48 protein-coding genes and 6 pseudogenes (1 of these 54 cut by a window edge) are annotated in these 56,881 nt (G+C 63.3%); 31 read left to right on the top strand and 23 right to left on the bottom strand.

Annotation, left to right across the window (positions count from 1 at the left end; translation table 11 throughout):
* The 4 genes from AC1DDS_RS21635 to AC1DDS_RS21620 all read left to right on the top strand — a co-directional run.
* Positions 1-380 carry the 3' portion of a phage holin family protein gene (locus AC1DDS_RS21635; protein WP_477480727.1) on the top strand. 40 nt of this gene lie to the left of the window's left edge, so only the last 380 of its 420 coding nucleotides appear in the window; its start codon lies off the left edge, out of view; the stop codon is at positions 378-380.
* On the top strand, positions 377-1,384 hold the full coding sequence (locus AC1DDS_RS21630) for a DUF3618 domain-containing protein (protein ID WP_477480726.1): 1,008 nt from the start codon (positions 377-379) through the stop codon (positions 1,382-1,384). The genes AC1DDS_RS21635 and AC1DDS_RS21630 overlap by 4 nt, the downstream gene beginning before the upstream one ends.
* Positions 1,385-1,890: 506 nt before the next feature.
* Positions 1,891-2,955, top strand: coding sequence for a polysaccharide pyruvyl transferase family protein (locus AC1DDS_RS21625; protein WP_477480725.1), 1,065 nt, complete (start codon positions 1,891-1,893; stop codon positions 2,953-2,955).
* Positions 2,942-4,381 (top strand): Coenzyme F420 hydrogenase/dehydrogenase, beta subunit C-terminal domain, encoded by a 1,440-nt coding sequence (locus AC1DDS_RS21620; protein ID WP_477480724.1) that lies wholly within the window; start codon positions 2,942-2,944, stop codon positions 4,379-4,381. Before AC1DDS_RS21625 ends, AC1DDS_RS21620 begins: the two co-directional genes overlap by 14 nt.
* Here the strand turns inward: AC1DDS_RS21620 and AC1DDS_RS21615 are convergent.
* The 4 genes from AC1DDS_RS21615 to AC1DDS_RS21600 are packed head-to-tail and all read right to left on the bottom strand — an operon-like array spanning position 4,309 to position 7,777.
* Entirely contained in the window at positions 4,309-5,298 is a 990-nt protein-coding gene (locus AC1DDS_RS21615) for a glycoside hydrolase 5 family protein (RefSeq protein ID WP_477480723.1), read from the bottom strand. The genes AC1DDS_RS21620 and AC1DDS_RS21615 overlap by 73 nt on opposite strands.
* The gene (locus AC1DDS_RS21610; RefSeq protein WP_477480722.1) at positions 5,295-6,053 is read right to left on the bottom strand and encodes a TIGR04290 family methyltransferase; all 759 of its coding nucleotides are present in this window, start codon (positions 6,051-6,053) and stop codon (positions 5,295-5,297) included. The genes AC1DDS_RS21615 and AC1DDS_RS21610 overlap by 4 nt, the downstream gene beginning before the upstream one ends.
* Before the next feature lie 24 nt (positions 6,054-6,077).
* On the bottom strand, positions 6,078-6,677 hold the full coding sequence (locus AC1DDS_RS21605) for a histidine phosphatase family protein (RefSeq protein ID WP_477480721.1): 600 nt from the start codon (positions 6,675-6,677) through the stop codon (positions 6,078-6,080).
* Positions 6,674-7,777: an inositol-3-phosphate synthase gene (locus AC1DDS_RS21600; protein WP_477480720.1), complete on the bottom strand. Its 1,104-nt coding sequence runs from the start codon at positions 7,775-7,777 to the stop codon at positions 6,674-6,676. Before AC1DDS_RS21600 ends, AC1DDS_RS21605 begins: the two co-directional genes overlap by 4 nt.
* Before the next feature lie 110 nt (positions 7,778-7,887).
* Between AC1DDS_RS21600 and AC1DDS_RS21595 the strand changes: the two genes are divergently transcribed.
* Positions 7,888-9,663: a hypothetical protein gene (locus tag AC1DDS_RS21595; RefSeq protein WP_477480719.1), complete on the top strand. Its 1,776-nt coding sequence runs from the start codon at positions 7,888-7,890 to the stop codon at positions 9,661-9,663.
* A 74-nt stretch (positions 9,664-9,737) separates the two neighbouring features.
* Here the strand turns inward: AC1DDS_RS21595 and AC1DDS_RS21590 are convergent, their stop codons facing one another.
* From AC1DDS_RS21590 to AC1DDS_RS21580, 3 genes are all read right to left on the bottom strand, one after another.
* Positions 9,738-10,757, bottom strand: a complete 1,020-nt coding sequence (locus tag AC1DDS_RS21590; RefSeq protein ID WP_477480718.1) for a Gfo/Idh/MocA family protein — start codon at positions 10,755-10,757, stop codon at positions 9,738-9,740.
* Positions 10,754-11,737 carry an MDR/zinc-dependent alcohol dehydrogenase-like family protein gene (locus AC1DDS_RS21585; RefSeq protein ID WP_477480717.1) on the bottom strand — a complete coding sequence of 328 codons (984 nt, stop codon included), beginning with the start codon at positions 11,735-11,737 and terminating at the stop codon, positions 10,754-10,756. The genes AC1DDS_RS21590 and AC1DDS_RS21585 overlap by 4 nt, the downstream gene beginning before the upstream one ends.
* Before the next feature lie 100 nt (positions 11,738-11,837).
* Entirely contained in the window at positions 11,838-12,389 is a 552-nt protein-coding gene (locus AC1DDS_RS21580; RefSeq protein WP_477480716.1) for a DUF1003 domain-containing protein, read from the bottom strand.
* Positions 12,390-12,557: 168 nt separating this feature from the next.
* On the opposite strand from AC1DDS_RS21580, the gene AC1DDS_RS21575 reads away from it, so the two are divergent.
* The 10 genes and pseudogenes from AC1DDS_RS21575 (at position 12,558) to AC1DDS_RS21530 (ending at position 24,687) form a co-directional block, all read left to right on the top strand.
* Positions 12,558-13,664, top strand: coding sequence for an NAD-dependent epimerase/dehydratase family protein (locus AC1DDS_RS21575; RefSeq protein ID WP_477480715.1), 1,107 nt, complete (start codon positions 12,558-12,560; stop codon positions 13,662-13,664).
* A complete protein-coding gene (locus AC1DDS_RS21570; RefSeq protein ID WP_477480714.1) occupies positions 13,661-14,785 on the top strand; it encodes an NAD-dependent epimerase/dehydratase family protein in 1,125 nt (374 codons plus the stop codon). The genes AC1DDS_RS21575 and AC1DDS_RS21570 overlap by 4 nt, the downstream gene beginning before the upstream one ends.
* A gap of 68 nt (positions 14,786-14,853) precedes the next feature.
* A complete protein-coding gene (locus AC1DDS_RS21565) occupies positions 14,854-15,927 on the top strand; it encodes a glycosyltransferase family 4 protein (RefSeq protein ID WP_477480767.1) in 1,074 nt (357 codons plus the stop codon).
* A gap of 3 nt (positions 15,928-15,930) precedes the next feature.
* Complete coding sequence (locus AC1DDS_RS21560; RefSeq protein ID WP_477480713.1) at positions 15,931-17,043, top strand: CgeB family protein; 1,113 nt, start codon at positions 15,931-15,933, stop codon at positions 17,041-17,043.
* Complete coding sequence (locus AC1DDS_RS21555; RefSeq protein WP_477480712.1) at positions 17,040-18,125, top strand: CgeB family protein; 1,086 nt, start codon at positions 17,040-17,042, stop codon at positions 18,123-18,125. Before AC1DDS_RS21560 ends, AC1DDS_RS21555 begins: the two co-directional genes overlap by 4 nt.
* The gene (locus tag AC1DDS_RS21550) at positions 18,122-19,234 is read left to right on the top strand and encodes a CgeB family protein (protein WP_477480711.1); all 1,113 of its coding nucleotides are present in this window, start codon (positions 18,122-18,124) and stop codon (positions 19,232-19,234) included. Before AC1DDS_RS21555 ends, AC1DDS_RS21550 begins: the two co-directional genes overlap by 4 nt.
* Before the next feature lie 13 nt (positions 19,235-19,247).
* Positions 19,248-20,309, top strand: a complete 1,062-nt coding sequence (locus AC1DDS_RS21545) for a UDP-glucuronic acid decarboxylase family protein (RefSeq protein WP_477480710.1) — start codon at positions 19,248-19,250, stop codon at positions 20,307-20,309.
* A 190-nt stretch (positions 20,310-20,499) separates the two neighbouring features.
* Positions 20,500-21,366, top strand: a complete 867-nt coding sequence (locus AC1DDS_RS21540) for a BON domain-containing protein (RefSeq protein WP_477480709.1) — start codon at positions 20,500-20,502, stop codon at positions 21,364-21,366.
* Positions 21,367-21,657: 291 nt separating this feature from the next.
* Positions 21,658-22,104, top strand: a pseudogene (locus tag AC1DDS_RS21535) (YbhB/YbcL family Raf kinase inhibitor-like protein); the annotation flags it as partial.
* Between the two features lie 969 nt (positions 22,105-23,073).
* On the top strand, positions 23,074-24,687 hold the full coding sequence (locus AC1DDS_RS21530) for a GMC family oxidoreductase (protein ID WP_477480708.1): 1,614 nt from the start codon (positions 23,074-23,076) through the stop codon (positions 24,685-24,687).
* Here the strand turns inward: AC1DDS_RS21530 and pdxR are convergent.
* A complete protein-coding gene (gene pdxR / locus AC1DDS_RS21525) occupies positions 24,671-26,200 on the bottom strand; it encodes a MocR-like pyridoxine biosynthesis transcription factor PdxR (RefSeq protein WP_477480707.1) in 1,530 nt (509 codons plus the stop codon). The genes AC1DDS_RS21530 and pdxR overlap by 17 nt on opposite strands.
* A gap of 150 nt (positions 26,201-26,350) precedes the next feature.
* On the opposite strand from pdxR, the gene AC1DDS_RS21520 reads away from it, so the two are divergent.
* The 7 genes from AC1DDS_RS21520 to AC1DDS_RS21490 all read left to right on the top strand — a co-directional run bounded on the left by AC1DDS_RS21520 (position 26,351) and on the right by AC1DDS_RS21490 (position 34,516).
* On the top strand, positions 26,351-27,454 hold the full coding sequence (locus AC1DDS_RS21520) for a mandelate racemase/muconate lactonizing enzyme family protein (protein WP_477480706.1): 1,104 nt from the start codon (positions 26,351-26,353) through the stop codon (positions 27,452-27,454).
* Complete coding sequence (locus tag AC1DDS_RS21515) at positions 27,455-28,954, top strand: aldehyde dehydrogenase family protein (protein ID WP_477480705.1); 1,500 nt, start codon at positions 27,455-27,457, stop codon at positions 28,952-28,954. It abuts the gene before it with no gap.
* An 89-nt stretch (positions 28,955-29,043) separates the two neighbouring features.
* Positions 29,044-30,261 carry an NAD(P)/FAD-dependent oxidoreductase gene (locus AC1DDS_RS21510; RefSeq protein WP_477480704.1) on the top strand — a complete coding sequence of 406 codons (1,218 nt, stop codon included), beginning with the start codon at positions 29,044-29,046 and terminating at the stop codon, positions 30,259-30,261.
* 290 nt (positions 30,262-30,551) lie between these two features.
* On the top strand, positions 30,552-31,640 hold the full coding sequence (locus AC1DDS_RS21505; protein ID WP_477480703.1) for an extracellular solute-binding protein: 1,089 nt from the start codon (positions 30,552-30,554) through the stop codon (positions 31,638-31,640).
* Positions 31,641-31,692: 52 nt separating this feature from the next.
* Positions 31,693-32,778: an ABC transporter ATP-binding protein gene (locus AC1DDS_RS21500; protein ID WP_477480702.1), complete on the top strand. Its 1,086-nt coding sequence runs from the start codon at positions 31,693-31,695 to the stop codon at positions 32,776-32,778.
* A complete protein-coding gene (locus AC1DDS_RS21495) occupies positions 32,775-33,644 on the top strand; it encodes an ABC transporter permease (protein ID WP_477480701.1) in 870 nt (289 codons plus the stop codon). The genes AC1DDS_RS21500 and AC1DDS_RS21495 overlap by 4 nt, the downstream gene beginning before the upstream one ends.
* A 2-nt stretch (positions 33,645-33,646) precedes the next feature.
* Positions 33,647-34,516, top strand: coding sequence for an ABC transporter permease (locus tag AC1DDS_RS21490; RefSeq protein WP_477480700.1), 870 nt, complete (start codon positions 33,647-33,649; stop codon positions 34,514-34,516).
* A gap of 349 nt (positions 34,517-34,865) precedes the next feature.
* On the opposite strand, the pseudogene AC1DDS_RS21485 reads toward AC1DDS_RS21490, so the two are convergent.
* The 5 genes and pseudogenes from AC1DDS_RS21485 to AC1DDS_RS21465 form a co-directional block, all read right to left on the bottom strand.
* Positions 34,866-35,042: pseudogene (locus AC1DDS_RS21485) on the bottom strand (helix-turn-helix domain-containing protein); the annotation flags it as partial.
* 129 nt (positions 35,043-35,171) lie between these two features.
* A pseudogene (locus AC1DDS_RS21480) lies at positions 35,172-35,468 on the bottom strand (helix-turn-helix domain-containing protein); the annotation flags it as partial.
* A gap of 551 nt (positions 35,469-36,019) precedes the next feature.
* Positions 36,020-37,462 carry a GMC family oxidoreductase gene (locus AC1DDS_RS21475; RefSeq protein WP_477480699.1) on the bottom strand — a complete coding sequence of 481 codons (1,443 nt, stop codon included), beginning with the start codon at positions 37,460-37,462 and terminating at the stop codon, positions 36,020-36,022.
* 359 nt (positions 37,463-37,821) lie between these two features.
* Positions 37,822-38,025, bottom strand: a pseudogene (locus AC1DDS_RS21470) (aspartate aminotransferase family protein); the annotation flags it as partial.
* A 53-nt stretch (positions 38,026-38,078) separates the two neighbouring features.
* Positions 38,079-38,636, bottom strand: a pseudogene (locus AC1DDS_RS21465) (aldehyde dehydrogenase family protein); the annotation flags it as partial.
* Positions 38,637-38,727: 91 nt separating this feature from the next.
* On the opposite strand from AC1DDS_RS21465, the gene AC1DDS_RS21460 reads away from it, so the two are divergent.
* Both AC1DDS_RS21460 and AC1DDS_RS21455 read left to right on the top strand, forming a co-directional pair.
* Complete coding sequence (locus AC1DDS_RS21460; RefSeq protein ID WP_477480698.1) at positions 38,728-39,897, top strand: zinc-dependent alcohol dehydrogenase; 1,170 nt, start codon at positions 38,728-38,730, stop codon at positions 39,895-39,897.
* Between the two features lie 12 nt (positions 39,898-39,909).
* Positions 39,910-40,711 (top strand): annotated as a pseudogene (locus AC1DDS_RS21455) (SDR family NAD(P)-dependent oxidoreductase).
* A gap of 89 nt (positions 40,712-40,800) precedes the next feature.
* Here AC1DDS_RS21455 and AC1DDS_RS21450 read toward each other — a convergent pair.
* Entirely contained in the window at positions 40,801-40,992 is a 192-nt protein-coding gene (locus AC1DDS_RS21450) for a hypothetical protein (RefSeq protein WP_477480697.1), read from the bottom strand.
* Positions 40,993-41,269: 277 nt separating this feature from the next.
* On the opposite strand from AC1DDS_RS21450, the gene AC1DDS_RS21445 reads away from it, so the two are divergent.
* Complete coding sequence (locus tag AC1DDS_RS21445; RefSeq protein ID WP_477480696.1) at positions 41,270-41,776, top strand: sigma-70 family RNA polymerase sigma factor; 507 nt, start codon at positions 41,270-41,272, stop codon at positions 41,774-41,776.
* A 345-nt stretch (positions 41,777-42,121) separates the two neighbouring features.
* Here AC1DDS_RS21445 and AC1DDS_RS21440 read toward each other — a convergent pair whose 3' ends face one another.
* Positions 42,122-42,667, bottom strand: coding sequence for a hypothetical protein (locus AC1DDS_RS21440; RefSeq protein ID WP_477480695.1), 546 nt, complete (start codon positions 42,665-42,667; stop codon positions 42,122-42,124).
* A gap of 360 nt (positions 42,668-43,027) precedes the next feature.
* On the opposite strand from AC1DDS_RS21440, the gene AC1DDS_RS21435 reads away from it, so the two are divergent.
* The gene (locus AC1DDS_RS21435; protein ID WP_477480766.1) at positions 43,028-43,933 is read left to right on the top strand and encodes a c-type cytochrome; all 906 of its coding nucleotides are present in this window, start codon (positions 43,028-43,030) and stop codon (positions 43,931-43,933) included.
* Here the strand turns inward: AC1DDS_RS21435 and AC1DDS_RS21430 are convergent, their stop codons facing one another.
* From AC1DDS_RS21430 to AC1DDS_RS21395, 8 genes are read right to left on the bottom strand one after another with little or no spacing between them, the layout of a single operon-like run.
* Positions 43,934-44,305: a c-type cytochrome gene (locus tag AC1DDS_RS21430; RefSeq protein ID WP_477480765.1), complete on the bottom strand. Its 372-nt coding sequence runs from the start codon at positions 44,303-44,305 to the stop codon at positions 43,934-43,936.
* A gap of 13 nt (positions 44,306-44,318) precedes the next feature.
* Positions 44,319-45,212 (bottom strand): cytochrome c oxidase assembly protein, encoded by an 894-nt coding sequence (locus AC1DDS_RS21425; protein ID WP_477480694.1) that lies wholly within the window; start codon positions 45,210-45,212, stop codon positions 44,319-44,321.
* Positions 45,200-45,511, bottom strand: coding sequence for a hypothetical protein (locus AC1DDS_RS21420; protein ID WP_477480693.1), 312 nt, complete (start codon positions 45,509-45,511; stop codon positions 45,200-45,202). The genes AC1DDS_RS21425 and AC1DDS_RS21420 overlap by 13 nt, the downstream gene beginning before the upstream one ends.
* Positions 45,508-46,110, bottom strand: a complete 603-nt coding sequence (locus AC1DDS_RS21415) for a cytochrome c oxidase subunit 3 (protein WP_477480692.1) — start codon at positions 46,108-46,110, stop codon at positions 45,508-45,510. The genes AC1DDS_RS21420 and AC1DDS_RS21415 overlap by 4 nt, the downstream gene beginning before the upstream one ends.
* The gene (gene ctaD / locus AC1DDS_RS21410; RefSeq protein ID WP_477480691.1) at positions 46,107-48,017 is read right to left on the bottom strand and encodes a cytochrome c oxidase subunit I; all 1,911 of its coding nucleotides are present in this window, start codon (positions 48,015-48,017) and stop codon (positions 46,107-46,109) included. Before ctaD ends, AC1DDS_RS21415 begins: the two co-directional genes overlap by 4 nt.
* Positions 48,014-49,000 (bottom strand): cytochrome c oxidase subunit II, encoded by a 987-nt coding sequence (gene coxB / locus AC1DDS_RS21405; protein WP_477480690.1) that lies wholly within the window; start codon positions 48,998-49,000, stop codon positions 48,014-48,016. Before coxB ends, ctaD begins: the two co-directional genes overlap by 4 nt.
* Positions 48,997-49,590 (bottom strand): c-type cytochrome, encoded by a 594-nt coding sequence (locus tag AC1DDS_RS21400; RefSeq protein ID WP_477480689.1) that lies wholly within the window; start codon positions 49,588-49,590, stop codon positions 48,997-48,999. The genes coxB and AC1DDS_RS21400 overlap by 4 nt, the downstream gene beginning before the upstream one ends.
* Positions 49,591-49,616: 26 nt before the next feature.
* Entirely contained in the window at positions 49,617-52,016 is a 2,400-nt protein-coding gene (locus AC1DDS_RS21395) for an FdhF/YdeP family oxidoreductase (protein WP_477480688.1), read from the bottom strand.
* A gap of 367 nt (positions 52,017-52,383) precedes the next feature.
* Here AC1DDS_RS21395 and AC1DDS_RS21390 point away from each other — a divergent pair, with 367 nt between their 5' ends.
* The 5 genes from AC1DDS_RS21390 (at position 52,384) to AC1DDS_RS21370 (ending at position 56,876) form a co-directional block, all read left to right on the top strand.
* The gene (locus tag AC1DDS_RS21390; protein WP_477480687.1) at positions 52,384-52,962 is read left to right on the top strand and encodes a TetR/AcrR family transcriptional regulator; all 579 of its coding nucleotides are present in this window, start codon (positions 52,384-52,386) and stop codon (positions 52,960-52,962) included.
* A 3-nt stretch (positions 52,963-52,965) separates the two neighbouring features.
* The gene (locus AC1DDS_RS21385; protein WP_477480686.1) at positions 52,966-54,111 is read left to right on the top strand and encodes an efflux RND transporter periplasmic adaptor subunit; all 1,146 of its coding nucleotides are present in this window, start codon (positions 52,966-52,968) and stop codon (positions 54,109-54,111) included.
* A complete protein-coding gene (locus tag AC1DDS_RS21380; RefSeq protein ID WP_477480685.1) occupies positions 54,108-55,241 on the top strand; it encodes an ABC transporter permease in 1,134 nt (377 codons plus the stop codon). Before AC1DDS_RS21385 ends, AC1DDS_RS21380 begins: the two co-directional genes overlap by 4 nt.
* 1 nt (position 55,242) lies before the next feature.
* Positions 55,243-55,935 carry an ABC transporter ATP-binding protein gene (locus AC1DDS_RS21375; protein WP_477480684.1) on the top strand — a complete coding sequence of 231 codons (693 nt, stop codon included), beginning with the start codon at positions 55,243-55,245 and terminating at the stop codon, positions 55,933-55,935.
* Between the two features lie 746 nt (positions 55,936-56,681).
* Positions 56,682-56,876, top strand: coding sequence for a hypothetical protein (locus AC1DDS_RS21370; RefSeq protein ID WP_477480683.1), 195 nt, complete (start codon positions 56,682-56,684; stop codon positions 56,874-56,876).
* Positions 56,877-56,881 lie beyond the last annotated feature (5 nt).

The raw sequence follows: 56,881 nt of genomic DNA, 5'->3' as shown, positions 1-56,881 counted from the left end.
TCGGCGGTCTCGTCACCGACCTTTCGGGGCTCTTTCGCAAGGAAATCGATCTTGCGAAGGCTGAGGCCTCGGAAAAGGTGGACCGGGCGCTCGGCGGGCTGGAAGTTCTCGCGATCGGTCTCGTCTTCGCCATCGGCGCGATCGGCGTTCTCTTAAGCGCTGCGGTAACCGGCTTGGCCGCGTTCCTGGTTTCACAGGGTGTGACGGAGCCCAACGCCGATGCACTCGCCTCCGTTATCGTGGGCGTTGTCGTAGCCCTCCTCGCATGGGCCATGGTTCACCGCGGAACTGCCGCTCTGCGCACCAACAATCTCACGCTCGACCGCACCGCCACGTCGCTCCGGCGGGACGCCGACGTCATTAGGGGGAAGGGACTATGAACCACAATTCAGAACACCCAACGGCCGCTGAACTTCAATCGGAGATCAATGCCGATCGTGAGCGCATCGAAGAGAAGCTTCACGCCATACAGGAACGCATGTCCCCCGGGCAGATGGTCGATGAAATCATCGATTACGCCAGAAACAGCGGAGGCGCCGAGTATGTCAGCAATCTCGGTTCGGCGTTGAAGGCGAACCCGCTGCCGGCCGCGTTGATCGGGATCAGCCTCGCGTGGCTGATGGCGAAATCCGGATCGCCGCCCGAGACTTCGATCAGCAGGCTGGACGAAGCGGAGGAGTATCCCCTTGCGAGAGTCGTCGGCACCGTGCGCCGGACCGAACCGGTGCTCGATCAATTCGGTGAGCGCTACAGCCACTTTGCCGACGATCGAGGCAACCGTTTCCGCGCACTCACCGACAAGGCAGGTCGCCGGGCAGGCCACTTTATTGACGAAAGCGGCAGGGCCTATCGCGGATTTGTCGACGCCGCGGGCAATCAGATCCAGGAGATTCAAGACGAGGCCGGAGCGTTGCTCGATGAAGCCTCGGGGTGGATGTCGCAGTCCTGGTCCCAGATAAGCGGCTCTGCGGCAAAGGTCAAAAGCGCCATCACCGACGCGGGACGAAGTGTCGGCGAAAGTTCAACGGCAACCGGCCATGCCATCGGCGATCAGACCACCAGGCTTAATCAAGCGCTATCGGCGCAATTCCGGGAACAACCGTTGGTCGGCGGTGCACTGGCGTTCGCGGTTGGAGCCGCGATCGGTTCGGCGCTTCCCCACACCGAGCAGGAAGACGAAGTCATGGGTGAGCCCGCCGATGCGATCCGCGAGGCCGTGACGGAACGGGCAAGCAGCGCAATGGACAAGGTCGGAAAAACCGCTACAGACCTGTACGATCGCGCAACTGCGGTCGCGTCCGACGTTCACGATGCAGCCAGGGACCGGATTGCAGAGGAAGCGCGCAACTATAAAGGTGGAGATGGTGAAGCAGAGCTTCGATAGAGCAAGCGGCGGCATGGTGTCGATGCCTTCGCGCTATATTGATTGCTTAAGGCAGACCACGGTCACCAGCTAGGTAAACGATTTCCGATCGTGCCGGGCGCCATGGGGGGCCGGATTGAAATCATCTACCGCGGGCTGGACGTTCTTCTCGAAGAAAGGTTCCTGGTCGACCATGGGCAAGCAGGATTCAACCGTGCCAAGTTGTATCAGATGAGAGGTCAGTAGCAACAAAAGTCCATGGCACAGTTTTCGGGCTGTCTTCCGAATGACGAGTAGCTGTCCACTGCTGAGGCATCACTTCTGCAGGGCTTCTAGGCTAGCCCTGATACCGGCGGCAACGAGGACACCACCCATGACCGCCAGCGCCCCGACTCTGTCGGTTGCATTCCTTCCGCCACCCGCGACGGTGACACCTTCGCTGTTCGTCGTGACAGGCACGCCGTAGGGAACAAAGGTTGGCGCCTCTGGTTCGGGTCGGCGAACCAAGCACTCGATCGGAAGCCTTGATGATACGAACGGTGGGCGTCCTGACCTTTCATCGCTGCATCAACTATGGCTCCTATTGGCAGGCGCGCTGCCTCGTCGAGGGATTGCGGGCGCGAGGACTGGAGGCCACCATCCTCAACCACAGGTCCGCCCGCATCGACCGGACGGAATGGCGCTGTGCCCTGCACCCACAACGGCCAGCCTTGTCCAGTTCTCAGGACGTCGACCGCCAGGCCGCCAAGGTCCGTAAGTTCCTGCGGGCGATTTCCGACCTCCCGCTGAGCGAACCCTTCGTGCTGGATGGGACCGGCGCTCCTCAGGACCACGACCTGGTGCTCGTCGGCAGCGATGAAGTGTGGAATCTTCGTCACCCCTGGTACGGCGGCTATCGGCTGTTCTATGGCGACGGCCTTGACGGCCGGCTCGCCTCTTATGCGGCGAGCTTCGGCAACTTGAATGCCTCGGAAGGGCTCGGCAGCGACTGGTGCGGCAGGCTGCGCCGATTCGAATGCATTTCCGTGCGCGACCGCAACTCTAAACGGCTGGTCGACGAAGCGCTCGGCCGGCCGGCGACACTCGTGCTCGATCCATGCCTCCAGTTCGCGCCACATATCAAAAGCGAGGCGACACTGCCGGTCGTTGGGCCTTACCTCGCCCTGTACGGGCACGGATTCACCCGCCAGTTCGGGAGGGCGGTGCGGGATTGGGCAGACAGGCGCTCCGTGCGGGTCGTCAGCATCGGCTATCGCAACGACTGGGCCGACGGGCAATGGATCGATGCCGGTCCGGACGACTTCGCCCCCTTTATGGCGAGCGCGAAGGCGGTCGCCACCAATTTCTTCCACGGCTGCATCTTCGCGCTCGTCAATGGGCGGCCGTTCGTCTGCGAGCCGTCGAGCTACCGGTCCAACAAGGTTCTCGACCTGGCGGAGGCGATAGGCGCTGAGGACCGCGTCGTCAGCGAGGGAACGCCGTCAGGTGCATTCTCCGCGCTGCTCGATGAGCCACCGGGGTGGGATGTCGTGGAGCGGATCGCCGATCTGCGCCGCACCTCGTCGGAGTATCTCGACCGTGTCCTCCATTGAGCCGCCAGCGCTAGGGCCGCCCAGCCGGCTGGTCAGACGAGCGATCAGCCCGAGAGACATCGTCGCGTCCGGCCTCTGCATCGGCTGTGGCGCGTGCGTCGCGCATAGCTCCGCGAAGGCGCAGATGCGGCTGGATCGCAATGGCCAGTTCAAGCCGCACGGTTCGCAAGATTGGCGCTTGGCAGCGCAGGACTTCGAGCGGCTGTGCCCGTTCTCGCCGCTGGCGCCCAATGAGGACGAACTGGCGGAGGAGCGGTTTGCCGAAGCCTCGCATGTGGATCGGCGGATTGGCCGCTTTGAGGCGAGCTATGTCGGGCACGTAACCGAGGACGGCTTCCGGGCGAACGGCAGTTCCGGCGGGCTGGTCAGCTGGGTCGCGGTCGAGCTCTTGCGCAGAGGGATCGTCGACGGGATCGCCCACGCAGCGCCGGTCGACGGGCTAGCGCCGGCCGACGGATATTTCAAGTACCGGATCTCGCGCTCGGAACGGGAGATTCGAGCCGGGGCGAAGTCGCGCTACCATCCGGTCGAGCTCTCCGAAGTCATTGCCGAAATGCGGGCGCGACCCGGACGCTATGCGGTCGTCGGCATTCCCTGCATGATCAAGGCGCTTCACCTGGCCCGCCGCGTCGACCCGCTGTTGGCCGAGCGAGTGGCCCTGACGCTGGGCCTCTTCTGCGGCCATATGAAGAGCCTGCGCCTCGTCGAGAGCTTTGCCTGGCAGATGGGCGTGCGGCCGGAAACGGTTCGCGGAGTGGACTACCGGCTAAAGCGTCCCGATCAGCCGGCCAACTGGTATGTCGCGGAGCTGACGCTCGCCGACGGCGGCAGGCGGCAGCGCCACTGGTGGGACATGGCGGACGGGGACTGGGGGGCGGGGTTCTTCCAGAACCAGGCCTGCGATTTCTGCGATGACGTCGTCGCCGAGACCGCCGACATCTCATTCGGCGACGCCTGGGTGGAGCCCTATTCCTCCGACGGCCGGGGGACGAACGTCGTGATCGTGCGCACCGGTCAACTGAACGCAATGCTGCGGGCTGGGATTACCGAGGGTAGGCTCGAGCTTGCGGATGTGGACGCGGATTTCGTGGCGCGCACGCAGGCGGCAGGCCTGCGCCATCGCCGCGAGGGGTTGGCGTTTCGGTTGCAGCGCTTCCGCGGACCGGTCCGGCCGAGGAAGAGGGTTGAGGCCGGGGACAAGGGGCTCTCCGCCCGCCGGAAGTTGATCTATGCGATGCGCCAGAAAATCGGACGATGGAGCCACCGGGTGTTCTGGCTCGCGCGGCTCGTGCGGTGGCCGGGCCTCTATCTCGGCTGGGCAAGCGCGGCCCTCTCGCTCTATCACGGGCTAGCCTACGGGCGCGGTTGGCCAGGTTGGCTGCTCGATCGGCTCGGCTGGGTCGGCATGGAGGACCGCGACCCGTAACCATCAGCTGCGGCCAGAGAGCGGCGGGCGCCCGGCGCGTAGCGCGCGGTCATCCGCGCGCAGAATTCCGCGAATTCCTCCGGATGGATCGGGGCGCTTGTGTGGTGCGGTGCAAGCCCCCGGTGCTCGGGCGTGAAGCAGAAGGTGACGGTGATGTCGAAATCCTCCAGGGCGGCCATCTGCCGATCGAACCAGTCGAGTGCGCCCGGCCGAAAACTGTCGGCCCAGGAGAGGCCGGTCCTGAGATAGGTGACGCCGAGCCGCTTCATCCACGCGACGGCGTCGTCGAGCCGCGGGTCTTCGAAATGGAACCACTGCACCAGCCCGATCTCCGGCGTGTGCCGCACGAACTCCTCGAGCGCGAGCTTTGGCGAGCCGTCCTCGCGCAAGAGGCCCATATAAAAGTGCCGGTAGTACGAAGAACCTTCGGCCTCACGGTGGCGCGTGGTCGCTTCCCAGGCGCGCGGCAGGTCGTAGAGGCTGTACCATTGGATGCGCTCGGCCCTTCCCTTCAGAAGTGCAGCGGTGCGCTCGAGCCCCCACCGCTGCACCTCCTCGGCGCCGAAGCTGGAGACCCCGACCTCGCTGATCCAGATGGGCAGGCCGGTGACGCTCCTGATCTCCTCTATCCTCTGCGGCCACTCGCCGATCTGCCAGAGGTTCCAATCGAGCGGAAAGCCGTGCACCGCGACGGCATCGACATGATCCAGCACGGCGTAGTCCTTCATGCGGCCGATGAAACCGGGATCGATCGGTGAAATGCCGCCGAGCACCCGCGTCAGTGATGGATCGGCAGCGAAGATCGCGTCCCCAGCCAGGATTGCCATCTGCGCAAAGAGGCTCCAGTCCGGGTCAATCTCCGGGTCCCAATGGGACTTGTTGTTCGGCTCGTTCCAGATCATCGCTGCTTCCATCATGAGGGGGTCCCCTTGGCTGGATATACCGGCCTGCCATGCTCCGGCCGTTCGGCCATGCGGCAGATGTAGACCTCGGTTTCCGGGCGCTGGAGGATCTCGAAGCCGGAGCTGCGGAGCATCGCCTCGACGCAGGCCGCGTTCGGGATCCACCAGTTCGTCGGGTCGTCTGCATAGCGGTGCTCGATGAAGTGCAGGCGCGGAAAATCAGGCTGGCGGAAGGGATCGCTCCGCCAAAATGAATAGTTCTCCTCGACGCCCGCGGTTTCGGTGGCGCCACGCTGCATCGACTGGAACACCAGCAGGTCGCCAGCCGCATGCTCGCGGATCAGGTCGAGGGCGAGAAGCGGGTGGCGCAGATGATAGAGCACCCCCATGAACAGGACGATGTCGAAGCGCTCGCCGAGTGCCGCGATGTCGTAGACGGAGAGCCTGCGGAACTCGATGTCGGCTTCCGTCATCTCCGCCGCAAAGCGAGCCTGCGCGAGGTAGAAGTCGTCGAAGTCGATGCCGACGACACGGTCAGCGCCCCGCCGCTTCATCTCGATGGAATAGAAGCCGGCATTGCAGCCGATGTCGAGCACCGTCCGGCCGGTGAGGTCCAGAGGAAGCGCCTCGGCGAACTTGCGCCACTTGACGCGGGGATAGTCGCCGAGGAAGTGATCGGGGGCGGTCGCCACCCCGCCGAGCTCGATGTTGTGGAACCACGGCCCGAGCTCTCCAATCCGACGGCGCACTTCGTTGGTGGTCATGGTCATTGCGGCAACGCTCCCCTGCCTGTGTCACGGGACAATTTCGTTCAGCGTCAAGAGCTTGGCGCCCCAGTCGCCGACCACGACGGTGGTGACGGAGGCGGGCGCGACGTCGAAACGCGGCCAGGCGTCGGCTGGCAGACCGAGCACATGGCTGACGACCGCCTTGATGACGTCGGCATGGCTGACAAGGACCAGCCGCCGGTCTCCCGGTTCGCATGCGAGCGCCTCGACGAACGCAAACGCCCTTTGCTGCACGTCGAGCATCGTTTCGCCGCCCGGCGTGCGCGCGAGGCTGCGCAGGCTGTTCCAGCGCCGCCAGCGAGGATCGCCATCGAGAACGTCGAAGGTCTTTCCCGACCAGTGCCCGAAGTCGACCTCGTCGAGCTCGTCTGCCGTCCGCACCGGAGCCGGGCTGTTCGCCGCGGCAATCGCCGAAGCCGTCTGCTGGGCGCGTTCACGCGGGCTGGAATAGATCGCGGCGAAGTCCTCGCGGGCCATGCGTGAGCCGAGGCGGCGTGCCTGCGCCCGGCCCGGTTCGCTCAGCGCCACGCCACCCGCGCGGCCGGCGAGGAAACGGCCGACGTTGTCGTGGGCGGCGTGGCGGACGAGGAAGAAGGTCGTGGTCACTCCGCCGCCCCCCGAAGCGCCCCGTCCCCGTCGGCAATGAACGCTTCGACCAGGCGCCGGGCCTCGGCATCGGTGAACTGCCGGGGCGGCGACTTCATGAAGTAGCTTGCCGGCGCCACCAGCGGTCCGCCGATGCCCCGGTCCAGTGCCAGCCTGGCGCAGCGGATCGCGTCGATGACGACACCGGCGGAGTTGGGCGAGTCCCAGACCTCGAGCTTCAGTTCGACATTGAGCGGCACGCCGCCGAAGGTCGTCCCCTCGACGCGGATATAGGCGAACTTTCGGTCGGCGAGCCACGGCACGTGATCGCTCGGCCCGACATGGATGTCGCCGGGTTGAAGGGGCACGTCGARCTGGCTCAGCACCGATTGCGTCTTCGAGACCTTCTTGGATTCGAGGCGCTCCCGCTCCAGCATGTTGAGGAAGTCGGTATTGCCGCCGAAGTTCAGCTGGTAGGTGCGGTCGATGCGGACCCCGCGCTCGCGGAAGAGAGTGGCGAGCATCCGGTGGACGATGGTCGCGCCGACCTGACTCTTGATGTCGTCGCCGATCAGCGGCAGTCCCTTCTCCGCAAAACGCCGCTGCCACTCTCGGCTGGAGGCGATGAACACCGGAATGCAGTTGATGAAGCCGCAACCRGCCGCGAGSGTCTGCTCCGCATACCAGCGCGTGGCCTCTTCGGAGCCGACCGGCAGATAGGAGACGACGATCTCGGTCTCGGTGCGCCGCAGGATATCGGCGACGTCGACGACCGGTTCGCCGGATTCCTTTACTTCATCGCGCAGGTAGCAGCCGATGCCGTCGAGCGTCGGCCCGCGCATGACGCGCACGCCGATCGGCTCGACGTCGGCAAACCGATGGGTGTTGTTGGGCGGCGCGTAGATCGCCTCGGCCACATCGCTTCCGACCTTGATGGCGGCGACGTCGAAAGCGGAGACGACCTCGATATCGCCGACGCGGTAGCCGCCAAGGTCGACATGCATCAAGCCGGGTACCGGCTCGTTGTCGGTGGCGTCGCGATAGTAGGTCAGTCCCTGGACCAGCGAAGAGGCGCAGTTGCCGACCCCGATGATCCCGATGCGAATGCTCCTCGAAGCCATTTTCTTCGCTCCCCGGCATCTACAATCCTCACCGAACAGGTTCGACCCTGAATGGTTCCCTGCAAATATTCACGTCGGCGGAGGTGTCCGGGACCATTTCTGCCGATCGGATGTTTGAGCAGATCGACGGAGGTGCGGCGATGCTGGTCTATGGCGATCTGGAGCGGGTCGAGGCGGGGGCTTCCCTGGTCGCCGGGATCGACCTGGCCCTGTCGACCTGCCTGCGCCTGCCGGCCGGGCTCAAGCGCCACGCAGCACTCGTGAACGCATTCCTGCGCGCCGGCCAACTCGCCCAAGGCATCGCCGATGCCGAATTCGAGGGCGAGGGCGCCGACGAGGACACGGATTCCCAAAGGGCGTGCGGGCGGTTGCTGACGGAGTTGGCATGCACCGTCCTTGCGTCGTGGAACAATGGCTTTACCGGCGCCTTGCCGTTGCCGACCGATTGGCCGGCAAAACTTGCCGCGCTTGCGACGGATATGCGGCTTCGTATCCGGGAGCCGGAGGGCCACGCCTTTTACGCACTCTACCCGGAGGGCTACGGTGAAGCCGCCATGCGCTCCCGACTTGCGGCCGATACCGTCGTGATCGGCATCCGCAGCATCGGGACCGGACTGGCCGCCATCGTCGCCGCGGCCCTCGGCGCCGAGCCGCCGGTTACCGTCCGCCCCGTCGGGCATCCCTTCAAGCGAGGACTGCGAGTCGGACCGCAACTGGCGGAGCGGCTGCTGTCGAGCCCAGACGCCTGTTATGCGGTCGTCGATGAAGGGCCGGGACTTTCCGGGAGCTCGTTTGCGAGCGTAGCCGACTGGCTGACCGATCACGGGGTAAACTCGCGCCGGATTCACTTCTTTCCGAGCCACGGGGGCGGCTGCGGCATCATGGCGAGCCTGACGACCCGCGAAAACTGGGAGAGATCTCCACGCCATGTGCTCGACTTCGAGGACTTACTGATGGGTGCGGTCGATCCACACCACCGGCTCGAGACATGGATCGCCTCCTGCACCGGGCCGCTGCTGGGCTCGTCGCGGGACATCGGTGGCGGAAAGTGGCGCGAGTTCCGTTTCACCAGCAGGGCAGATCGCCCGCCTGTTGACGGCCTCCACGAGCGGCGGAAGTATCTGGTGCAGGCCCGTTCGGGCACGTGGTGTGCGCGGTTCGCCGGGTTCGGCGAGCTGGGGTTTCGCAAGTTGCGAACGGCGCGCGTCCTTGCCAAGGCCGGGTTCTGTCCACCTGTGGCCGGGGTCTGTCACGGCTTCCTCGTCGAGAGATGGATTGACGGCAAATCGGTGGATGCGAGCGCCTTCAGCCGTCCGCAGCTTGTGGAGCGGATCGGTCGTTATCTTGGTTTCCGAGCGGCGCATCTCGAGGCACCAGCGGCGGGCGCCGACCCCGAGCGGCTGTTTGCCATGGCGCTCGCCAATACCGGCGAGGAGCTGGGCGCGGAAGAGGCGTCGGCGCTAAAGAGTATGCTCGGGCCGGCGGAACGGCTGCAGGGACAGTTGATGCCCGTCAACACCGACAATCGTCTGCACCGTTGGGAATGGCTCGTGACGCCGGACGGTAGGCTGGTCAAGACTGACGCGCTTGATCACAGCACCAGCCACGACCTCGTCGGACCGCAAGACATCGCGTGGGACGTCGCCGGCGCCGGCGTCGAGTTCGACCTTTCGCCCGACGAGCGCGGCAAGCTTGCGGCAGTCGTTTCGCTTGCAGCGGGTAGAAGTGTCCGTGCCGAACTGGTGGAGGCCCTCGAACCCTGCTACCTCGCCTTTCAGATCGGGCTGTGGCGCCGGGCAAGCGAGAGCGGGGAAGTCGCCGACCGTAACCTCGCGCTCGCGATGGTCCGGACCTATTCCGTTCGGCTGTCGCGCATGCTGCGCTGACAGAGTGGGAGCGGGAACAGCGCCGCTAAGGGGACCGTTGTCGCTCCCAGCGTGCTTGATTGTGCCTAAAATCATCATCCGTAGATGGCATCGACGACCCGCGCCACCGCTTCGAACTCAACGCACGAGCGGTCAAAACGGGCACCACCATAAACTCTGCATACCCAATCGGCCGCCGCCCTGCCGCCCCAGTCGTCCGGACCTGATGTCAGCGTCGTCGTCGATGTCCGGTCGAAGCGCTCGGCCACGAAGTCGTAGAACGAACCGTCAACATTGCGGAATGCGCCGCCGCCTTCGGAGCCGTAGACGGTCGCGCCGATGACGGCGTCGCAACCGGCATTGAGCCGCCAGGAGCAGGCAAGGCGCACGACGGCGCCGGTGCCGAGCGCAAGCGTTGCCTCGGCGAAGTCCTCCACTTCTTCTGAACCGCGGTGGATCGGCCGGGATTGATGGAAGAGATGGCTTTCGACGGAGACGACCTCCGGAAAATCGAGCAGCCAGAGCGCCAGGTCGACCAGATGGACGCCAAGGTCGATCACGCATCCACCTCCCGCGCGCGCCCTGTCGTAGAACCAATCCTTGTCGGGGCCGTAGGCGTTGTGAAAGGTCAGGTCGATGGCGAAGATCTGGCCGAGCCGGCCCGCGGACACCATCTCCCGCAATGCTTGCATGCCGGCGGTGTGCCGGTAACAGAAATCCACCGCCAGAAGCCTATCCGACCGCCTCGCCGCCTCGATCACCGCAAGGGTTTCCTCCCGGGATCGTGCCAGCGGCTTCTGGCAGAACACCGCATAGCCACTGTCGAGCGCGGCGATCGCCTGCTCGGCATGGAACGCATTCGGCGTGGCGATCACAATGCCGTCCAACCCCTGTTTAAGCATCGACCGATAGGTAGGAACGACGGTCGCAAGCGGTGCGATCGCCAAGGCCTCCTCGATCATCGCGGAGGCCGGGTCGCAAAGTGCCACCGCTTCCGCCAGACCGGTCTCCAGCATTGCCTTCATGCGGTGGCGGCCGATCCAGCCGACGCCGGTAAAGCCGAGCCGCAAGGTGCGGGCCGCAGCACCGCTGACGCTGCTTGCCGTTTCGCTCATGAGCAGTCCACCAGCGCCTTGACGAACCCCTCGGGACGATCGCGCGTCACGTCAAGCGCCGTGTCCAGCTCTTCGAGCGGGAAGGTGTGCGTGTAGAGGGAAAGGGGGGACAGACGGCCAGCGACCACCGCATCGAGGGCTTCGCGCATTCCGCGGACGTAGACGGCGGGATCGCGCTCATGCGCGTTCACCACGTCGAGGCCGCGCCAGTTCCAAAGTTGCATGTTGACCTGCCGCGGGCCATCCTGGTGATAGCCGGCAATAACCAGCCGGCCGCGCTCCTTCGTCAACTCGCCGGCAAGATCGAGCGGCCACTGCTTGCCGACGGCCTCGACGACGCAATCGCAAAAGTAACCGTCCGTGCGGTCGTGGACCTCACCGATGACGCGGGCATGATCGTTCATCGGGATACAGGCGACTGCGCCCATCCTTGCGGCGAGCGCCAGCGCCGAGGAGCGGCGGGATATAGCGATGACGTGCGCGCCGGCCGCCGTCGCAAGCTGCGTCAGAAGCGCGCCGAGAAAGCCGATCCCGACAATCGCGATCGTCTCGCCGGCAACGATCGCGCTGCGGCGCAGGATATTCATGGCACAGCCGAGCGGCTCGCCCGGAAACGGCATGCCGTCGAGCGCCGGCGGCAGCGGCACGATCGCCGACCGATCGGCCAGGTCGTGCGTGGCGTAGGCGTGATAGGAGAGGGCGGCGACGCGTTCGCCGATTGCGACGTCCGACACACCTTCGCCCACGGCATCAATCCTTCCCCAACCCTCATGCCCGAGTCCGCCTGGATCGGTCGGGAATGTCATCCATTCCGGACCAGCCCAGGGCGTGAGGTTGGAGGCACAGACGCCGCAGCCTTCCAGCCGAATGCGGACCTGGCCTGGTCCGGGTTCAGGGATCGGTAATCTCTCCACCTTTATCCGGCCCGGAGCGGTGACAATCGCCGCCCTCATATCGCGCAGCACTGTGGTCACGTTCATGGCAGGTCCCTCCGCTCGCACTCCCTGTCCGAATGCGCTCATAACTCGAAGGTGGCTGCCAGGTTCCCGCGGGGTATAAAGAAGCTGGCGCTTGTCCGCCTCAGTCCGCCTTGCGCTTACGCTCGATCCGGTTGAGGACCGCTTCCGGAGAGACTGTCTGCTTCAGGTCGTCCAGTTCCTCGGGGTTGACGCCAGTCTCAACATCGAGCCGTTCGGCAATAGCCGAGACGAGGGCGATCAGGCGCGTGGTTTCGTGCTCTCCGAGGAGAGAGATCTGCAGGTTGAGGTCTGCGCGCCGACTTTCCACCTCCATCATGCGATTCTGACTGATCAGCACGAACGTCGTGATGAAGATCGCCTCCACGGAGGCCACCATGGCGAGCATCACGAAGGACGGATCGAAGACCGGCACCGGCGGAAACCAGCCGAGGTTTGCCAGCACCCAAAGTACCACCGCCGCCAGGTGGATATAGACGAAGGTCATACTCCCGACGAAGCGGGTTATCGCGTCGGCGACGCGCGTCTGCAGCGTCATCGCGTTTTCCGCAGCGCTCTGGCGGGAGAGGAGGACGTCAATATTGCGGTCCAGCACTCTCGAAACTCGATCTTCGTCGGCATCGTCGGGCGACGGGACTTCCGTATTCCGGTTCATTCGCGACATCCGCTTTGAGGATAGGACAACTCCGCCAACGCGACGGAAACCGAAGGGTTCCCGCAGCCGGCCGGCACGGCCACTATAAAGAACCCTGAATGGAACATTCGCGGGATACCGTTGTTGTGGCGCATCTATAACGTTTGTACCTAACACGCAGGACCTGCCATGGCACGGATACTCGTCACCGGAGGTTGCGGCTTCATCGGCCGCCATGTCGTCGAAGAACTCCTCGCCCACGGGAATGAAGTACGGATATTGGACGCCCTTATCGCGCAGGTGCACCAGGACGCGCAGACGGATGTATCCGAGGAGGCCGAGATCATCCGCGCCGACGTGCGCGACGGCAGCGCGGTGCGCCGGGCGCTCGAGGGCGTCGCCAAGGTGGTGCACCTCGCCGCCGAGGTCGGCGTTGGCCAATCGATGTATGAAATCTCGCGCTATGTCGGCACCAATGACCTCGGGACGGCCGTGCTGCTCGAGGCGATGATCGGCCTTCCGATCGAGCGCGTGGTTGTCGCCTCGTCCATGAGCGTCTACGGCGAGGGCCGCTACGTGAGCGAAACGGGGGAGCGACTGGAGGTCGTGCGCCGCTCACGCGGTCGCTCCGTTGACGTGGGATGGGATCCCACCGGACCGGATGGCGGCGCGGTCACACCGGTTCCCACCGACGAGGCGAAGCCGGCTGATCTCCAATCGATCTATGCCCTCACCAAATTCGCGCAGGAACGCCAGGTGCTGATCTTCGGGCGAACCTACGGCATCGATGCCGTGGCGTTGCGGCTGTTCAACGTGTTCGGCGCCGGCCAGGCGCTTGCCAACCCCTACACGGGGGTGCTTGCGAACTTCGCATCGCGCCTCGCCAACCGCCAGCCGCCGATCCTCTTCGAGGATGGCCGCCAGCGACGGGACTTCGTGCACGTGCGCGACGTCGCCCGCGCCTTTCGGCAGGCGCTCGAGGAGCCGCAGGCGGCAGGCGAAGCGATCAACATCGGCAGCGGGCAATCCTATTCCATCGAAGAGGTCGCAAGGCTGCTGGCGCGGGAAATGGCGGTGCCGCACATCACCCCGGAAATCACCAACAAGGCGCGCAGCGGAGATATCCGCAACTGCTTTGCGGATATCTCCAAGGCCAAACGCCTGCTCGGTTTCGATCCGCAGCACATGCTCCAACGATCGCTGGAGGACTTCGCCCTTTGGGCTCGGACAAGCGGTGCCGTCGACCGTGGGCCGGAGATGAGGCGGCAGTTGGAAGAACGGGGGCTGGTTTCATGACGGGCAGAAACCTTTCACACGCAACGCGCGACAAGGCAGGGTCGCTGCCGGCTTTCAACGGACGGACGGCTCCGGTCCTTGTCGTCGGCGGCAGCGGATTCATCGGCTCGAATCTGGCCGACAGCTACCTCGCGGACGGCGAGGACGTTATCGTGCTCGACAATCTAAGCCGCGCCGGCGCCGAGGAAAACCTCGACTGGCTGAAAACCCGGCACGGCGCACGCGTTCATCCCGTCATCGCCGACATCCGCGACGCAGCGGTGATCGAACCAGCCTTTGCAGATGCGCGTGCTGTCTTCCATTTCGCCGCACAGACGGCAGTGACGACCAGCCTCTCGCACCCGCTCGAGGATTTCGAAGTCAACGCCCTCGGAACACTCAATGTGCTCGAGGCGGCGCGGAAGGCTGGTCGGAACGCGTCCGTCATCTTTGCCAGCACCAACAAGGTCTATGGCGCGCTCGGCGACCTCGGTGTTGCCAAGGCGGGCGACCAATACCAGCCAACCGACGAGGCGATCCGCATCCACGGCGTCGGTGAGGATCGCCCGCTCGACTTTTGCACGCCGTATGGCTGCTCCAAGGGCGCGGCGGACCAATATGTTCTCGATTACGCGACGAGTTTCGGGCTACCGACCGCGGTGCTTCGCATGAGCTGCATCTACGGCCCGCGCCAGTTCGGCACCGAGGACCAGGGTTGGGTCGCCCATTTCCTGAAGCGCGCGACCAGTGGCCGAAGCATCACGCTATACGGCGACGGGCGGCAGGTGCGTGACGTATTGCACGTCAGGGACGCGGTGGCCGCCTACCGGGCGGTACTGGATTCGATAGGCCTGCTCGCCGGACGCGCCTTCAACCTTGGCGGCGGCCCGGAGAACGCCGTCAGCCTCCGGAGTCTCCTGAACGAAATCGAAACCCTGCTCCACCATCCCGTGGCCTGCAAGCACCGGGCATGGCGACCGGGCGACCAGCTCTACTACGTTTCCGACACGCGAGCGCTTTGCAAGGCCATCGGCTGGCGGCCGCGGATCGGCTGGCGGCCCGGTCTTTCCGATCTGTGCGACTGGATCCGCGCCAGCCGTCCAAACCCGGCGGAGATGAAGCACAGGAGGGGCGTTGCATGAACGCCCGATTCGGAATCGAACGGCAGGCGACCGGGTGCGGCGATCGCGCCCGAGGCTGCCGCGTGCTGATGAGCCTCGACGCGGTCGGCGGCGTCTGGCGATACGCCATGGAGCTCGCCGGCGGACTGCGCCGGGAAGGTTGCACCGTGATTTTCGCCGGCTTCGGTCCACCCCCTTCCGATGTGCAGGCGACAGAAGCATCGGCGATCGGGGCGCTCGTGTGGCTCGACGCCGATCTCGACTGGACCGGCGAGGGGGAGGAGAAACTCGATCGCATCCCCGCACTGATCGAAAGGCTTGTCCGGGCCTTTGCGATCGACCTTGTGCACCTGAATGCGCCGTCGCAGGCGGCCGGGCTTAACGTCTCGGTGCCGGTCGTCGCCGTGTCGCATTCCTGCGTCGTCACCTGGTTCGAGGCCGTGCGGGGCAGCGGTGTGCCGGAGAGCTGGGCGTGGCACGAGCGCCGCAACCGGCGCGGCTTCGAAAGGGCTGATGTCGTGCTCGCGCCAAGCCGCAGCCATGCCGACGCACTACGGCGGTGCTACGGCCCCGTGGCGCGGCTGGAGGTGCTCCACAACGCCTGCGCTTTGCCGGTCGAGCAGCGTCCGAGGCAAGCCTTCGCCTTGGCCGCCGCCAGGTGGTGGGACGAGGGCAAGAACGGCGCGGCGCTCGACCGGGCGGCCGCACAGTGCCGCACCCCGGTGCTGATGGCCGGAGCGTTCGCGGGGCCAGAGGGCAGCCGGCTTGAAGTTGCCCACACGCGCGCGCTCGGCGAACTCCCGCATGCACAGGTGGCCGCGCTGATGGAAAGCGCCGCGATCTTCGTTTCGCCGTCGCTGTACGAGCCGTTCGGACTTGCGGCCCTGGAAGCGGCACGCAAGGGCGCGGCGCTAGTGCTTGCCGACATCGCGACCTACCGGGAATTGTGGGATGGGGCCGCCCTGTTCGCCAATCCGAATGATCCGGGCGCGATTGCCGCCGCGATCGACCGGCTTTCAGACGATCCCCGCCTCAGGAGCCGACTTGCGCAGGATGCAGGGGAACGGGCGCAGCAGTTTTCTCTTGAGCATCAATGCCGGCAGGCGCTCGACGTCTATGCCCGTGCGCTGGAGCGCCCGCAAAGGATCGAGGCGGCGGAGTAGGCCATGAAATTCGTTTTCTACACGCACTCGCTGATTTCGGACTGGAATCACGGCAACGCGCATTTCCTGCGCGGGGTGATGCGCGAACTGGTCTCGCGTGGGCACGAGGCGGTGGCGCTGGAGCCGGCGAATTCATGGAGCCGGCGTAACCTCATTGCTGACCAGGGCCATGGAGCGATTGCCGCCTTTCATCGCACCTTTCCGGGGCTTCGCTCGAAAATTTATGACGCATCGTTCGACCACGAGGCGGAGAGTGATGACGCCGATGTCGTCGTGGTGCATGAGTGGAACGATCCGGCGCTGGTGGGGCGGCTCGGCCGAATTCGCCGCGACGGCAGCCGGTTCTTGCTGGTCTTCCACGACACCCATCACCGCGCCGTGTCCCGCGGCAGCGAACTCGCCCATCTCGATCTCGGCGATTACGACCTGGTGCTGGCCTTCGGCGAAACGCTTCGTCAGCGCTACCTCAGTGCCGGCTGGGGGCGACAGGTCGTGACCTGGCACGAGGCGGCGGACGATCGCCTCTTCCGGCCGCTTCCCGAAATCGCAAGGACGGACGACCTCCTCTGGGTCGGCAATTGGGGCGATGGCGAGCGCAGCGACGAGATCATGGCCTACCTGGTCGGACCGGTCCGGCAACTCGGCATCCGGGCCGCCGTGCGCGGGGTGCGCTATCCCGCCGAAGCCATAGAACTGCTTAAGAGATCCGGCGTCCGTTACGGCGGCTGGATCGCCAACGCCGAAGTCCCGCGCGCGTTCGCCGGCAGCCGCCTCACCGTGCATATTCCACGCCGGCCCTATGTTCGGGCCCTTGCCGGGATCCCGACGATCCGCGTCTTCGAGGCACTTGCCTGCGGGATTCCGCTGGTCTCGGCACCGTGGCAGGACAGCGAAGGCTTGTTCCGGCCGGGGCAGGACTTCCTGTTTGCCCGAAGCGAAGGCGAGATGGCGCGGCACATTCGCGTAATTCTCTCGGACCCGGATCTTGCCGCGGCGCTGTCTGCTTCCGGACTTGAGACTGTTCGTGCGCGGCATACCTGCCGGCACCGCGTCGACGAGCTTCTATCGATCATCGCCGGGCTCGGCAGGACGCCACTACGGGAGACGGCCGCATGAAGATTGCATTCTACGGTTCGAGCTTGTTGTCGGCCTATTGGAATGGGGCTGCGACTTACTACCGGGGGCTGCTGCGCGCACTTGCCGCGCGGGGCCACGCGATCACCTTCTACGAGCCGGACGTCTTTGATCGGCAGGACAATCGGGATATCGATCCGCCGGACTGGTGCCGCGTCGTCGTCTATCCGGGCACCGTGTCGGCGTTGAAGGTGGCTGCCGCGGAGGCGGCCGCTGCGGACGTCGTCGTCAAGGCGAGCGGCGTCGGCTTCGAGGACGACCTTCTGCTGAAGTGCCTGCTTGCCGCAGCGCGGCCGGGCGCACTGAAACTGTTCTGGGACGTCGACGCGCCTGCGACGCTCGCCGCTGTGCGGGCTGACCCCGCCAATCCGTTGCGCCGCGCGCTTCCCAGTCTCGACGCCGTGCTCACTTACGGCGGCGGCGAGCCTGTGATCGAGGCCTATCGGGAGGTCGGTGCCAAGCTCTGCGTGCCGATCTACAATGCGCTTGATCCGGAAACGCATCGGCCAGTGCCGCCGAAGCCGCAATTTGCCGCCGACCTTACTTTTCTGGGCAATCGGCTCCCAGACCGGGAGGCACGGGTGGACACATTCTTCCTGCAGCCTGCCAGGCGCCTTTACCGCCGCCGATTCCTGCTCGGCGGCAGCGGCTGGCAGGATAAGTCGATGCCGCCTAACGTCCGTTACCTCGGTCACGTGCCGACCCGCGACCACAACGCCCTCAACACCTCGCCGCTCGCGGTCCTGAACATCTCGCGGCAGGACATGGCGACGATCGGCTTCTCTCCGGCGACCCGCGTCTTCGAGGCGGCAGGCGCCGGGGCCTGCCTCATCACAGACGCCTGGGAAGGGATCGAGCTTTTCCTGGCACCCGGCGAGGAGGTGCTGGTCGCCCGCGACGGTCACGACGTCGAGGAAATTGTCTCGCAACTGACGCCAGAGCGGGCTGCCGAAATCGGCGCCGCCGCGCTGCAGCATGTGTTGCGACACCACACCTACGAGCAGCGCGCAGCCGAGGTCGACCGCGTTCTCGAGATGCTCGCAACACGGGAGGCGGCCGAATGACAAAACCGCTCGACATCGTCGTTCTCGGCCTGTCGCTTTCGTCCTCCTGGGGCAACGGCCACGCCACGACCTACCGGGCCCTGTTGAAGGGGCTGGATGCGGAAGGGCATCGGCTGCTTTTCCTCGAACGCGACGTCCCCTGGTATGCGCAAAACCGCGACCTCGCGACCCCCGGGTTCTGCGCGCTTTCGTTCTACCGCGACGTGCCGGACCTGCTGGCGCGCTTTTCGAACCGGCTGGCGAGTGCCGATGCGGTGGTGGTCGGCTCCTACCTGCCGGACGGCGTGCGCATCATCGATGCGTTACATGCCCTGCGAAGCGAAGGTCTCTGCTTCTATGACATCGACACGCCCGTGACGTTGGCAAAACTCGACCGGGCCGACGAGACCTATCTGGCGCGACGACAAATCCCCGGTTTCGACCTCTATCTTTCCTTCACCGGCGGCCCGGTTCTGGAGCGGCTGGAGCGGGTATACCACGCCCGGCGTGCGATCGCCCTTTATTGTTCTGTGGACGCTGAGAGCTATCGCCACAGCGGCGAAGCGGCGTGCTGGGACCTTGGCTATCTCGGCACCTACAGCGAGGACCGCCAACCTGTTCTCGAGCGCCTGCTGATCGAGCCGGCCCGTCGGTTGCCGCAGATGCGCTTCGTCGTTGCCGGTCCGCAATATCCCGCGACCATCGACTGGCCGGGCAATGTCGAGCGGATCGAACACCTGCCGCCGGCGCAGCACGCCTCGTTCTACAGCCGCCAGCGCTTCACGCTGAACGTCACCCGCGCCGACATGGTCGCTGCCGGCTGGTCGCCGAGCGTGCGTCTGTTCGAGGCGGCGGCCTGCCAAGCACCGCTCATCAGCGACTTCTGGCGCGGCCTCGACGAGTTGTTCGGCACAGCGGTCGTGGTCGCCGACGATGCCTCCGACGTGGTTCGTGCGCTCACGACGATAAACGAGCCCCGGAGGCAAGACCTTGCAGCGCGGGCGCGCGCCTGCGTGCTCCGTCGTCACACCGGTCAGGTACGTGCGCGTGAGCTCGCCTCGGCGCTCCGATGCCTGGACCGGCGAGAAAAGCAGAGGCTCTCATGGCAATCCCGACAGGCGCAGGTATAGAAGGAAGGTTCCGATGTTGCAGCGACCCAATGCTTTCGGCGGCAAGACCGTGCTCGTCGCAGGCGGTGCCGGTTTCCTCGGCTCCCATCTTTGCGACGCGCTTCTGGGGTTTGGGCACCACGTCGTCTGCGTCGACAGTTTCCTGACAGGATCATTCGAAAATATCGCGCCACTGCAGAACCATCCGCGTTTTTCGGTGGTCCGTCACGATATCTGCGAGCCGTTGCCTGCGATGATCGCGCCGCTGCACCAGATCTACAATCTCGCCTGTCCCGCCTCGCCGCAGCGATACCAGGCCGATCCGATCCATACGATGTTGACCAGCGTCGCCGGCACGACCAACCTGCTGAAGCTCGCCGAGCAGCACAATGCCGCGTTGCTGCTGGCCTCCACCAGCGAGGTCTACGGCGACCCGGAGCGGCATCCCCAGGACGAAACCTACCTGGGACATGTCAACTGCACAGGTCCGCGTGCCTGCTACGACGAGGGGAAGCGCGCCGCCGAGGCGCTCTGCTTCGACAGCCTGAGGGCCGGCTCGGTCGATGCGCGGGTTGTGCGAATCTTCAACACCTACGGACCGCGGATGCAGCCGGATGACGGTCGGATCGTCTCGAACCTGATCGTGCAGGCGCTGCGCGGCGAGCCGCTGACGATCTTTGGCAGCGGACAGCAGACGCGTTCCTTCTGCTACGTTTCCGATCTCGTCGACGGACTGATACGGCTGATGAACGTCGAGCCCAATCCGGGCCTGCCGATCAATCTCGGCAACCCCGGCGAGTTCACCATTGCCGAACTGGCGGAGATGGTGCTGGCTCGCGTGCCGACACGGTCCAAGATCGTGCATAGGCCACTGCCGACCGACGATCCGAAGCGCCGCCGCCCCGACATCACGCGCGCCAAGGAACTGCTCGCCTGGGAGCCGAAGGTGGTCCTGGCCGAAGGGCTGGAGCACACGGTCGCCTGGTTCAGCCAAAAGATTCCGCCCGCTATGGCGTTCCCCAGGCGCGCGCACCGTCCGATGGCCGAACTCGAACATGGTGCGACAAGGCCGGGCGATGAATTGCCTCACGAATGACGACTATCCAATAAAGCTGCTGGAATTCGATCCTTGATCGGTCACGCCGTGCGCTCTCGCGTCCAGACTGAAAGCGCTTGGCGGGGACACTGACGCCGCCCGCCCTGTTCGCGATGGACACGTTTGCATGGGGAACTTTTGGTTCTCTGCGCGGTTCTGCCCCACTCATCCAGACAAGGAGAAAATTCCGATGGCAGACGATTGGTATGGACAGGATATGCGCGACGATCGTGGAAACCGTTCCCGCGAGGCTGGGCGCCAGCAGGGCCGTCGGCAGGGCGGCGGCTACCAGGGCGGAATGCGCTCCTCTGACGAAGGGCGGGGAGAAGGTCGCCGCTGGCGCGGTTCGGACTTCGATCGCGGCGACCGCGATATGTGGACCAGTGACGATCTCGGCTACAACGACCGCGGCTACGGCTATTCCGCTGGCAGGTATGGCATGAGCGGTGGCGGCTACGGTGACCGCTACGGCGGCGGCTACTACGGGACCCAGGGCCGCGGCGCTGGCGGCTACCGCGACGATGACAATCGTAGCGGCGATTACGACCGGGATTATGATAATCGCCGCGGCTTCATGGATCGCGCCGGCGACGAAGTGGCTTCCTGGTTCGGCGACGAGGACGCGGCCCGACGGCGGCAGATGGACCAGCATCGCGGCAAGGGCCCGCGCGGCTATACCCGCTCCGATTCCAGGATCGAAGAGGATGTCAACGACCGCTTGAGCGATGATCCCTATCTCGACGCCAGCGATATCGAGGTGAAGGTGTCGAGCGGAGAAGTCACCTTGAGCGGACACGTTTCCAGCCGCCAGGACAAACGCCGCGCCGAGGACTGCGCCGAAGCAATCTCGGGCGTCTCAAACGTCCAGAACAACCTGCGCGTCAAGACCGGCAATGACAGCGATTGGGCAAAGTCGCAGACCGGCACGGCAGGCTCGAACCGAAGCACGAGCGCGACCGGCTCAACGGGCAGCACCAGCACGACCGGCGCGACCGGAAGCTCCGCTGGAGCGATGGGCTCGACCGGTTCGATGGGCCGAGGCACCGACCAAACGTGACGAGCAGGACCGCCGGCCCACAGTCGGCGGTCCTCACGCGAAGAGTGACATGCAAAGCAGAAAGACACACGAATAGCAGGTGCGCATCATCGAAAAGCGCTCAACGGCGGCCGGTGCCGACGAGGACTTCGACGTCTCGGCCGACCTGAAGCAGTCGCAAGAGGCCAAGCCAGCCTTTCCAAGACGGACGCGACCTCGACCAGCCGGTCCAGGGTGAGGCCGTGGCCGCAGCCAGGAAAGTGAGCATCGCAAGCGGCGCGGGGACTAGCGCTCGACCGCCAGGAGGCTCCAATGGGATTTACGCTGATGAGTCCCGCCTTCGCCGAAGGCGGGACAATCCCTCTCAAGTACACGCGGATGGGCGAGAACCTCTGTCCGCCGCTGAAATGGGCGGGCGCGCCGGAAGGCACGCTCAGCTTCGCGTTGGTCATCGAGGATCCGGATGCACCCCACGGAACGTTCCGGCATTTCGGGTTGTCCAACATACCGTCGGATCGGACCGAATTGCCGGAAAGCGCCGACACCGCGCCGGACCACGCGCCGCGCTTCCACAAGAACGATTTCGGCAATGTGCGCTACGACGGCCCCCAGCCGCCACCGGGCAGCGGACCGCATCGCTATGTCTTCCGGCTCGCCGCCCTCGACGTCGCGCGGCTTGGCCTGCCGGACGCGGTTGATGCCGCGTCGATGTGGGCGGAAGCCCGCAAGCACAGCGTTGCGGAAGCGACCCTTACCGGCGACCGCGTCGGTCGCCCAGGCGAACCGCCGGCTCGAAATCTGAATGTGCCGCGGTGCGAACATGCGGATCAGGCCGACCCCGCAAGCGGCCATTCCCGGGAGCGCCGGCGGAAGATAAATGCGACCCGTTCCTGTTCGCTCCCTTCCTCGGCGTGCGATGGAAGGTCGGAACCGAAGCGAAAAGCCCGCATATCCAGATGAGTATAATTAAGCTATTGTTCTTTTCTCTCGCGAGTTTTGGGTGGCTTAACTTTCGAAGTCCCACGCCGTTCTGACATTATTTTTGCACCGAGTCTTTGAAGAAAACTGGTGAAAAGCACGCGAGATATTTCTAATAAATTCTTTAATCAATTTGTTAAGTAAATATCGTTGCCGAGTGTTGTCAGATCGCACTCGATTTTCCGCCTTGAGATCTAACATCACATCGGTTTTGAGAGTCTTACAGGGATTTGCCCATATCGCTTCCGTTGTACGTGCCCCTGCGATCTGTACAGTTCGCTGAAAATCCTATGGTTTCTTGCTGAGTCAATCCTGTGGATAAAGGGCCATTTCGAACCGGCTGGTATCCGCTGCTGTGTTTTCGGTCGAGTACCTCGCGCTGCTGAAGGCGATCTATCCGTTTCCGGAGGGGTCAAACATTCAAGCGCGATTACATCTCGGTAAACCCAACTCCGGATGCCGAAGCCGGCATCGCACAACTGCCCCCGGGGCAACTGGATAGGCTGCGGCAATCTTTGCCGTCTCAGCCTATCAAAATACCGGCCCTACCGTGACCTTTCCCCGACTGTAAAATCACCTGGATTTCCTCCGGTTTCTTGCGTCCGGACCAAGGCAGGGATATGCCGACGACCAGCCGTATCTGAGCCGAAGTGGCATGCCCGAAGGTTTAGAATGGCATTTCTCATGGACCGCGGAGGCGATAGAAGTTTCCGAAGGGACCAAAATCATGTTTTCTGGAGAAAATAGCGGGTGATAGCCGATTACGTCATCGTGGGTGCGGGCTCGGCGGGTTGCGTCCTCGCGAGTAGGCTGTCCGCCGACGGGAGACACCGTGTCGCCCTGATCGAGGCCGGCGGCAGCGACCTGCATCCGTGGGTTCGCATGCCGATTGGCTATGGCAAAGCCTTCTATCACCCCGACCTCAACTGGCGTTATCAGACCGAGCCTGAACCGGCGCTTGCCAGCCGCAAGATATACTGGCCGCGCGGGCGCGTGCTCGGCGGTTCCAGCTCGATCAATGCCATGGTGTTCATCCGCGGGCAGCGCGAGGATTATGATGGCTGGGAGCGCCTTGGAAATCCTGGCTGGGGCTACTGCGATGTCCTGCCGTTCTTCAAGCGCATGGAAGACAATATTGCCGGCGCCAACGAATGGAGAGAACAAGGCGGGCCGCTCACCGTCAGCAATGTCAGCGGACTGGTGCATCCCCTGTGCGCAAGCTATCTCGCCGCCGGCGAGGCGGCCGGGCTCGCCCCAAATGACGACTTCAATGGCGCATCGCAGGAAGGCGTCGGCATCTATCAGGTTACTACCCGCCGCGGTCTGCGGGCCTCCGCATCCACGGCCTATCTGCGGCCCGCGATGCGGCGTGAAAACCTGTCCGTCGTCACCCGCGCCGTGGCGACCCGCATCCTGTTTGAAGGCAAACGGGCGGTGGGGGTGGAATATCGTCGCGGCGGGAAACGCCTGACCCTCCACGCGCGGAAGGAGGTCATCCTTTCTGCCGGCGCGGTCAATTCGCCGCAACTCCTGCAGCTTTCCGGGATCGGTGATCCGCAACTGCTGAAATCCCATGGCATCGACATCGTTTACGCGGTGCCAAATGTCGGGAAGAATCTCCAAGATCATATCGGCTTTGATTATCTCTACCGCTCAAGGGTGCCAACACTGAACAATCTCCTGCGGCCCTGGTGGGGGCAACTGGCGCTGGGATTACGGTATATCCTGGCCCGCAGCGGACCACTGTCGCTGAGCGTCAACCAGGCTGGAGGCTTTTTCCGCACCAGCCCCGGCCTTGAGCGTCCCAACATGCAGCTCTACTTCTCGCCGCTCAGCTACCTGAAGGCGATCCCCGGGAAACGGCAATTGCTGCGTCCCGATCCCTATCCGGGCTTCATCATTGGCGTTTCCAATTGTCATCCGACGAGCCGGGGCCACGTCGCCATCCGCTCGGCCGATCCTTTCGAGGCACCGCTCATCCGGGCGAACTATCTCTCCACCGAAGAGGATATGGCGGAGATGGTCGAGGCCGCTTACTTCCTGCGCCGGCTGGCTGCGCAAAAACCGATTGCCGACGCGATCGCGGAGGAACTGCAGCCCGGCGCCCATGTCCAAAGCCGTGAAGAGATCGGGGACGATATCCGCCAGCGTTCAGGCTCGGTTTTCCATGCTTCCGGCACCTGCGCCATGGGGCCGGACGCCGCGACCTCGGTGGTGGATCCGCGGCTCCGGGTTTACGGTATCGAAGGGCTGCGTGTCGTCGACGCCTCGATCTTTCCGCGCCTGACCTCCGGCAACACCAACGCGCCGTCGATCATGGTCGGCGAGCGCGGATCGGATTTTATCCTCAGCGACGCGCGCTGACGGCACCGGCGCGCGCCCCTGTCGCCAGTTGCTCGAGCACCTCGGCAAGAATGGAAACACCAGCGTTGATGTCGCGTGGCGCACAGGCGCTGAAACCAAGCGCCACCCCTTTCATTGGCGCTGGCTGCAGGCAGAAGCGGCTGATCGGTGCGGCAATGACGCCGCGGGCCGCTGCCGCCTCGCTCACCCCCAGTTCGTCCAGCCCACTGGCGAGAAGTCCGACCGTCTGGATACCGCTCTCGGATCGTTTCACATCGAGCAGCCCGCCGAGGTGACGGCCGGCGCAATCGAGCAGCACTTCCTGGCGTTCGGAATAGAGCTTGCGCATCCGCCGAATATGCGAGGCGAAGTGCCCCTCTTCGATGAAGCTTGCGACAACCGCCTGCTGGTTGCTCGGCGCGCCCTGCAATGTCGCACCGGCGATGCGGTCGAACACCTCGGCCAGTCCGGGTGGGGCGACCAGGAAACCCAGTCGAAGTGCGGGAAACAGCGACTTGCTGAAGGTCCCGACATAGATGACGCGCCCTGCCTGATCGACGCTCTTCAGCGTCGGCAGCGGCCGACCGGTATAGAAGAATTCGCCGTCGTAATCATCCTCAACGATCCACGCTCCCGCCTTGTCCGCAGCGTTGAGCAGCTCGAAGCGGCGCTCGAGGCTCATGGTCACGCCGGTCGGATGCTGGTGGGACGGCGTCACGAAGGCCAGCCGGAAATCCGGTGCGGCAGCAAGGCCGGCGGCAACATCGATCCCTTCGTCGTCGATCGGCACCGGCACCAGCCGCGCACCGCAGGAAATCAGGCTGTTGCGGGCCCCGATTGCGCCGGGATTTTCGAACCAGACCGGATCGCCGGGGTTGAGCAGGATGTTGCCGATCCGGTTGAACGCTTCCTGAGCCCCGTTGACGATGAAGATCTCCTCCGGCTCGCACACCACACCGCGATTGGCGCGCAGATGCACTGACAATGCCCTTCGAAGCGCCATCAGGCCGCTTGGTTCCGGATAACCGAGCACCAGCCCTCGCGATTCGCGCCAGTAGCGCGCCGTCAGGCGCGCCCACAGTGCTACTGGAAACGCTTCATATGCTGGAGTGCCGGTGACGAAGGCGCGAGGCTGCACCGGATGCACCAGGCGGGTGAAGAATTGGCCCGACGCCCCCTGCGTCAAACGCGCGAGATGCGCCGGCTGCGGCGCAACCCTTTTGCCGGTCACCGATCCGCTTGGCGCTACGGGGCGATGCGCGGTCAGCGCATCGCTGACGTAGGCTCCGTCACCCACGCGGGAGACGATCAGCCCCTCTGCGGTCAATTGGTCGAAGACGGCAATCGCCGTGGTCCGCGAGACGTTCTGGTCGCGTGCGAAGGTACGGCTGGACGGCAGGCGCTGGCCGGCTGCAAGCGCACCCGAAAGGATGGCGTCGCGGATGGCGCAGGTCAGCTGCGTGGCAATGGGCGTCGACGACTGGCGATCGACGCCAAGAGTCGGCAGCAGCGCGCCGCCGGAATATTTCACCATCGTTGAAAGCCTCCCCTACCATACTGCCCCACAGTAAATGGTATCCCAGTTTAATCAAATTGGCCCTTAACTGCCAACCAATGACGCGAGATTTTCCTCGAAATAACAAGCCGTTTTTGCCTGAGCACCGGGTTGAAGAAAGATAACCGCATGAAAATCCGAAGCATTGAAACCTTTTGCAACCAGTATGTTGGTTTCGTGCGCATTACGGATGAAACTGGCGCCCAGGGCTGGGGGCAGCTCTCAAACTACAATTCCGATATTACCGCGACCGTCCTGCATCGGCAGGTGGCTCCCTGGTCGCTGGGGATTGCGACCGACGATCTCGACGACCTCCTGAACCGGATAGAGGAGCGCGAACACAAGTTCCCCGGAAGCTACATTCGCCGGGCCATGTCCGGTCTCGACACAGCGATCTGGGATCTGCGCGGCAAGACAGCCGGCAAGCCGGTTGTCGAACTGCTGGGCGGCAAGCCTGGCAGCTTGCGCACCTACGCCTCCTCGATGAAGCGCGACATCACACCGGCCGACGAGGCCGAACGCTTCAAGCGGCTGCGCGATCAATACGGCTTCAATGCCTTCAAGTTCCGTGTCGGTGCCGAGGTCGGACGCAATGTCGACGAATGGCCGGGCCGAACGGAAGAAATTGTACCAACAATCCGCAAGGCCCTTGGTGAGGACGCGACCTTGCTGGTCGATGCCAATAGTTGCTACTCACCGGCACGCGCCATCGAAGTCGGACGCATGCTCGAGGACAACGGTGTCGTCCACTATGAGGAACCATGCCCCTATTGGGAGCTGGAGCAGACGAAGCAGGTCACGGACGCGCTGTCGCTGTCGGTGACCGGTGGCGAGCAGGATTCCGACCTGAGAATCTGGAAACGGATGATCGACATCCGCGCCGTCGACATCGTCCAGCCCGATGTCTGCTACATGGGTGGCGTCGCCAGAACCCTTCAGGTCGCACGCATGGCGGCAGCCGCCGGCATCAAGACGACGCCGCATTGCGCCAATCTTTCCCTGGTGACGCTCTTTACAATGCATATTCTGGCTGCCATCCCGAATGCGGGGGACTATCTCGAATTTTCGATCGAGGGCGCTGATTACTATCCTTGGCAGTACGGCCTTTTCCGTCGGCCTCCCTACACTGTTGTCGACGGCAAGGTGACGATTTCGAGCGAGCCCGGCTGGGGCACCGAGATTTCGCCGGAATGGTTGGCGCGGTCGACCTATCAGAAGAGCGAGATTGCCTGAATGACCCAAGCCACCAATCGTCTCGTCGCTGAATATTTCGCAACCGGGACACTTGCAGGTCTTCCCGACAGTCATTTCATTGATGGTGCATGGGTAGCCCCGTCATCCGGCGACAGGATGGAGACCTTTGACGCAGGTCTTGGACGCGCCTTCCACCGTTTCGCCGCGGGTGGACAGGCAGAAGCGGACGCAGCGGTAGATGCCGCGCGTCGCGCGCTTAAAGGTTCATGGCTGAAAGTGACGCCGTCAGCTCGCGGCAGCTTGCTTTTGCGGGTGGCTGAACTCATCCGCAAGAACAAGGATCGCCTGGCGGTCGTTGAAAGCCTCGATGTCGGCAAGCCGCTTCAGGAGGCTGAGGGCGACATTGCCGGTGCCGCGCGGTGTTTCGAATATTACGCCGGCGCGGCCGACAAGCTCGAGGGCAAGAGCCTGCCGCTTGGGCGCGACTATATCGGCATGACTGTCAACGAGCCGGTCGGCGTCACGGCCCATATCGTTCCATGGAACTACCCGTTCTCGACGCTGGCGCGCAGTCTGGCACCGGCACTGGCAGCCGGCTGCACCGCCGTTGTCAAACCCGCGGAGCAGACCCCGCTGACTGCCTTGCTGCTCGCAGACATCATCCGCGAGGCCGGCTTCCCGAATGGCGTCGTCAACGTTGTTCTGGGCACCGGTGCCGCTATGGGCGCGCCTCTGGTTGCCAACCGCGAGGTTCGCCACATCACCTTTACCGGATCGGTCGATACCGGGATTGCAGTAATGCAGTCGGCAGCGGCCAACGTTGCCTCCGTCGTGCTTGAACTGGGCGGCAAATCGCCGGCAATTGTGCTTGCCGATGCCAATCTCGAACGCGCAGCGGATGACATCATCGGTGCGATCTTCGAAAATGCCGGGCAGATCTGTTCGGCAAGTTCAAGACTGGTGGTCGAGCGCAATGTGCATGACGAGATGGTCGCGCTTCTGAGCGCAAGGGCACAAAAGCTGGCCATCGGCCACGGATTGCGCCGCTCGACGCTCGGCCCCCTCAACTCGCTCCAGCAACTGCGCAAGATCGGCGCTTACGTCGATGCGGCGAAGGCGCGGGGACTGACCATCGCCTCGGGTGGCGAGGCTTGCCGCGATCCGCAGAGCGAAGCCGGCTGGTTCTTCCAGCCGACGATTATCGACGATGTTCCGGTCTCCGATGCGCTTGCCCAGGAAGAAATTTTCGGACCGGTTCTCGCCGTACAGGTTGCCGAGGATATCGACCACGCCGTGGAGATCGCCAATTCGACCGCCTTCGGTCTGGTCGCCGGAATTTATACCCGCGATTTCGCCGCCGCCCATCGCATCGCCCGCGATATCGAGGCTGGCCAGGTCTTCATCAACGAGTATTTCGCAGGCGGCATCCTGGCGCCTTTCGGCGGTGTGAAATTGTCCGGCATCGGTCGCGAAAAGGGATTTGATGGCCTGCGCAGCTATTGCAAAGTCAAAACCATTACAGCGCGCATAGAGGGGTAGGACCTATGGTCCGGCAGGGTATATTTACAAGCGATTTCAAGACGACACCCTACTGGTGGGAGCGCAGCCCACGGCCGAAATTTCCTGCGATGCCCCTGCCACGTGCGACAGACGTTGCCGTGGTCGGCTCCGGCTATACCGGCTTGCATGCTGCCTTGCAGACAGCACGCGGCGGACGATCAACGCTGGTCTTTGATGCCGAAGACGCCGGTTTTGGCTGCAGCACCCGCAATGGCGGACAGATCAGCACCAGCGTCAAGCCCAGCTTCGCCTTGCTGGCCAAGCGTCACGGCGAGGCCCGGGCCCGCGCCATTCTCGAAGATGGCCGACAGTCGCTGAAATGGATGGGCGAATTTGTCGCCGAGGAAGGTATAGAATGTGATTTCAATGTCGTTGGCCGTTTCCATGCGGCCCATAGCGAACCCGCCTACAAGCGCCTTGTCGCAGCCCTTGCCAGCGAGCCCAAAGGGCTCGAAACGGCTGGTGAGGTCGTCAACCGGGCCGATCAGCGTTCCCATCTTGGGACCGACGCCTATCATGGCGGCGTCATGTATCCGCACCATGCCTCCATCGACCCGGGCCAGTACCACCAGGGTCTCCTCGACCGCGTCAAGGCCGCCGGTGCAATGATCGCTGCCAATTGCCCGGTCACAGGCATCGAACGCCTTACAACCGGCTTCCGCCTCAGCACTCCGCACGGCGAGGTTCACGCCCGTGACGTCGTGATCGCAACGAACGCCTATACGTCGAATCTAACGCCATGGCATCGCCGGCGTGTCATCCCGATCGGCAGCTATGTCATCGCCACCGAGGAAATTCCCGCGCCCCTGATGGACCGGCTATTTCCGACAAACGCCATCGTCTCCGACACGCGGGAGGTGGTTTACTACTACCGTGTCTCGCCGGACCGCAAGCGCGTGCTTTTCGGCGGACGGGTCAGCCAGGGCGAAACCGATCCCCGCATCAGCGGACCGAAACTGCGAGCCGAACTCGTGCGCCTGTTTCCCGAACTGGCCGCGACGCGGGTTAGCCATTCGTGGATGGGGCTCGTTGCCTACACGTTCGACACGATGGCGCATACTGGAATGCACGACGGCATCTATTACGCAATGGGCTATTGCGGCTCTGGCGTCGGAATGGCGAGCTATCTCGGCATGCGCACGGGGCAGAAGCTGCTCGGGCTCAAGGAAGGCAAGACCGGATTTGACGCCACGACCTTCCAGACCCGGCCGTTTTACACCGGCAATCCCTGGTTTCTGGCAGCATCCGTCGCCTACTACCGCTGGCGCGACAGCCGAAATGCGTAACGCCATCCGAAGGACGAAGTGGTCTTGTCGAAGCAGCAAAATGGACCTGTGGGAGAGGGCCAATCTGCTCTTAGATCATGATCCGGCCGAGGGCACGACCGTCCCGGGAGGCGGGACCATCGAGATAGCCGGGGCATACATGACCGAGTGTTTTGGGAGGGGCACGGACAAAATCAGCCCGATGTGAATGCGACACGGAGTGCCGGCGGCGATCAGCCGCCACCGGAATGAGGACCTACCATCAATCGATAAAACGAAGGCCGGAAGACCGGCTCGTGAGGAGAACGCAGATGAAACTTCGCAAACTGAGATATCTTGCATCGAGCGCCTTCGTGCTCGCGATGGTCGCTGGCCCAGTCCAGGCGGAGCAGCAGACCCTGCGGCTTCTGACCTGGGGCAATTACGCGCCGGACAACGTCGTCGAGCTTTTCGAAAAGCAATACCCCGACATCAAGGTCGAGGTGACGTTCTCAAACAATGAGGAAATGGTTGCCAAGCTGCGCGCGACCGGCGGGTCTGGTTTCGACCTCGCCCAGCCGAGCCATGACCGCATCTTCGCCGCGCAGTCTGAGTACAACATCTACAAGCCGCTCGATCTTTCCAAAATCAACACTGACGTGCTGGATCCCAAGCTTCTCGAAGGCGTTAAGGCAAACACGACGATAAACGGCGATGTCTATGCCGTGCCGCACGAGTGGGGCACATCCGGCATCATGGTCGACAAGTCCAAGGCTCCAGACATCAAGAACTGGGCTGACCTTTGCGATCCGCAGTACAAGGGCCGCACATCGATGCGCCTGCGCCGTACCATCCTGCTTGGCATGGCCTATTCGATGGGCAAGGATCCCTTTGCAGCTTACGGCGATCTGGGTGAGTACCAGAAGATCCTCGATGAAGTCAGCGAAAAGCTGATCGCCTGCAAGGACAACCTCAAGGCCTATTGGAAGGGTGGGGATGACTTGTCGGCCCTGATGCTTTCGGGCGAAGTCATTGCCTCGGAAACATGGGATTCAACCGCTTACAAGCTCTATGCCGAAAACCAGAACATCGTCTTCGTGCCGCCGGCAACCGGTGCGCTCGCATGGATCGACACATTCGCCATGCCGCGCAAGGGCGAGGCTGACGACGCCGCATACAAGTGGATCAACTTCGTCATGCAGCCCGAGATCGTCACGTTGATGTCGGCCAAGAGCGGCGCCATCGTCGCCGTCAAGGACGGGATCTCGATGATGCCCGAGGACAAGAAGGCAGCCGTCGAGGCGGCCTTCAACGCTGACGACATTGCCAACCTCAAGTTCTTCGCCAACATTCCTCCGGGTCTTGAGGACATGGAAGGCAAAGCACTCGAAAAGATCAAAGCCGCGACTGGCGCGGAATAATCCATCAGCAGGCGGCGGGGGCAAAACCTCCGCCGCAACTGCGGGAGCCCACATGTTCGATCTTGAATGCCACGATATTACTAAGCGATTCGGCGCGTTTACAGCGGTTTCCAATGTCTCGCTCGATGTGCCAAGCGGATCGTTCTTTTCCGTCCTGGGTCCGTCCGGATGCGGCAAGACGACACTGATGCGGATGATCGCCGGTTTTGAAACTCCGACCTCCGGCGATATCCGCCTGAAGGGCACGTCGGTGGTGACGACGCCACCGAACAAGCGCAATGTTAAGATGGTATTCCAGCATCTTGCCCTTTTCCCGATGATGAACGTCGGTGAGAACATCGCCTACGGGCTACGCTGCCGCGGCGCCGGCAAGGCCGAAATCACCGAGCGGGTTCGCAATGTCCTCGAACGCATCGGACTGCCTAACGTCGCCCACAAGCAGGTGGCCCAGCTTTCCGGCGGCCAGCGCCAGCGCATCGCGATCGCGCGCTGCATGGTTCTCGAACCCGACGTCCTTCTTCTCGACGAGCCGCTCGGCGCGCTCGACCTGAAACTGCGCGAGCGCATGAAGATCGAACTGAAGATGCTGCAGAGCCAGTTCGACACGACGTTCCTCTACATCACCCACGACCAGTCCGAAGCGCTGGTCATGTCCGACAATGTCGCTGTCATGAACGGCGGTCGGTTCGAGCAGATCGGAACGCCGCAGGATCTCTATCACAAGCCCGCGAGCGGCTTTGTTGCCGGCTTCGTCGGCGACAGCAATCGCTGGCGAGGCAAAGTGGCGTCCGTCGAAGGTGACCGGGCGCGGGTCGAGCTCACCTCCGGTGACAGCGTCGTTGCAAGCTTTGCAGGCCCCGTGCCGGTCGGCTCGACCGTCGAGGTTTTCGTGCGCCCCGAAGCAATCGCCATCAATCGCACGGTCGACTATAAGGTCAACGAGATCCATGGTGTGGTCGACGGTCTCCTCTTTAATGGCGCCAACAGCCGCGTGTTGGTTCGCAGCTTTGGGGGCGAGTTGATCGAGGTCAACACGCCGGAAGCCGAAGGCAACGAACCGCTTCGCGCGCACGACAAGGTCAAGCTAACGTTCACGCAAGCGCGAACGCTCGGCTTCCCTCAAGGGGCGAAACCGTGACCGCCAAAGACGCAAAACGCCTGTTCCTGTTTCTGTTGCTGACGCCGTTTTTTCTCTGGATTGGGGTGCTGATCGTCCTGCCGCAGCTTGGCATCGCCAGCGTGTCGCTGCGCGAAAAGGTCGGCCCCGGACAATACACTTTCGGGTTTGGCAACTATGCGGCCTTCCTCGGGGAACCAATCTACTGGAACACGCTGCTTCGCACTGCAGCGACATCGATCTTGGTAACTTTCCTGGCACTGCTGATCGGATTTCCCGTCGCCTATTACGTCGCCAAGGTAGCTTCATACCGGTCCCGCGCCGGCCTGTTCCTTTTGTGCCTGGTGCCCCTGTGGGTCAGCGACCTCGTGCGCGCCTTCGGATGGATCATCCTCTTGCGCGAGACCGGCGTCATATCGGGCGCGCTGCAGGCAACGGGACTCATCTCTGGTCCGATCGAGCTTCTCTACAATGATGCCACCGTCATCGTCGGCCTAGTCTACACCGTCGTTCTGTTCATGATCGTTCCCCTTGTCTCGACCCTTGACGGCATGGATGACAGCATGCTCGAGGCCGGTCTGAATCTTGGTGGCACTCGTCTTACTGTTTTTCGCCGGATAGTTATCCCATATGCGATGCCCGGCATCGTCGCCGGCTGCATCATCGTGTTCATGCTGACTGCGGGCAGCTATCTGACGCCGGTGCTGCTCGGCGGCAAGAACAGCATGTGGTTTACCGAGCAGATCTACGAGCAGTTCATCACCCGCTACAATTGGGAAGCGGGAGCAACATTCGGGGTCCTGCTGCTGGTTTTCACTTCGGCAGTCGTCTGGATCGGCCTGCGCCTGACGGGCCAGAACCTTGCTTCCACTGTTGCCAAGGATTGATCATGAACGTTGCTGCACCGCAATCGCCATTCCTGCGCCGGGTCTACCAAGGCTACATGCTGGCATTTTTCCTGTATCTGGCAGCACCGCTGCTGGTCGCCGGCCTGTTTGCCTTCAACAACTCGCAGTTTCCGTCGCTGCCTTGGCAGGGGTGGACGCTTGCCTGGTTCGTGAATGGGAGCGAGCCGCAGGTTGGCCTGCTCCACGATCGCCGCCTGTTGCAGGGACTGATGACGTCGTTCAAGATCGGCATTATCGTCTCCGCCCTGTCGGTCTTCGTCGGCGCATGCAACGCGTTCCTCTTCGAACGCCATGACTTCCCGGGAAAATCGGTGCTCTACGTGCTGATGATCGTGCCGCTGGTGATACCCGGCGTCATCGTGGGCATCTCGATCCTCATCTTCGCCAGTATGATCGCCAACGGAGTGGAGAATACGCTCGGTTACGATTGGTCGATGTTGCGTCCTGGATTGCCGCTGGTGGTGCTCGGCCAGTTCTCGTTCCTGACGACGATCACATCGCTCGTCATCGCCGCCCGCCTGCGCAAGTTCGACGCGGCCCTCGAAGAGGCAGCGCTCAATCTCGGCGCCGGCCGGTTCCGGGTCTTGCGCACGGTTACCCTACCATTCCTGATGCCGGCCCTGATCTCGGCCTTCATCGTCGCATTTCTCGTTTCGTTCGAGAATTTTAACACGACATTGATGCTGGTCGGCTCCGAGGCACCGCTGACGATCACCATGTATGACCGCATGGCCAAGGTCGGCTCAACGCCGGTGCTCAATGCCGTGTCCTTCGTGCTGATGGTCGGTTCCGGCGTATTGGCTCTCATCAGCGTCATGGTCCAGCGCGACCCGTCACGCGACATTGCATAGGACGGAAATATTGACGCATCATTCTGCCGAAAATCCCGCCGTGGGTGAATTCTTGTCCATGCCGGGCCTCGCATCGATCGACCTGGGACAACCCCAACCAAAGCCGGCGTCATTATCCGGCGAACAGCTCGAGGCGTCGAAGCAATTGTGGTGCTCCTCCGACGCCATGAGGATTGGTATCTGGGAATGCACGCCGGGGCGCTTTCCGCCATCCGCGAAACCAGTTCCAAGACATGCTATATTATCTGCGGCCGCATTTCGTTGCACGGCGCCGACGGCTTCTCGCAGGAGCTGGGCGCCGGCGACTGCCGCAGGGCTGGCGCGGCGAATGGACCATTCACGAAACAGTCGAGACCAGGCCGTCGGCGGCGGCACGGTCATAGGCCTGCAGCAGCCGGTGCACCTGGCTGCGGCTGAGCCCAAGAAGTTCGGCCACCTGGACGACCGTCAGGCTACCACCGCGAATCTGCTGGATGAGTTCAAGACGATGCAATTCCTTTTGCGGCATGACGATCAAACAAGACATGACGACTCCGAACGCTCATGGTCTCAACCACGCTTCACGCCGCCAGTCTTCCTTCCAAACGTTGACGTTTGACCAGCATCCCAAGAGGCGACGGCTGTCGCATCTCTAACTGGCTCACACTGTCGCATGCGGCGACCAGCCGTGCATGATCCGCTCAATGACCGATTGGCGGACATGGGCGAAGCGCGCGAGCCTGCGCAGTTTGGCTCGGCGTTCGCGCGCCATGTCATTGGCCGTAACGCAATAGTAGCCGTTGATATCCGGCATCTGCGGATCGACGAAGGTGTTGCGTCTGATCTCACGGAAAATCGTCGAGCGGTGCCGGCCGAGTTTTTCCGCAATGATCTCGACACCGATGCCCGCCATCCGCCAACGGGCAATTTTGCGTCGTTCATCCATGTCGATCTGGGAGTAGGTGCGTTTCATGCGCTGTTCCTCGCGTGAGATAAGCCATTGTTACTCTCGCAAGTCGCACTTCATCCTTGAACCCACCCCCCTACAGCTGCCGGGCAACCGTTAATAGCGAGCCGCCCGGAACACCGCACTTGACGAGCCAGTCCCTGAGCGCCGCAGCCGCCAGCAAGGCGCCGGCGCCGAGCAGATTGTGACCGCAGCCGTGGCCTGCGCCGTTCGTGGAAACTGTGTTCGGTCAAACCCGCTTCCTGACTCAACTCCGGCAAAGCGTCATACTCTCCGAGAAATGCGATGACCGGACCGCCTTCTCCTGCTTCGCCCATGACCGATGTGGACAGACCCCACAGGCCCGTCTGCACGCGAAATCCTTGACGTCGCAGTATCCTTATGAGCGGCCGCCGACTGAAATTCCTCGAAATTCAATTCCGGTGTCGCCCACACACGATCACTGAGCTCGATATGGGCTTGCGCATGGTCATCGACGTGAGCCCAGATGTCCCGCGTCTTGTTCACGGCATACTCCTGCGCGATTTGGCTTCTTCAGACCAAGCGAACGACGCTGTTCATGGTTGAATGAGGTCGGCGGCGCGCTCACCGATCATGATCGATGTTGCGTTGGTATTGCCGGCGATATGTCGTGGGAAGATCGACGCATCGGCGACCCACAGGTTCTCGGCGCCGCGAATCCGCAAGTCGGGCAACAAGACTGATTTCTCGTCGCTTCCCATGCGGCAGGTGCCCACAGGGTGCAGGAACGGCACGGTGGCTCCGCGAACGTATACCTCGTCCGCCGCTCTTCCCGCAGTCGGTGCGGGAACATCGAGGAGTTGCTGCACATGGTCGCCGAATGGCGGGGTCGATGCGATGCGCCTGATCCATTCCAGGCACCGCATCACGCCACCGAAATCATCCGGATGATCCAGCAGGCGCGGATAGATCGCGATGTGGTCACGGGGGTTATTGGACTTTAGCGCGAGATGGCCTCGGCTCTTTGGATAGTTCAAGTTGGCCAGAATCGTCACAAGCTTTCGCACTGGAACCTTGTGCTTTCCATCCGCCGTCGTCGTATAGCCGAAGGGGAATAGATGAAACTGGGTATCGGGAACGGCCAGGTCTTGCATCGATTTCACGAATGCCAGCACCGAGGCGCTTGGGACGCCCAGCACGCCTCGCCGGGCCAAGGTCCATTGGAAAAACGTCTTCACCATTCCTAAATAGGATGCGTAGGCATTTCCGGTATCGATATTGACTTCTGCGGTCACATAGAGACCGGGATGCTCCATCAGATTGCGGCCGACTTCGGGGCTCGCCACGACGGTTTCGATTCCATGTTTCGCGAGCTCGACAGGGTCGCCCACGCCGGAGAGCATCAGCAGATGCGGAGAATTCAACGAACCAGCGCTCAACACCACCCCCCGCCGGGCCTTCGCCAGCACAGTCCGGTCGCCTCGGCGATATTGCACGCCGGTTGCGCGGCGGCCCGAAAACACGATGCGTTCGACCAGAGCATTATCGACGAAGGACAGCTGTGAATTTTTGATCTGCGGCAGGATAAAGGCATCAAACGACGAGTGCCGCACACCATTCTTGATGGAACCCTGGTTCCATGCCACGCCCTCGTGAGAGGTTCCGTTGAGATCGGGATTTTCCGGCACGCCCGCGTTGACGAAGCTTTCGATGAAGCGCTCGGAGATCGGATGTTTCCAACGCGGAGCGGTGACGTGCAGAGGACCCATTCCGCCGCGAAACGCATTGCCCCCGCCGACCTCGGCCGTTTCCATCTTGCGGAAATAAGGCAATACGGAGTTCCAATCCCAGCCCGGATTTCCCATTTCCGCCCAGGTGTCGTAATCCTTCGCGAGGCCACGGATGAAAATCATGCCATTAATCGCCGAAGACCCGCCGGGCACCCGGCCGCGCGGCCACACTTCCTGCAACCCGTTTCGGCTCGGATCTGACTCGGTCTTAAAGTTCCAGTCATATCGATCGTTGCCGATCGTATACATGCAAAATGCCGGTACCCGCGTTAGATGAAGACGCTCGCGCTTGCCGGCCTCAAGCAACAGGACGCTCGCTCCCTTCTCCAGCATTTCACAAGCTGGAGTCACCGAATTCGGTTGCAGTTCAGCTAAGCAGGCGAGGCTGCGTATATTCCCGCAGGCCCTCGATGCCCATCTCGGCGCCGAATCCGGACTCCTTGCAGGGGCTCACTGGGTAATCGAGGTTGTACTCTAGGTGCTTGTTTACCCAGGCCGGCCGGCCCGCTTCGGACCGGCTGCGATGGGAATGGCCGGATTAGCTCGCCATTCGCAGGGCCGCGTCGATGGCGGCCAGAAGCCCATCCGCAATCGCAGTGGCGCTCTTCCAGCACAGAGGGCGGCGCTAGCAGAAGGTGATCGCCGCGAAGACCGTCGACCGTGCCCCCCAACCCACTGACCATCAGGCCCCGCTCGAAGCTCTCTGCCTTGACCCGCGCGCCGATCTTCGCCTTGGGATCGAAGGGGGATTTATCCGCGCGGTCTTGCACCAGTTCGACCCTCTGGAACAGCCCGCGGCCGCGAATGTCACCGAACCGACGTTGATGCCGATCATGCCAAAGTCGAGTGCTTCGCCCACACGAAAGACACGGTTCACATTCTGGGTGTAAAAATAGGCCGACAGGCCATACGGTGTATTATTGGCCATGGCGATCGCCTCTTCTTCGGTCGAGAAGCGGAAGAGCGGCGCTACGGGTCCGAAGGTCTCCTCGGTGAAGACGAGCATGTCCACGGTCACGTTGGTCAGGATGGTGGGCGCATAGAAGAGGCCCGAAAGCACCCGACCGCCGGCAACGACCTCGGCACCCTTGATGACCGCATCCTCAACATGGGTCGAGATCTTGTTGATCGCGGCTGTATTGACCATCGGACCGAGGGTGGAATCTGCCTCCAGGCCGTTGCCGACCTTCAACGTGGATGCGGCCTCAGTCAGACGCTTGGCAAAGAGGTCATGGATGCCGTCTTGGACGAGGATCCGGTTCGACGCGACGCAGGCCTCGAACGGCTCGTAGAAGGCCTGCTCCTGACTCTTCGTATAGGAACCGCCATAGGACGTGACCGTCAGCGCGTCCTGCGCTATGACCGGACCCGAGGCGACCAATGCGATCGCCACGCTGCTAAGCGCCAATTTCAAACTTCCCATCATGTTCCCCCTCGCCGTTCTGGCACCCATTCTGGGGGAACCGATTGCCGGCCGGCGTGTTGGGAGTAGCCAAACATCGAAGGAGGCGACCATGAAAGCGCTGACCTGGCACGGCAAGCACGACATCCGTTGCGAAAGCGTTCCCGACCCGACCATCGAGGACGGGCGCGACGCCATCATCAAGGTGACGGCCTGCGCGATCTGCGGATCGGATCTGCACCTCTACAACGGCATCATCCCGTCTATGCACAGCGGGGACATCATGGGCCACGAGACGATGGGCGAGGTCGTCGAGGTCGGCAAGGACAACAGGAAGCTCAAGGTCGGCGACCGCGTCGTCGTGCCGTTCACGATCGCCTGCGGCGAGTGCTTCTTTTGCCGGCGCGGCTATTTTTCCGGCTGTGAGCGCAGCAATCCCGATCGCGAGAAAGTCACCGAGATGTGGGGCAACTCGCCAGCTGGCCTGTTCGGCTACTCGCATCTGCTCGGCGGCTACAGCGGCGGCCAGGCCGAATACCTGCGGGTGCCCTATGCCGACGTCGGGCCGGCCAAGGTGCCGGAGGGATTGACCGACGAGCAGGTGCTGTTTTTGTCCGACATCTTCCCCACCGGCTACATGGCCGCGGACTTCTGCAACATCCAGGAGGGCGACACGATCGCCATTTGGGGCTGCGGTCCGGTCGGCCAGATGGCAATCCGCTCGGCTTTCCTGCTCGGCGCCGAGCGCGTCATTGCTATTGACAGTGTCCCCGAACGGCTGACGCTGGCGACCTCCGCCGGGGCGGTGACGCTCGATTATCTCGACGAGGATGTCTACGATCGGATCATGGAGCTGACCGGGGGGCGAGGGGCGGATGCTTGCATTGATGCCGTTGGGACTGAGTCCGATCCGTCGGCGAGCTGGGATGCGCGCTGGGACCGCATCAAGGTCGCGACCTTCATGGGCACCGACCGCCCGCACGTGCTGCGCCAGGCGATTCATTGCTGCCGCAACTTCGGCACCGTCTCGATCGTAGGCGTTTACGGCGGCTTTCTAGACAAGATTCCATTCGGTTCCGCGATCAACCGCGGGCTGACCTTCCGCATGGCCCAGACGCCGGTTCAGTACTACCTCCCGATGCTGTTGCAGCGCATCGAAAGGGGCGAGATCGATCCCTCCTTCGTGATCACACATCGCGGCAGCCTGGAAGACGGGCCCGATCTCTACAAGACGTTCCTGGAAAAGAAGGACGGCTGCGTTAAGGTCGTTCTCAAGCCCTGAAGGAGCACTGTCATGAACACGAACCAGACCGAGAAAGGTCTTGCCATCGTCACCGGTGCGTCGAGCGGCATCGGCTGCGAACTTGCCAAGTGCGCGGCCGCCGAGGGCTATGACCTCGTCATTGCCGCGGACGAGCCGGAAATCCACCAGGCGGCGGCGACGCTCCGCGACATTGGCGTGTCGGTCGAGGCTGTCGAGGCCGACCTGTCGACTATGGAGGGCGTCGAGCGGCTGGTCGATCGTGTGCAGGCCGCGAACCGGCCGATCGACCTCCTGATGCGCGAATGCCGGCCGCGGGCTTGGCGAGGGTTTCCTCGACCAGGACTTTGCCGAAGCGCGGCGGGTGGTGGACACCAACATCACCGGCACGATCTACCTGGCCCAGCGTATCGGCAATCTCATGCGCAGCCAGGGATACGGGCGGATCCTGTTCACCGGCTCGATCGCCGGCTTCATGCCAGGCACCTATCAGGCCGTCTACAACGCCACGAAGGCGTTCATCAACAGCTTCTCCTTCGCGTTGCGCGAGGAACTCCAGGGCTCAGGCGTCAGCGTCAGTTGCCTGATGCCCGGGGCGACGGAGACCCGCTTCTTCGAACGCGCCCACCTTATGGACACCGCGATCGGCCAGGCGAAGAAGGACGATGCGGCCGACGTCGCGAAGATCGGCTTCGATGCGATGATGGACGGTGAGGGCGACGTCGTCAGTGGCTGGAAGAACAAGCTGCAGGCGGCGGTGGCCAACATCACACCGGCGAGCATCCTCGCCGAGAAGCACCGCAAGATGGCTGAACCGGGCTCGGCCGCTGACTGATCCGGCAGAACGAGAGCGGGAGCCCGGAAGCGGCGCTAGGGGCAAGGGCGCAAAGGCGCCATGCCCGTGTGGTCTGCGCCGCCCCTACACTACCCGTATTCCCGCAATATGCTGGCATGGCGTTCAAGGATGCCGGCGACTTCCTTCATGGGCATATGAGTGACGCAGAGATGAATGGCGCATTCAAGGAATGTCATCGACGTGCGGCGCAAGTAGTCCGCCTCTTCCTGTTGCGCGATCGCGTCAAGACTGCTCGTTTGCTTTTTCGCCGAACGGGGCATTTCCGCGTTTCCGTCGTTTGATCGGTAGATAACGGTGCCGGGCTCGATTTGTTCGACCGGAGAAGGATCATTGTCCTTAGATGCGAGCCGCGCCCGGTGGCCGCAAAGGACAAATGCCCACTCGCCGAAGTCATCGTCGGTCCACAGTTCTCCAGCTGCCTTCTAGTCCGCGGCTAGTCCCTTTTTCCCATCAAATTAATCTCCGTTTGCCCTTGGAAGTTAAGGAACGTTCCTGCGCGGGGCGCATTTTCCGGACGTAGTTCCGGAGGGAAATGTCATGTCGTCCATGCGAAATGAGCGGATCCAAGCCGAGATTGTCGACTGTATGCCGGCGCTTCGCGCCTTTGCGCGTACGTTTCACATCAGCGCTTCCGATGCGGACGACCTTGTTCAGGAGACGCTGCTGAAAGCGCTCGCAAATTTGGACAAGTTCCAGGAGGGAACGAACCTGAAATCCTGGATGTTCACCATCATGCGCAACACCTTCTGCACGCGCGCGAGATTGGCCAAGCGCGAAGCGCCCGGTCGCGATGAGGATTGTGGCGTTCTTGCCGGATCAACACCGGCGAAGCAGGAATGGCATCTGCGCGGCCTGGAACTAGAGCAAGCCCTGGCCCGGCTTTCGCCCGCGAGCCGGACTATCATCGAAGTTGTGGCGATCGAGGGGGCGACATATGAGGCGGCAGCGGCACGGTTGAGATGCGCGGTCGGCACCGTCAAAAGCCGCCTCAACAGGGCTCGGATGCGCCTCGCCGCCGAAGTCGACAATCCACGGTCGGGATGACCACAGGTTCCACGGAGGGGATCGCGCTGCGCAAAGCCGCTATCAGTACTCTGGGCCGCATTCGCCAATCGTTTGCCCCTCATCGATGAGGCGCCTTCCGGCGCGGCCGGTGCGATCGCCTGTCCTGAACGGCAACACCCCCGAAATGCCTGGCCGGTTCTCGAGCGTTTACGACGCGCTGGACCTTCTGCATTACAACCGCGCAATCCAGCAGTACAGCCAGTGCCGCAGGGAGTCTCCTCACCACCTGGCACGGCGCCGCTATCGCGGCCGGACTGCTACTATCCCTACCTGAGCAGTCCCTTGGGGGGAACAAGGAGAAGTCTCACCTTTTTTGGCTCGAACTTACATGCCGTTGACGACGCCGCAGACCTGCCGCACCGCCGCGCCCGTCAGACTACCCGTAGCACCGTTCGTCGTGCTTGCCGTGCTCTCGTTGCTGACGCTTCCGGCGCTGGTATCGGCGCCAGTCGTGGTGCTCGTGCCCGCCGAAGCAACTCTCTGGCAGTCGGACCTGACCCGGGCCTGCTCCTGTCGGCTCAGCGAGTTCCAATTCGTCCGGATATCACCTGCCGAACGTGCGGTGGTGCCGTTCGAATTGCTGAAGAAGGCTCTTCCGATATTGCCGGTCCAGCCATTCGACATCTCCATGGTCGTGCCCGCCCCGCTACCGGACAGGCCGGCTGTACCGCTGCCGGCTCCCGCGGCGCCCGATCCGCTCGCGGCGCCGCGGCTTATTCCCGAAGCGCCCGTTCCCCCAGTGGCTACACCACCGCCGGTTCCTGAGCCGCCTGCACCGCCGGCGCCGCCTCCGCCTCCGCCGCCGCTCTGGGCAAATGCCGCGGTGCCGAGACAGACCGCAAGCGCAGTAATTGCAATGAACTTTGTCATAGCTGTTCTCCTTGGAGATAAGGCCGCCTTTCGCGGCAGGCCCCAAACCCGCCTTGGCAGGACTGGTTCCACGGCAAGACTGACGAATTTGTACGGTCGGCGGCGATGGATAGCGGCGGGATGCGAGCACGCGCTTTTCGACGTTATCAGCAAATGGGACTGCACCAGCACGCGCCGATCCATTACGTCGTGTGAGGAGGTCTCGCCGACACGATCGAATGCCCTATCTACTGCATATAGGGCGGCACTAGAGCCTGTTCTGAACAAACACCGAGCGGCAACGAGAGATGCAGGTCGGACATGTCCCCCACGACTACGAGTGTCAATCGCACCGACCGTCCCGATCGCCTCCGTTCGAGCATGGCACTTTGGCTATTGGGTGGAATCGTTGTGATCGTGCTCGCGGTCCTGCTCTTGTGGAAGGTCACGGAAGCCGTGCCGCGCTTTCCGACAGATGACCCGCGGCTGGGAGGCGGCGACGCCGCGCGAGGCGCACTGGTTTTTGCAGTCGGCGATTGCGCATCCTGTCATGCAACGCCGGGTCAGTCGGATCGCCTGAAGCTCGGCGGAGGGCAGGCGTTGGCTTCACCGTTCGGCACGTTCAGGGTGCCGAACATTTCGCCCGACCCCGTAGACGGCATCGGATTGTGGTCGGCATCCGATCTGGCCAATGCCCTGATCGCCGGTGTCTCCCCCGATCGACAGCATTACTATCCGGTCTTTCCCTATCCCAGCTATACCGGCATGACGCTCGCCGACGTGCGGGACCTCTATGCGTATCTACGGACCCTGCAGCGCGTGTCGGGGCGCCCGCCGCCCCACGACCTGCCGCTCCTGTTTCGCGTCCGGCGCGGGCTCGCATTCTGGAAGTTGCTGTTCTTTACGGAGGGGAAGTCAGAAGCGGTCGTCAATGGCGATCCGGTCCGTGACCGCGGCGGCTATCTCGTGGAAACGCTCGGACACTGTGCTGAATGTCATTCAACGCGCAATGTGCTTGGCGCGATCAAGCCCTCCACCCGTTTTGCCGGTGGCCCCGATCCGGAGGGCACCGGCTTTATTCCCAACATCACGCCGAGCCGGATCGGCGACTGGTCGGAGGCCGAGATCGTCACGTTGCTCGAGACCGGACAGACCCCGAACCATGGGCGGGTCGGCTCGTCAATGGCGGATGTGGTGACGAACACGGCGCAGTTGCCGCGCAGCGACCGGGAGGCAATCGCCCGGTACATCAAGTCGCTGCCACCGCGGCCGACCCAGCACCCCTGATCAATGGGCGTAAAGATAGGCGGCCAGGTGCCGCGCCTCGGCTGCGCTCACGCCTGTCGCCGGCATCGCGGAATTTGGGGAGAACCTTTGCGGTGAGACGATCCACGCGACCAGATTGTCGGCCGAGTTGTTGGCGACGCCGCCGATATAGACCCGCTGAGAAAGCCCCTGCAGGGGTCCCCCGACCTTGCCGTCCGCCCCCGGTATGCCGGGTATGGTGTGGCAGCCGCTGCAGCCGTACTGGCGGAAGATGGGGGGTGCCAGGGCGGGATCGCCGCCCGTCATTGCCATCGCCATCGCCTGGCGCTTCGAGCGCTCCTTGGCTGAATAGACGGAGGCGGCGACGAGCAGCGGCGCCACCCCGATCAGCATCACGCCTGCCAGCCTATACCAGGCGGACATGCTGGGCATTTTCCCCTCCCGTGCTTGCGCCTTGGATCCATGTGGCGAGGAACCACAGCGTCGCGCCCGCATAGACGATCCCGCCCGGGACCCACATGATGATCCCGGCAAGCTGCTGGTCCTCCAGGGGCGCCAGGCCCCATTCGCCGGCATATTGGGTCTGGGCGAGGTAGAGCACGCGGGGCGCCAGCGCGATCAGGGCGCCAAGGATGCTCGTATGTAGCATCGTTACGAACAGGAGCCAGGCGGAGGCGCCTCGGCTGCAGCCCCAGATCACCGCCCACCAGAACACAATCCCGGTCAGGAAAAAACTCAGGTGCTGCAGCCGATGCAGCAGGACATCGCTCACCGTCGCATCGAACAATGGCGGCGCGTGCCAGCTCCAAATCGCCAGGCCATGCAGAACCGCCGCGACGGCCGGGATGATCAAGGTCTGCCATGCCACCCGGACGCCGCGGCTGGCCAGTCCGCTTCCGACGCGCCGGCGCATCCCACCGGGCAGGCCCCACAGCAGAAGGGCGACCGGCCTTGCCAGCACCAGAAGCGGCGCTGCTACCGCCATGATCAGCTCGTGTTCGACCATGTGGACGCTGAACAGGTGCTCGCCCAGACCATGCAGGGGCGAGACGAGCGCGACCGCAAGCGTGGCCAGGCCGGTCCAGAAGAGGATGGCCGGTCGCCTCATCCAGTGCGGGAAACCATGACGCCGGCGCGATAGCCGGATTGCGCCCAGCGCGTAAAGCACGGCGATCGTGACAAGCGGTGCAAGGATCCAGGGATCAAATGTCCACGATAGGCTGTCGTGGCTCTCGTTGCCGTGGGCGGCTGCAGCGGTCGCCTGACAGATCAGGAGGCAGATGGCGATCAATGGAGGCATGGATTGACCAGCACGGTGGCTGCTCCCTGCAAGACCAGCGCGAATGCGAAGGACAGCCCGAGCAGGAACGCGATCCTGCCCAAAAAGAGCGCCGTCCGCGACACCGTCGCCGCCGTCGCCCGCTGCGAAACGATTGCGCCGGAGACTGCGACTATTGCCGCGATGAAAGCCGCAAAGGCGGTCCATCGCGCTCCGGCGCTGCAATCACCATACGGCAGGATCTGGCCAAGCTGGGTGTTGACCGCCCAGGCCGCGGGGGGCAGATACAGCCCCGCATATCGTGTCAGCGCGAAGGTCATAGGCGCGGCACCCAGTAGATGCAGGCATAGATCGGCAGCCAGGTAATGACGACGAAATTCCAATACAACACATTGTCCTGAACATCGCCGTAGCGGCGGGTATTGTCCGCATGGCGCGAGAACATCAGGGCCATCAGGACGATCGTATCGACGACGTCGGTCAGGATGTGGGTCGTATGCAGGCCGAGCATTGTCCAAACGATCGAACCGTATGCATTGTCGTCCCAGTTGATGTGAAGCGCCGGGAACTCGAAGACGCGGAAGCCGAGCGGCGCGATGCCGAAGAGCGTCATCACGACTAGGCCGATCTGCACACGGCGCAACTGCCTCCGCTCGGCCCAGCGAGAGACAAGGATGTTGGGAACGACGCTGGCAAGAAGGATGCCTGTCAGCCATGTTCCCGCCCAGAGATCGGGCGGAGGCGCATCGATCGGCCAATGTGGCGCCAGACTCATCAGGTAGAAGTACACGGCAATGACCAGCGCAAAGCCGGTGCCCTCGATCAGCATGAACGCGCATGTCCCCCACCATGTGGGGCTCACAGTGCCCATGCCGTGGAGCGGCAGCTTGGAGACGTCCAGTACAACGCGGTCCTTCACGATTCGTCCTCCGGTGTTCCCTTCGGCCAGAACCAGCCGATCAGGGCGACGGCGATCGGGATGGAACCCCATACCACCGCCCACGGCGAGAAGATCGACCAGATCAGCATGATCGCGGTGGCGATCGCCGTCCAGAACGGCCAGACGGAATCGCTGGGTGACGACTCTCTCGCCTGGGGCAAGGCTTCAACGATGCTGGTCACTAGAAGTTCGCGGCGATCGGTTCTCATGCCTGCCGCGACCGATAGGTCGGCGTCCGGCCAAAGAGGATCTCGGCTGCCGACAACAGGAATGCGGCGGAAGTTGTAGGCAGGCGGCGGCGACGATGTCGCCCATTCGAGCGTCGACGCCTTCCAGGGATTAGGGCCGGCCGGCCGCCCGTTTTTCCAACTGCGCAGCACGTCGATGAAAAACACCAGAAACCCTGCGGCCAGGATCACCGAGCTCAGGCTGATGAACAGGTTGAGGCCGGCCCAGGGCAGCTCCGGCTGGTAGGTGTAGACGCGCCGCGGCATGCCCCAGAGCCCGAGGATGTGCATTGGAAAGAAAGTGAGGTGAAAGCCTGCGAAGATGAGCCCGAAGGCCCACCGTCCAAGCCGTTCGCTCATCAGCCGCCCGGTCATCTTGGGGAACCAGTAGTACACCGCCCCGATCAGCGGGAACACGGCGCCGCCAACCAGGACATAGTGGAAATGGGCGACCACGAAATAGGTGTCATGAACCTGGCTGTCGAGGGGGACCGAGGCCACCATGACGCCGGTCAGGCCGCCCATGACGAAGGTCACGATAAAACCGAGCACGAACAGCAGTGGCGTGCGGAAGACCGGCCGTCCGGCCCACAGGGTTGCCAGCCAGCAGAAGATCTGCACGCCTGCCGGCACTGCGATGGCCATGCTCGACGCTGTGAAGAAGCTTTCGCCGACGCGCGGAAGCCCGACCACGAACATGTGGTGGACCCACAGCCCGAAGGAGAGCACGCCGGTAGCGATCAACGCCATCACCAGGAGCAGATAGCCGAACAGCGGCCGTCCGACGAAGGTCGGCAGGATGGACGAGACCAATCCGACGGCAGGAAGGAAGATGATGTAGACCTCCGGGTGCCCGAAGAACCAGAACAGATGCTGCCAGAGAAGCGCATCCCCGCCCAGTGCCGGGTTGTAGAACTGGGTTCCGACCAGCCGGTCGAGGATTAGCGTCGAACTCGCGATCATGATGGCCGGCATTGCCACGATGACGAGGAAGGACATCACCAGCATCGCCCAGACCAGCACCGGAATGCGATCGAGCGACATACCTGGAGCCCTCTGCTTGAACACCGTGACGACGATTTCCACCGCCACGGCGAGCGCCGCGAGTTCGGTAAAAGTGATCATCTGTGCCCAAAGGTCGGCGCGCTTACCGGGACCGTACTCCGGGCCGGAAAGCGGAACGTATGCGAACCAGCCGACATCCGGTGCCGTGTCGAGTGCGAAGGACAGCCAGAGCAGGAGGCCTCCGAACAGAAACGTCCAGTAGGAGAAGGCGTTGAGGCGCGGGAAGGCGATGTTGCGGGTGCCGACCATCAGCGGAACGAGATAGACCGCCATGGCCTCCATGACCGGCACCGCGAACAGGAACATCATGTTCGAGCCGTGCATGGTGAAAATCTGGTTGTAGCGGTCAGGGCCGATGAAGCCTGCCTCGGGCTTTGAGAGCTGCAGGCGCATCGCCATCGCCAGCAAGCCTCCAAGGATCAGGAAAGCGAACGCAGTAACAATGTAGCGGCGGGCGATGACCTTGTGGTCGACGGTGGCGATTGCTCCCCAGAAGCCGGGGCGGGAACCCCAGGTCTTGTTGAGTTTCGACTCGAGTTCGACATCGTCGAGGTCGACGCCCCGCGGCGCGTGTGTTTCCTGCTCCCCCATCATCGTAAGCCTTCCATGTAAGCGGAAAGCTGCCGCAACTCCTCACTTGTCAGTGGCACGAGCGGCATGTTGTTGCCCGGCTTCAGCGTCTGGGGGTCGGCGATCCAGGCGGCAAGCGAGCCGCGCGTCGTTTCCAGCAGGCCGGCGCCGATGGTCTGCCGACCGCCGACATGCGTGAGGTCCGGGCCTGACGAGCCGGTGGCCGGCGTGCCCCGGATGGTGTGGCAGGCCGCACAAGGCTTGCTCAGGAACACCGCCTTGCCGGCGGCGCCTTCGGCGTCGGACGGCTCTGTGGCCGGCGCTGCCTGCGCCGCCGCCCATTGCCGGTAATCGCCTTCATCCTGCGCGATCACTAGGAATGCCATGTGCCCATGCTGTAAACCGCAAAACTCGGCGCACTGGCCGCGATAGGTCCCTGGCCGGTCGGCCCGCAGCGTCAGGTCGTTCTTGCGGCCCGGGATGAGGTCCAGCTTGCCCGCAAGGCTTGGGATCCACAGCGAATGGATGACGTCGATCGATTCCAGTTCCAGGCGGACGTCCTTGCCGACCGGAATGTGAAGTTCGTTGGCAGCCTGGAAGAGCGACACTTGATTTGCGTCCTTGTAGGTGAATTGCCACCACCATTGCTGTCCCTTGACGCTGACGAGCACGGCGTCATCCGCGCCGCTGTTCAGGCTCCGAGTGGCATGGAAGCTTGCCATCGTCAGGCCGGCGACGACGAGCACGGTGGCGGCCACCGATGCCCTGACCGCCACCGTCATTCTTTGCTCAGCCGCCTGATCCTGGCGAGGCTCCGCCCTGCGGCGTGCCAGCACCCAGAGGAGAAAGCCGGTGACGAGAAGCCAGATGGCGGAACAGAGCAGGGTGAAAAGAACGATCAAGTCCTTCAGCGCCACCGCCGAGGGCCCGTGCGCCTCGAGCGCGGACTGGTTGCCGCCGCATCCGGCGAGCAAGACGATGAGAATGATGACGAGCGCGGCCTTCAAGGTGACGGCCCCTGGTCTGGATGGAGCGGAGCCGGCCCTTCATCGAAGAGGATGGCAGCCGGCGCGCGATTTTCAGCCGGGCGGCTCGTCTTGTCGTCGTTGCGGCTCGGCGCCACCACGCTGGCGGAATAGGCGCCGATCGACTTGACGTATCCGGCGAGCTGCCAGATCTGGTCGCTCGTCATCTTGTCCTTGAAGGCGGGCATGCCGTGCGGCCGGCCGTTTCGGATCGAGGCGCCGATCGACACCATGGAGGGGCCGTAGAGCCACCACCCGTCGATAAAGGAGGGACCTTTTCCGCCCCGCCCGTCTCCGTGACATTTCGAACAGCCGAACCAGGCATATAGCCGCTTGCCCTGGCTGAGATCGAACCCGGTACTCTCGTAGGGCTTTCCCATCGCGAAATAGACCTCCGGCGGCGTACCGTTGATGCCGTCCGGCATCAGCCGCAATTGGTCGAGCGCGGCCGCGGCGGCGGGGGCGGTGCGATATTGCCGGGGCTCTCTCGCCCAGCCGATCGCAGCGGCTATGGCGATGAGGGAGACCGCACAAATCACCGTCAAGGTCTTCACCGGCGCAATGCTGTCCATGGCCAACCGCCGTTCTAACGCGATGCCTATTGGATCGGTACAGTATGCGAGCGACTGAAGCGGATAGGCAAGAGCTTGTATGACGGCGTCTTCGCCTTAGGGTCGTGATGCGAAAGCGGAAACAGCGGGTTTGTCTCGGGATAGTAGGCTGCACAACAGCCTTCGGGAATGTCGTAACCGACGAGGCGGAATCCGCGCACCGTGCGCTCCGTCTGGGGATCGATTGCCGTTGTCAGGTCGACAAGATCGCCCGGAGCAAAACCGAGCCGCCTGATGTCGTTCTCATTGACGAAGACGACCTGCCGGGTTCCGTCGACGCCCCGGTAGCGGTCGTTGTAGCCATAGATCGTCGTGTTGAACTGGTCGTTCGACCGCAGCGTCGCGAGGTTGATCACGTCGTCCGCGAGTGCTCCTTCGCCGAAGTCCGGAAACAGCCGTGGCGGCGTGATGAAGTTGGCCTTCTTGTTTGACGTGACCCACTTCCGCTCGCGGGCCGGCACCGGCCGCGGAATGCCGCCCGGCTGGAACAGCCGCTCATTAAATTCCTTGAAGGTTTCCGGGTAGGTCCGCTCGATGGCCTCACGGATCCTCGAGTAGTCGGCCACCCAATGATCCCACGGCACGGTACCACGGGTGAGGGTGGCCCTCGCGAGTCCGGCGATGATCGCCGGTTCGGAGAGAAGATGAGGGCTGGCGGGAGTTGCCCGGCCACGCGACCCGTGGAAATGCGCCACCGAACTTTCGATGGAGACCGCTTGCGGCCCGGACGCCTGCTGGTCGATCTCCAGCCGGCCGAGACACGGGAGCAGGTAGGCCACCGCGCCATGAATCAGGTGGCTGCGATTGAGCTTTGTCGCGATCTGCACGGTCAGGCGAAGCTTTCGCCAGGCAGCCTCCATTGCCGTCGTATCCGGTATCGCCCGCAGGAAATTGCCGCCGAGGCTGACAAAGCCGCGTGTTTCGCCCTTCAGGATCGCCTCGCACGCATCGACCGTCGAATGCCCGTCCCAGCGGGGCGGTTCGAATCGGTATAGTTCGGCCAACTTGTCGAGCGGCACGAGGGCCGCCTTCTCGGTGATGCCGACCGTTCGCTGGCCCTGCACGTTCGAGTGGCCCCGGACGGCGCAGATATTGGCGCCTGGCTTGCCGATATTGCCGCGCAGCAAGGCCAAGTTGGCCACCATCTGGACGTTCTGGACGCCCATGACGTGCTGGGTGAGACCCATGCCGTAGATCAGCAGGACCGCATCGGACGCCGCATAGGTGTGGGCCGCCTGCATCATCTGGTCGTGCGTCAGACCCGAAATCCGCTCCAGCTCGTCCCAGGAATGGGAGCGTGCGGCAGCGGCGAATTCTTCGAAGCCGGCCGTGTGCTCGGCAATGAAATCATGGTCGAGAACGTGCTTCTTGTCGGCCGCGGCGATGGAGGCGGCGAAAGCGACGGCCGCGGCACTTTCGTCCTTCGGCTCTGCGTCGGAACCAGAAACCTCGCTTGAGTGCCCTGCATTCTTCGCGTCGTCCGCCTCGATCAAGGCCTTGCAGACGCCGAACAGCGCGGCGACGTCTCCGCCATTTCTCACCTGGTAGTACGCGCTCGAGATCGGCGTCTCCTTGCCTGTCAGCATCTGGCTTGGCGCCTGCGGGTTGACGAACCGCTCGAGCCCCGGCTCCCGCAGCAGATTGAAGGAAACGATCTTCACGCCCCGATCGACTGCGTCCTGCAGATCGTGAAGCATCCGCGGCGACGACGTCGCGACATTCTGGGCCATGTAGAAGATGCAGTCGCAATTTTCGAAATCAGATAGGATTGCAGTGCCGACCGTCGCACCAATGCTCTCCGGCAAGCCGACGGACGAGCTTTCGTGGCACATGTTGGAGGAATCCGGCAGGTTGTTGCTGCCGTAAATGCGCGCGAAGAGCTGATACATGTAGGAGGCCTCGAGCGAGGCACGGCCGGACGTGTAGAATTCGACAGCCGCCGGATCCAGCTGCCGCAGCTCCCGACCGATTTCCTCGAAGGCTGCCTCCCAGGTGACAGGTACGTACTTGTCCGAAGCGGGGTGCCAGCGCAGGGGCCGAGTCAGGCGACCCTGCTCCTCCAGGCGGTGATCCAGCCAGCCTTCCAGTTCGCGCAGCGTGTGCGCGGCAAAGAAGGCCTCATCCGTGCGATGGTTCGTGATCTCCCAGGCCGTCGCCTTAGCACCGCTTTCGCAGAACTCCAGGGCATGGGGCTTGGCGGGCTTCGCCCAGGCGCAGCTTACGCACATATAGCCGTCGGGTCTGTTCTGGTGGAGCAGCAGTGAGGGACCGGAAAGCGGGATGTGCTCGCGGAGCACGATCGCGCTGACTGACTTTGCCGAGCCCCACCCGCCGGCGGGACCACTATCGAAGCCGATCCTTGGTTCAGGCCGGGGCTTTTCCGTCATGGCTCCTCCTGTCGCCGCCAACGCGGCCACGGAAATTCTGCTGGACGGGACTTAACGAAGGCGGGGGGACTATGTTCCCAGCGGTCGTTAAGCACGGATCGCGAAGTTTCTGGTCGGCTCACTCCTTCCGCTTCCAGCCATGTACCTCGGCGGCGGACCGAGGACGCCCCGGTCAGGCAAAGTTTGGCGGCGGCGGGCGAACCCCTGCCCAAGGACCGGCGGTCCGAACGACGGAAGCGGTCACGGTATGAGAAGCGGCCGAAAGCCACGGAACCTATTTCACATCACGACTTGACCGCGATCCCGTCGCCAATTACAGCTAGTGACTACTCACTTACTTAGGTTGCTCATGCGAAAACCGGCAGAATTGCGCAAGGCAGAAATCGTCACCACCGTTCTGGCTCTGGCCGACCGGATTGGGCCGGACCGGGTCACAACGGGCGCGGCGGCATCGTCGGTGGGCGTGAGCCAGGCTGCTTTGTTTCGGCACTTCCCAACCAAGGCCGCGATGTGGCGTGCCGTGGCGGACCATGTGACCGAGGAACTGACGACTGCCTGGGAACGAGCCCTGGCCCTGACCGATGACCCCGTTGGGAGACTTAGGGCGCTGGTCGGTGCACAATTGGGGCAGATAGCGGCCACACCGGCGCTGCCCATGCTTCTATTTTCACGCGAACTGAATGTCGAAAATAGGGATCTCCGCGCGGCCTTCCACGGCCTGCTCATGAAGTTTCACGCGCTGATCGTGACCGAGCTTGCGCACGGGCAGGAGGTCGGGTCCCTGCGTCATGATCTGGTTCCGGGTGATGCCGCGGTGCTGCTGACGTCACTGGTACAGGGGATGGCGATCCGCTGGTCGCTTGGCGCGCGCGACTTTCCGCTGATTGAGGAAGGGATGCGGCTCTTTGAGGTGCAACTGCGGCTTCTGGCCGTGAAGGGAGTTTAGGCCATGCGGCGTCTGTGGCTTTACGGTGCGGTGGCGGTTCTGGCACTCGGGGCAGTAGCGCTGTTTCTGACGGAACGACCGCTTACAGTAAGCGTGGTGCAGTCTGAACGCGATGTGGCGCTGCGCATCTATGGTCTTGGTTCGGTCGAGGCGCGGATCCTCAGCCGGGTTGGATTCGAGGTTGGGGCCGCCCTGACCGTGCTGGCCGCCGATGCGGGGGATAGCGTGATCCGCGGGCAGGAATTGGCGGTCCTGAATCCGGCCGAGCAGGTAGCGCGTGTCGCTCGCGCTCGAGCAGCCGTCGAGGCCAATGTCGCTGCATTGACGCGGGCCAAAGCCGGCATGGACCGTGCCGGTACCGTTCTGGCGCAGAGTGAAGCAGCCAACCGACGGCTGCAAAGTCTGGTGCAGCGGGATGTGGCTTCGATCCAGCGTGCTGAAGAAGCGCAGCGCGACGAGGACGTGGCTCGTGCCGATCTTGCGGTCGCCGAGGCGGATTTGGCGGTGGTTCGCGCTCAGGGCGTGGATGCGGCCGCCGCTTTGCAACAGGAGGAGGTGCTTCTGGCCCATCATCGGCTGGCCGCACCCTATGACGCGGTGATCGTTGCTCGCCATGCAGAAGCGGGCGCGGTGGTCCGGGCCGGGGATCCAATCTTCACCCTGATCGCCCCGGGAACGGTCTGGATCCAGGCCTATGTGGACGAGGAACGCGCCGGCCAGCTTGCCTTGGGCCAGCCCGGCAAGATCCGATTGCGCTCGCAGCCGCAGGCGGAGTTTCATGGGACTATCGCCCGCATCGGGCTTGAAAGCGACCGGGTGAACGAGGAACGCCGGATCTGGCTGACCTGCACGGACTGCCCCGAACCAATGTATCTGGGCGAACAGGCCGAGGTGCGCATCACCACCGCCAACCGCGAAAGCGCGCTGATGGTGCCCGAGGTGGCGATCACTGGTTTCGACGGGCATAGCGGGCGGGTCTGGCTGGTGCGGGACGGCCGGTTAGAACAGGCCGGATTGACCTTCGGTGCCCGCGACGATCGTGGTCGGGTCGAGGTCACGGGCGGCCTGCCGGAGGGGGCAGCTATCGTCGCCCAACCGCCACAGGGCGTATCCGAGGGACGGCGGGCGCGAGTCAGGAACACGCCATGAACCTTGCGCTCAAGGATATCCACCACGGACTGTTCCGTTTTGTCCTCACCTGTTTTGGGTTGGGGCTGCTGATGACGGTCGTCCTGTCGATGATCGGCATCTACAATGGCCTTGTCGCCGATGCACTTGCCGTGGTGAGGGCCCCGGCGGTGGATGTATGGGTGGTTGAGAGCGGCACCAGGGGGCCTTTCGCCGAAGCGTCAAATATCCCGCTTACGATCCGTGATGCGGTGGCGCGGATGCCCGGCGTAGCCGAGACCGGGGCGATCAATTTCCAGAATGTCGAGGCCGCGCATGCCGGCGCCTCCCTGCGGCTTTACGTCATCGGCTATGAGCCGCGCCATCCCGGCGGCCCGCAGCGCATCGCCGAGGGGCGGGGCATCGGCACCAGCCACTTTGAACTGGTGGCCGACAGAAGGACCGGCCTTCTGCCCGGTGATACGATCCGTCTGGGGCGCAACCACTTCACTGTGGTCGGGCTGGTCGAAGGGGCGATGAATTCGGGTGGCGATCCGGCGGTCTATATCACGCTGGCCGATGCGATGGCGCTTCAGACCGAGCTTAATCCCGCAGCGCAGCGCGTTCAGGCGGCGCGGGGCACGGTTTCTGTCAAGTCCGCTTCGGTCGCAGCAGTAATCGCGCGGATGGAACAGGGGGCGGATGTCGAATTGCTAACCGCGACCGTGCGGCAATGGAAACATCTGGCGGCACTGACCCAAGCAGAACAGGAGGAAATCCTTCTCGCCTCGGTGGTAGATCTGGCGCGACGGCAGATCGGCCTGTTCCTCGGCATCCTGCTCAGCGTCTCGGCAGTGGTCATCGCCCTGATCATCTACACGATGACGATGGAGAAGCTGAAGCAGATTGCGACGCTGAAGTTGATCGGCGCGCCCGACCGTACGATCATCGGACTCATCGTGCAGCAAGCGCTGATCCTTGGCGCTACGGGTTGGGGAATCGGGCTGACACTCATCTTAGTAGTGAAGGACTACTTCCCCCGCCGGGTGGTGCTCGAGCCGTTCAACGTCATGGTGCTGGCCGGGATCATCTTCGCCGTCTGCATCGTCGCCTCTGGTCTTGGTGTTCGTGCCGCGATGAAGGTGGATCCGGCCACCGCGCTGGGAGGTTGACATGGCGCCCAGCGAGATCCTGATCGACGTGCAGGGCGTAGCCAAGCATTTCGGCAAAGGCGAGACCCGTGTCGATGCGCTGTGCGACGTGGACCTGCAGGTGCGGGCCGGCGAAGTGATCGCGCTTCTCGGCCCATCGGGTTCGGGCAAGACGACGCTGCTTAACGTCATCGGCTGCATCCTTGCGCCATCGGCTGGCCAGGTGGCTCTGGACGGCGAGACAGTATTTGATGGCGAATGGCTGCGGCACGACTTGCGGCGGCTCAGGCTCGACAAGATCGGCTTCATCTTCCAGACTCATAACCTGCTGCCTTTCCTCACGGCAGAGGAGAACGTCGCGGTGGTTCTCGATCTTGCCGGCTGGTCGACGGAAAAGGCGCGGGCGCGGGCGCGCGATCTGCTTGACTATCTCGAAGTCGACCGCCGCGCTGCGGCCAAACCCGCGCTTTTGTCCGGCGGCGAGGCGCAGCGAGTGGCCATCGCGCGGGCGCTAGCCAATCGCCCCCGCATCATCCTCGCTGACGAACCCACCGCCGCGCTCGACAGCAAACGGGCAGGGCTGGTGATGGATCTGTTGCGCAAGCTTGCCGCCGAGCAGGAGGCCTGCATCGTAACCGTCACCCATGACGAGAAGATCTTCGATCGATTTGACCGACTGATCCATCTGCGCGACGGCCGGTTGGCCGACGCCTGACGCGGAGGACACGATGACCACAAGGCCGCTTTCTCATCATCTCCGCCGGTGTGGCGGTGATATTTGGTTTGGTGACCGTGCTCTCGGGGGTCGCGCGCTTTTTGGTGACGCCAACATGGGCGCGGTGGCTCCTTTCGTCCTATGGTTCAACTTCGTGGCCGGGTTCGTCTATGTGCTGACCGGGTTTGTACTCTGGCGAGGCTCGGGATGGCGTGGGTGCACGTTTGCTCGATTGCTCAGCAGGAGAAGCTGGCCGTCTCAAACGACCAGCCTTTTGGGCGCAAGTCAGACTAACGCCCGGCCTTGCGTTCCTTGATCAAGAAAGCGGTCGCGATGATGTCGACGGACCAGACGACGACGAGAAGCGACAAAGCGGCCTGAAGGAAGTGTTGGGCGGCGAGCCATCCGATAACCAAAGGCCCAAAGCCGCCAATGCCACGGCCCACATTGAACAGCACATTTTTGCGCTGTCGCTCGCGCCTGCGTCGGATAAAGCCCTTCCATGTCTTCTGAGTAAGGCCACTCGGCGGCCTGGAACGCGACCTCCGAGCCGGCTGCCTGACAGGGCGGCGTCGAGGCCAGGCGGGGAGCGTTCGTCATCTGAAGCCTGACCATCGATGCAAAGGCTTCTTGCAAGTTTCGCCAATACTTATTCGAAAATGGACAGCTTACTTTCATCCCAACCCGACGGCATTCCCTGATCAACCGTTGCGGCTGAACCAACACAACAACCACAGGAGACGACCATGCAGACTGCAAGACCCTTCGCCGCTTTCGCCATGGCTCTTGCCCTCGCGCTGGGAGCACCCGGGATCGTCGCGGCGCAAACCCATGCGCATGACGGCTCTGGCGAGGCGGCAATAGAGATCATGCTGAACAATGGCGCCAAATGGCAGGGCGATCAAAACATGGTCATCGGCATGACCGCGTCATCGGCATGACCGCG

It is taken from the genome of Mycoplana sp. 10N416, assembly GCF_056394765.1.
The sequence above is the reverse complement of the archived record's forward strand: the minus strand, read 5'-3'. Positions and strand labels throughout refer to the sequence as shown.

What these genes read in the sequence shown, in the direction of transcription:
- AC1DDS_RS21545 (WP_477480710.1), top strand. Translation starts at nt 19,248, where the DNA reads ATGTTGCAGCGACCCAATGCTTTCGGCGGCAAGACCGTGCTCGTCGCA.
- AC1DDS_RS21570 (WP_477480714.1), top strand. Translation starts at nt 13,661, where the DNA reads ATGACGGGCAGAAACCTTTCACACGCAACGCGCGACAAGGCAGGGTCG.
- AC1DDS_RS21440 (WP_477480695.1), bottom strand. Translation starts at nt 42,667, where the DNA reads ATGACAAAGTTCATTGCAATTACTGCGCTTGCGGTCTGTCTCGGCACC.
- AC1DDS_RS21400 (WP_477480689.1), bottom strand. Translation starts at nt 49,590, where the DNA reads ATGGACAGCATTGCGCCGGTGAAGACCTTGACGGTGATTTGTGCGGTC.
- AC1DDS_RS21555 (WP_477480712.1), top strand. Translation starts at nt 17,040, where the DNA reads ATGAAGATTGCATTCTACGGTTCGAGCTTGTTGTCGGCCTATTGGAAT.
- AC1DDS_RS21395 (WP_477480688.1), bottom strand. Translation starts at nt 52,016, where the DNA reads ATGACGGAAAAGCCCCGGCCTGAACCAAGGATCGGCTTCGATAGTGGT.
- AC1DDS_RS21560 (WP_477480713.1), top strand. Translation starts at nt 15,931, where the DNA reads ATGAAATTCGTTTTCTACACGCACTCGCTGATTTCGGACTGGAATCAC.
- AC1DDS_RS21565 (WP_477480767.1), top strand. Translation starts at nt 14,854, where the DNA reads ATGAGCCTCGACGCGGTCGGCGGCGTCTGGCGATACGCCATGGAGCTC.
- AC1DDS_RS21435 (WP_477480766.1), top strand. Translation starts at nt 43,028, where the DNA reads ATGGCACTTTGGCTATTGGGTGGAATCGTTGTGATCGTGCTCGCGGTC.
- AC1DDS_RS21375 (WP_477480684.1), top strand. Translation starts at nt 55,243, where the DNA reads ATGGCGCCCAGCGAGATCCTGATCGACGTGCAGGGCGTAGCCAAGCAT.
- AC1DDS_RS21380 (WP_477480685.1), top strand. Translation starts at nt 54,108, where the DNA reads ATGAACCTTGCGCTCAAGGATATCCACCACGGACTGTTCCGTTTTGTC.
- AC1DDS_RS21460 (WP_477480698.1), top strand. Translation starts at nt 38,728, where the DNA reads ATGAAAGCGCTGACCTGGCACGGCAAGCACGACATCCGTTGCGAAAGC.
- AC1DDS_RS21475 (WP_477480699.1), bottom strand. Translation starts at nt 37,462, where the DNA reads ATGTATACGATCGGCAACGATCGATATGACTGGAACTTTAAGACCGAG.
- AC1DDS_RS21580 (WP_477480716.1), bottom strand. Translation starts at nt 12,389, where the DNA reads ATGAACCGGAATACGGAAGTCCCGTCGCCCGACGATGCCGACGAAGAT.
- AC1DDS_RS21445 (WP_477480696.1), top strand. Translation starts at nt 41,270, where the DNA reads ATGTCGTCCATGCGAAATGAGCGGATCCAAGCCGAGATTGTCGACTGT.
- pdxR (WP_477480707.1), bottom strand. Translation starts at nt 26,200, where the DNA reads ATGGTGAAATATTCCGGCGGCGCGCTGCTGCCGACTCTTGGCGTCGAT.
- AC1DDS_RS21510 (WP_477480704.1), top strand. Translation starts at nt 29,044, where the DNA reads ATGCCCCTGCCACGTGCGACAGACGTTGCCGTGGTCGGCTCCGGCTAT.
- AC1DDS_RS21575 (WP_477480715.1), top strand. Translation starts at nt 12,558, where the DNA reads ATGGCACGGATACTCGTCACCGGAGGTTGCGGCTTCATCGGCCGCCAT.
- AC1DDS_RS21520 (WP_477480706.1), top strand. Translation starts at nt 26,351, where the DNA reads ATGAAAATCCGAAGCATTGAAACCTTTTGCAACCAGTATGTTGGTTTC.
- AC1DDS_RS21450 (WP_477480697.1), bottom strand. Translation starts at nt 40,992, where the DNA reads ATGCCCCGTTCGGCGAAAAAGCAAACGAGCAGTCTTGACGCGATCGCG.
- ctaD (WP_477480691.1), bottom strand. Translation starts at nt 48,017, where the DNA reads ATGATGGGGGAGCAGGAAACACACGCGCCGCGGGGCGTCGACCTCGAC.
- AC1DDS_RS21505 (WP_477480703.1), top strand. Translation starts at nt 30,552, where the DNA reads ATGAAACTTCGCAAACTGAGATATCTTGCATCGAGCGCCTTCGTGCTC.
- AC1DDS_RS21420 (WP_477480693.1), bottom strand. Translation starts at nt 45,511, where the DNA reads ATGACCTTCGCGCTGACACGATATGCGGGGCTGTATCTGCCCCCCGCG.
- AC1DDS_RS21610 (WP_477480722.1), bottom strand. Translation starts at nt 6,053, where the DNA reads ATGACCATGACCACCAACGAAGTGCGCCGTCGGATTGGAGAGCTCGGG.
- AC1DDS_RS21425 (WP_477480694.1), bottom strand. Translation starts at nt 45,212, where the DNA reads ATGCCTCCATTGATCGCCATCTGCCTCCTGATCTGTCAGGCGACCGCT.
- AC1DDS_RS21540 (WP_477480709.1), top strand. Translation starts at nt 20,500, where the DNA reads ATGGCAGACGATTGGTATGGACAGGATATGCGCGACGATCGTGGAAAC.
- AC1DDS_RS21625 (WP_477480725.1), top strand. Translation starts at nt 1,891, where the DNA reads ATGATACGAACGGTGGGCGTCCTGACCTTTCATCGCTGCATCAACTAT.
- AC1DDS_RS21385 (WP_477480686.1), top strand. Translation starts at nt 52,966, where the DNA reads ATGCGGCGTCTGTGGCTTTACGGTGCGGTGGCGGTTCTGGCACTCGGG.
- AC1DDS_RS21550 (WP_477480711.1), top strand. Translation starts at nt 18,122, where the DNA reads ATGACAAAACCGCTCGACATCGTCGTTCTCGGCCTGTCGCTTTCGTCC.
- AC1DDS_RS21585 (WP_477480717.1), bottom strand. Translation starts at nt 11,737, where the DNA reads ATGAACGTGACCACAGTGCTGCGCGATATGAGGGCGGCGATTGTCACC.
- AC1DDS_RS21500 (WP_477480702.1), top strand. Translation starts at nt 31,693, where the DNA reads ATGTTCGATCTTGAATGCCACGATATTACTAAGCGATTCGGCGCGTTT.
- AC1DDS_RS21370 (WP_477480683.1), top strand. Translation starts at nt 56,682, where the DNA reads ATGCAGACTGCAAGACCCTTCGCCGCTTTCGCCATGGCTCTTGCCCTC.
- AC1DDS_RS21590 (WP_477480718.1), bottom strand. Translation starts at nt 10,757, where the DNA reads ATGAGCGAAACGGCAAGCAGCGTCAGCGGTGCTGCGGCCCGCACCTTG.
- AC1DDS_RS21615 (WP_477480723.1), bottom strand. Translation starts at nt 5,298, where the DNA reads ATGATGGAAGCAGCGATGATCTGGAACGAGCCGAACAACAAGTCCCAT.
- AC1DDS_RS21630 (WP_477480726.1), top strand. Translation starts at nt 377, where the DNA reads ATGAACCACAATTCAGAACACCCAACGGCCGCTGAACTTCAATCGGAG.
- AC1DDS_RS21430 (WP_477480765.1), bottom strand. Translation starts at nt 44,305, where the DNA reads ATGCTGATCGGGGTGGCGCCGCTGCTCGTCGCCGCCTCCGTCTATTCA.
- AC1DDS_RS21595 (WP_477480719.1), top strand. Translation starts at nt 7,888, where the DNA reads ATGTTTGAGCAGATCGACGGAGGTGCGGCGATGCTGGTCTATGGCGAT.
- AC1DDS_RS21515 (WP_477480705.1), top strand. Translation starts at nt 27,455, where the DNA reads ATGACCCAAGCCACCAATCGTCTCGTCGCTGAATATTTCGCAACCGGG.
- AC1DDS_RS21490 (WP_477480700.1), top strand. Translation starts at nt 33,647, where the DNA reads ATGAACGTTGCTGCACCGCAATCGCCATTCCTGCGCCGGGTCTACCAA.